The 48,484-nt window shown below is 49.8% G+C and carries 64 protein-coding genes and 4 pseudogenes; 42 read left to right on the top strand and 26 right to left on the bottom strand.

Annotated elements, in window-relative coordinates; translation table 11 throughout:
• Positions 1 to 179 precede the first annotated feature (179 nt).
• The 23 genes and pseudogenes from EKL15_RS24605 (at position 180) to EKL15_RS24490 (ending at position 22,547) form a co-directional block, all read left to right on the top strand.
• The gene (locus EKL15_RS24605) at positions 180 to 725 is read left to right on the top strand and encodes a DNA-packaging protein (protein WP_000453580.1); all 546 of its coding nucleotides are present in this window, start codon (positions 180 to 182) and stop codon (positions 723 to 725) included.
• Positions 700 to 2,625 (top strand): phage terminase large subunit family protein, encoded by a 1,926-nt coding sequence (locus EKL15_RS24600; RefSeq protein ID WP_001027292.1) that lies wholly within the window; start codon positions 700 to 702, stop codon positions 2,623 to 2,625. Before EKL15_RS24605 ends, EKL15_RS24600 begins: the two co-directional genes overlap by 26 nt.
• The gene (locus EKL15_RS24595) at positions 2,622 to 2,828 is read left to right on the top strand and encodes a phage head-tail joining protein (protein WP_000198149.1); all 207 of its coding nucleotides are present in this window, start codon (positions 2,622 to 2,624) and stop codon (positions 2,826 to 2,828) included. The genes EKL15_RS24600 and EKL15_RS24595 overlap by 4 nt, the downstream gene beginning before the upstream one ends.
• A complete protein-coding gene (locus EKL15_RS24590; RefSeq protein ID WP_001359455.1) occupies positions 2,825 to 4,426 on the top strand; it encodes a phage portal protein in 1,602 nt (533 codons plus the stop codon). Before EKL15_RS24595 ends, EKL15_RS24590 begins: the two co-directional genes overlap by 4 nt.
• Complete coding sequence (locus tag EKL15_RS24585) at positions 4,407 to 5,726, top strand: S49 family peptidase (protein ID WP_000123343.1); 1,320 nt, start codon at positions 4,407 to 4,409, stop codon at positions 5,724 to 5,726. Before EKL15_RS24590 ends, EKL15_RS24585 begins: the two co-directional genes overlap by 20 nt.
• A 9-nt stretch (positions 5,727 to 5,735) precedes the next feature.
• On the top strand, positions 5,736 to 6,068 hold the full coding sequence (locus EKL15_RS24580; RefSeq protein WP_001297109.1) for a head decoration protein: 333 nt from the start codon (positions 5,736 to 5,738) through the stop codon (positions 6,066 to 6,068).
• Positions 6,069 to 6,123: 55 nt separating this feature from the next.
• A complete protein-coding gene (locus EKL15_RS24575) occupies positions 6,124 to 7,149 on the top strand; it encodes a major capsid protein (RefSeq protein WP_000063280.1) in 1,026 nt (341 codons plus the stop codon).
• A gap of 41 nt (positions 7,150 to 7,190) precedes the next feature.
• Positions 7,191 to 7,589 carry a DNA-packaging protein FI gene (locus EKL15_RS24570; RefSeq protein ID WP_000158919.1) on the top strand — a complete coding sequence of 133 codons (399 nt, stop codon included), beginning with the start codon at positions 7,191 to 7,193 and terminating at the stop codon, positions 7,587 to 7,589.
• A gap of 11 nt (positions 7,590 to 7,600) precedes the next feature.
• A complete protein-coding gene (locus tag EKL15_RS24565; protein ID WP_000752979.1) occupies positions 7,601 to 7,954 on the top strand; it encodes a head-tail joining protein in 354 nt (117 codons plus the stop codon).
• 11 nt (positions 7,955 to 7,965) lie between these two features.
• A complete protein-coding gene (locus EKL15_RS24560) occupies positions 7,966 to 8,544 on the top strand; it encodes a phage tail protein (RefSeq protein WP_000975070.1) in 579 nt (192 codons plus the stop codon).
• Positions 8,541 to 8,936, top strand: coding sequence for a phage minor tail U family protein (locus tag EKL15_RS24555; RefSeq protein WP_000683105.1), 396 nt, complete (start codon positions 8,541 to 8,543; stop codon positions 8,934 to 8,936). The genes EKL15_RS24560 and EKL15_RS24555 overlap by 4 nt, the downstream gene beginning before the upstream one ends.
• A 7-nt stretch (positions 8,937 to 8,943) precedes the next feature.
• Positions 8,944 to 9,684, top strand: coding sequence for a phage tail protein (locus EKL15_RS24550; protein WP_001349920.1), 741 nt, complete (start codon positions 8,944 to 8,946; stop codon positions 9,682 to 9,684).
• Positions 9,685 to 9,699: 15 nt separating this feature from the next.
• Complete coding sequence (gene gpG, locus EKL15_RS24545) at positions 9,700 to 10,122, top strand: phage tail assembly chaperone G (protein WP_000479153.1); 423 nt, start codon at positions 9,700 to 9,702, stop codon at positions 10,120 to 10,122.
• The gene (locus EKL15_RS24540) at positions 10,104 to 10,538 is read left to right on the top strand and encodes a phage tail assembly protein T (RefSeq protein ID WP_000459457.1); all 435 of its coding nucleotides are present in this window, start codon (positions 10,104 to 10,106) and stop codon (positions 10,536 to 10,538) included. The genes gpG and EKL15_RS24540 overlap by 19 nt, the downstream gene beginning before the upstream one ends.
• A complete protein-coding gene (locus tag EKL15_RS24535; protein WP_000840207.1) occupies positions 10,531 to 13,092 on the top strand; it encodes a phage tail tape measure protein in 2,562 nt (853 codons plus the stop codon). The genes EKL15_RS24540 and EKL15_RS24535 overlap by 8 nt, the downstream gene beginning before the upstream one ends.
• A complete protein-coding gene (locus tag EKL15_RS24530) occupies positions 13,089 to 13,418 on the top strand; it encodes a phage tail protein (protein WP_000847379.1) in 330 nt (109 codons plus the stop codon). The genes EKL15_RS24535 and EKL15_RS24530 overlap by 4 nt, the downstream gene beginning before the upstream one ends.
• Positions 13,418 to 14,116 carry a phage minor tail protein L gene (locus EKL15_RS24525; RefSeq protein ID WP_001152639.1) on the top strand — a complete coding sequence of 233 codons (699 nt, stop codon included), beginning with the start codon at positions 13,418 to 13,420 and terminating at the stop codon, positions 14,114 to 14,116. The genes EKL15_RS24530 and EKL15_RS24525 overlap by 1 nt, the downstream gene beginning before the upstream one ends.
• Before the next feature lie 5 nt (positions 14,117 to 14,121).
• A complete protein-coding gene (locus EKL15_RS24520; protein WP_000194780.1) occupies positions 14,122 to 14,865 on the top strand; it encodes a C40 family peptidase in 744 nt (247 codons plus the stop codon).
• Complete coding sequence (locus EKL15_RS24515; protein WP_001407644.1) at positions 14,862 to 15,434, top strand: tail assembly protein; 573 nt, start codon at positions 14,862 to 14,864, stop codon at positions 15,432 to 15,434. The genes EKL15_RS24520 and EKL15_RS24515 overlap by 4 nt, the downstream gene beginning before the upstream one ends.
• A 60-nt stretch (positions 15,435 to 15,494) precedes the next feature.
• Positions 15,495 to 18,893 carry a host specificity protein J gene (locus EKL15_RS24510; RefSeq protein WP_000515495.1) on the top strand — a complete coding sequence of 1,133 codons (3,399 nt, stop codon included), beginning with the start codon at positions 15,495 to 15,497 and terminating at the stop codon, positions 18,891 to 18,893.
• A 61-nt stretch (positions 18,894 to 18,954) separates the two neighbouring features.
• The gene (lom, locus tag EKL15_RS24505) at positions 18,955 to 19,575 is read left to right on the top strand and encodes an outer membrane beta-barrel protein Lom (RefSeq protein ID WP_001246632.1); all 621 of its coding nucleotides are present in this window, start codon (positions 18,955 to 18,957) and stop codon (positions 19,573 to 19,575) included.
• Between the two features lie 64 nt (positions 19,576 to 19,639).
• Positions 19,640 to 21,963 (top strand): annotated as a pseudogene (locus tag EKL15_RS24725) (prophage tail fiber N-terminal domain-containing protein).
• Entirely contained in the window at positions 21,963 to 22,547 is a 585-nt protein-coding gene (locus EKL15_RS24490; protein WP_015979258.1) for a tail fiber assembly protein, read from the top strand. The pseudogene EKL15_RS24725 and the gene EKL15_RS24490 overlap by 1 nt, the downstream one beginning before the upstream one ends.
• Before the next feature lie 128 nt (positions 22,548 to 22,675).
• Here the strand turns inward: EKL15_RS24490 and EKL15_RS24485 are convergent, their stop codons facing one another.
• From EKL15_RS24485 to EKL15_RS24395, 19 genes and pseudogenes are all read right to left on the bottom strand, one after another.
• Entirely contained in the window at positions 22,676 to 23,908 is a 1,233-nt protein-coding gene (locus EKL15_RS24485; protein WP_000162952.1) for a hypothetical protein, read from the bottom strand.
• Between the two features lie 590 nt (positions 23,909 to 24,498).
• A complete protein-coding gene (locus EKL15_RS24480) occupies positions 24,499 to 25,389 on the bottom strand; it encodes an HNH endonuclease (RefSeq protein ID WP_000735931.1) in 891 nt (296 codons plus the stop codon).
• The gene (locus tag EKL15_RS24475) at positions 25,386 to 26,963 is read right to left on the bottom strand and encodes an AAA family ATPase (protein ID WP_015979259.1); all 1,578 of its coding nucleotides are present in this window, start codon (positions 26,961 to 26,963) and stop codon (positions 25,386 to 25,388) included. Before EKL15_RS24475 ends, EKL15_RS24480 begins: the two co-directional genes overlap by 4 nt.
• Positions 26,964 to 27,801: 838 nt before the next feature.
• Positions 27,802 to 28,872, bottom strand: coding sequence for a tyrosine-type recombinase/integrase (locus tag EKL15_RS24470; RefSeq protein WP_000533640.1), 1,071 nt, complete (start codon positions 28,870 to 28,872; stop codon positions 27,802 to 27,804).
• Positions 28,850 to 29,068 carry an excisionase gene (locus EKL15_RS24465; RefSeq protein ID WP_002414258.1) on the bottom strand — a complete coding sequence of 73 codons (219 nt, stop codon included), beginning with the start codon at positions 29,066 to 29,068 and terminating at the stop codon, positions 28,850 to 28,852. Before EKL15_RS24465 ends, EKL15_RS24470 begins: the two co-directional genes overlap by 23 nt.
• A gap of 39 nt (positions 29,069 to 29,107) precedes the next feature.
• On the bottom strand, positions 29,108 to 29,275 hold the full coding sequence (locus EKL15_RS24460; protein ID WP_000545733.1) for a hypothetical protein: 168 nt from the start codon (positions 29,273 to 29,275) through the stop codon (positions 29,108 to 29,110).
• Positions 29,276 to 29,363: 88 nt separating this feature from the next.
• Positions 29,364 to 29,645 carry a hypothetical protein gene (locus tag EKL15_RS24455; protein WP_000026224.1) on the bottom strand — a complete coding sequence of 94 codons (282 nt, stop codon included), beginning with the start codon at positions 29,643 to 29,645 and terminating at the stop codon, positions 29,364 to 29,366.
• Between the two features lie 191 nt (positions 29,646 to 29,836).
• Complete coding sequence (locus EKL15_RS24450; RefSeq protein ID WP_001289873.1) at positions 29,837 to 30,385, bottom strand: ead/Ea22-like family protein; 549 nt, start codon at positions 30,383 to 30,385, stop codon at positions 29,837 to 29,839.
• A complete protein-coding gene (locus EKL15_RS24445; RefSeq protein WP_000763367.1) occupies positions 30,382 to 30,603 on the bottom strand; it encodes a TraR/DksA family transcriptional regulator in 222 nt (73 codons plus the stop codon). The genes EKL15_RS24450 and EKL15_RS24445 overlap by 4 nt, the downstream gene beginning before the upstream one ends.
• Before the next feature lie 98 nt (positions 30,604 to 30,701).
• Positions 30,702 to 30,918: pseudogene (locus EKL15_RS24845) on the bottom strand (cell division protein ZapA).
• A gap of 76 nt (positions 30,919 to 30,994) precedes the next feature.
• Positions 30,995 to 31,186 (bottom strand): DUF1382 family protein, encoded by a 192-nt coding sequence (locus tag EKL15_RS24435; RefSeq protein ID WP_015979260.1) that lies wholly within the window; start codon positions 31,184 to 31,186, stop codon positions 30,995 to 30,997.
• On the bottom strand, positions 31,159 to 31,341 hold the full coding sequence (locus tag EKL15_RS24430) for a DUF1317 domain-containing protein (protein WP_000149542.1): 183 nt from the start codon (positions 31,339 to 31,341) through the stop codon (positions 31,159 to 31,161). Before EKL15_RS24430 ends, EKL15_RS24435 begins: the two co-directional genes overlap by 28 nt.
• Positions 31,338 to 32,018, bottom strand: coding sequence for a lambda exonuclease family protein (locus tag EKL15_RS24425; RefSeq protein WP_000186853.1), 681 nt, complete (start codon positions 32,016 to 32,018; stop codon positions 31,338 to 31,340). Before EKL15_RS24425 ends, EKL15_RS24430 begins: the two co-directional genes overlap by 4 nt.
• On the bottom strand, positions 32,015 to 32,800 hold the full coding sequence (gene bet, locus EKL15_RS24420) for a phage recombination protein Bet (protein ID WP_000100844.1): 786 nt from the start codon (positions 32,798 to 32,800) through the stop codon (positions 32,015 to 32,017). The genes EKL15_RS24425 and bet overlap by 4 nt, the downstream gene beginning before the upstream one ends.
• A gap of 5 nt (positions 32,801 to 32,805) precedes the next feature.
• Positions 32,806 to 33,102, bottom strand: a complete 297-nt coding sequence (locus EKL15_RS24415; protein ID WP_000995451.1) for a host-nuclease inhibitor Gam family protein — start codon at positions 33,100 to 33,102, stop codon at positions 32,806 to 32,808.
• A gap of 74 nt (positions 33,103 to 33,176) precedes the next feature.
• On the bottom strand, positions 33,177 to 33,320 hold the full coding sequence (kil, locus tag EKL15_RS24410; RefSeq protein WP_000372937.1) for a host cell division inhibitory peptide Kil: 144 nt from the start codon (positions 33,318 to 33,320) through the stop codon (positions 33,177 to 33,179).
• Positions 33,289 to 33,453 carry a protease FtsH-inhibitory lysogeny factor CIII gene (locus tag EKL15_RS24405; protein ID WP_001198861.1) on the bottom strand — a complete coding sequence of 55 codons (165 nt, stop codon included), beginning with the start codon at positions 33,451 to 33,453 and terminating at the stop codon, positions 33,289 to 33,291. The genes kil and EKL15_RS24405 overlap by 32 nt, the downstream gene beginning before the upstream one ends.
• A 72-nt stretch (positions 33,454 to 33,525) precedes the next feature.
• Positions 33,526 to 33,894, bottom strand: a complete 369-nt coding sequence (locus EKL15_RS24400; RefSeq protein ID WP_000065374.1) for a DUF2528 family protein — start codon at positions 33,892 to 33,894, stop codon at positions 33,526 to 33,528.
• A gap of 182 nt (positions 33,895 to 34,076) precedes the next feature.
• On the bottom strand, positions 34,077 to 34,277 hold the full coding sequence (locus EKL15_RS24395; RefSeq protein ID WP_000213975.1) for an antirestriction Ral family protein: 201 nt from the start codon (positions 34,275 to 34,277) through the stop codon (positions 34,077 to 34,079).
• A 266-nt stretch (positions 34,278 to 34,543) separates the two neighbouring features.
• Here EKL15_RS24395 and EKL15_RS24390 point away from each other — a divergent pair, with 266 nt between their 5' ends.
• The gene (locus EKL15_RS24390) at positions 34,544 to 35,026 is read left to right on the top strand and encodes a superinfection exclusion B family protein (protein WP_000281856.1); all 483 of its coding nucleotides are present in this window, start codon (positions 34,544 to 34,546) and stop codon (positions 35,024 to 35,026) included.
• A gap of 264 nt (positions 35,027 to 35,290) precedes the next feature.
• Here the strand turns inward: EKL15_RS24390 and EKL15_RS24720 are convergent.
• The 4 genes and pseudogenes from EKL15_RS24720 to EKL15_RS24370 all read right to left on the bottom strand — a co-directional run.
• A pseudogene (locus tag EKL15_RS24720) lies at positions 35,291 to 35,483 on the bottom strand (antitermination protein N); the annotation flags it as partial.
• Between the two features lie 331 nt (positions 35,484 to 35,814).
• Complete coding sequence (locus tag EKL15_RS24380; protein WP_001245922.1) at positions 35,815 to 36,249, bottom strand: protein rexB; 435 nt, start codon at positions 36,247 to 36,249, stop codon at positions 35,815 to 35,817.
• A gap of 15 nt (positions 36,250 to 36,264) precedes the next feature.
• Positions 36,265 to 37,104, bottom strand: a complete 840-nt coding sequence (locus EKL15_RS24375) for a protein rexA (protein WP_000788349.1) — start codon at positions 37,102 to 37,104, stop codon at positions 36,265 to 36,267.
• A gap of 112 nt (positions 37,105 to 37,216) precedes the next feature.
• Positions 37,217 to 37,930, bottom strand: a complete 714-nt coding sequence (locus tag EKL15_RS24370; protein ID WP_000104864.1) for a LexA family transcriptional regulator — start codon at positions 37,928 to 37,930, stop codon at positions 37,217 to 37,219.
• A gap of 100 nt (positions 37,931 to 38,030) precedes the next feature.
• Between EKL15_RS24370 and EKL15_RS24365 the strand changes: the two genes are divergently transcribed.
• From EKL15_RS24365 to rzpD, 17 genes and pseudogenes are all read left to right on the top strand, one after another.
• On the top strand, positions 38,031 to 38,231 hold the full coding sequence (locus EKL15_RS24365; RefSeq protein ID WP_000437875.1) for a Cro/CI family transcriptional regulator: 201 nt from the start codon (positions 38,031 to 38,033) through the stop codon (positions 38,229 to 38,231).
• 118 nt (positions 38,232 to 38,349) lie between these two features.
• Positions 38,350 to 38,643: a lambda phage CII family protein gene (locus EKL15_RS24360; RefSeq protein WP_000251069.1), complete on the top strand. Its 294-nt coding sequence runs from the start codon at positions 38,350 to 38,352 to the stop codon at positions 38,641 to 38,643.
• A gap of 32 nt (positions 38,644 to 38,675) precedes the next feature.
• Positions 38,676 to 39,575: a replication protein gene (locus EKL15_RS24355; protein WP_000185505.1), complete on the top strand. Its 900-nt coding sequence runs from the start codon at positions 38,676 to 38,678 to the stop codon at positions 39,573 to 39,575.
• On the top strand, positions 39,572 to 40,273 hold the full coding sequence (locus EKL15_RS24350; protein ID WP_000788910.1) for a replication protein P: 702 nt from the start codon (positions 39,572 to 39,574) through the stop codon (positions 40,271 to 40,273). The genes EKL15_RS24355 and EKL15_RS24350 overlap by 4 nt, the downstream gene beginning before the upstream one ends.
• A complete protein-coding gene (locus EKL15_RS24345) occupies positions 40,270 to 40,560 on the top strand; it encodes a protein ren (protein ID WP_000145933.1) in 291 nt (96 codons plus the stop codon). The genes EKL15_RS24350 and EKL15_RS24345 overlap by 4 nt, the downstream gene beginning before the upstream one ends.
• A 73-nt stretch (positions 40,561 to 40,633) precedes the next feature.
• Positions 40,634 to 41,074, top strand: coding sequence for a recombination protein NinB (locus EKL15_RS24340; protein WP_000736903.1), 441 nt, complete (start codon positions 40,634 to 40,636; stop codon positions 41,072 to 41,074).
• Complete coding sequence (locus EKL15_RS24335) at positions 41,071 to 41,943, top strand: phosphoadenosine phosphosulfate reductase family protein (RefSeq protein ID WP_000611491.1); 873 nt, start codon at positions 41,071 to 41,073, stop codon at positions 41,941 to 41,943. Before EKL15_RS24340 ends, EKL15_RS24335 begins: the two co-directional genes overlap by 4 nt.
• Positions 41,940 to 42,113: a protein NinD gene (ninD, locus tag EKL15_RS24330; RefSeq protein WP_000984218.1), complete on the top strand. Its 174-nt coding sequence runs from the start codon at positions 41,940 to 41,942 to the stop codon at positions 42,111 to 42,113. The genes EKL15_RS24335 and ninD overlap by 4 nt, the downstream gene beginning before the upstream one ends.
• Entirely contained in the window at positions 42,080 to 42,262 is a 183-nt protein-coding gene (locus tag EKL15_RS24325) for a NinE family protein (protein WP_000113775.1), read from the top strand. The genes ninD and EKL15_RS24325 overlap by 34 nt, the downstream gene beginning before the upstream one ends.
• A complete protein-coding gene (locus tag EKL15_RS24320; RefSeq protein WP_000566997.1) occupies positions 42,259 to 42,429 on the top strand; it encodes a protein NinF in 171 nt (56 codons plus the stop codon). The genes EKL15_RS24325 and EKL15_RS24320 overlap by 4 nt, the downstream gene beginning before the upstream one ends.
• Positions 42,419 to 43,033 carry a recombination protein NinG gene (locus EKL15_RS24315; protein WP_015979261.1) on the top strand — a complete coding sequence of 205 codons (615 nt, stop codon included), beginning with the start codon at positions 42,419 to 42,421 and terminating at the stop codon, positions 43,031 to 43,033. Before EKL15_RS24320 ends, EKL15_RS24315 begins: the two co-directional genes overlap by 11 nt.
• Complete coding sequence (locus tag EKL15_RS24310) at positions 43,030 to 43,236, top strand: phage NinH family protein (RefSeq protein ID WP_002901791.1); 207 nt, start codon at positions 43,030 to 43,032, stop codon at positions 43,234 to 43,236. The genes EKL15_RS24315 and EKL15_RS24310 overlap by 4 nt, the downstream gene beginning before the upstream one ends.
• The gene (locus EKL15_RS24305) at positions 43,214 to 43,879 is read left to right on the top strand and encodes a serine/threonine protein phosphatase (RefSeq protein ID WP_001271136.1); all 666 of its coding nucleotides are present in this window, start codon (positions 43,214 to 43,216) and stop codon (positions 43,877 to 43,879) included. The genes EKL15_RS24310 and EKL15_RS24305 overlap by 23 nt, the downstream gene beginning before the upstream one ends.
• Positions 43,876 to 44,499 carry an antitermination protein gene (locus EKL15_RS24300; RefSeq protein ID WP_001235459.1) on the top strand — a complete coding sequence of 208 codons (624 nt, stop codon included), beginning with the start codon at positions 43,876 to 43,878 and terminating at the stop codon, positions 44,497 to 44,499. The genes EKL15_RS24305 and EKL15_RS24300 overlap by 4 nt, the downstream gene beginning before the upstream one ends.
• A 676-nt stretch (positions 44,500 to 45,175) precedes the next feature.
• Positions 45,176 to 45,499, top strand: a pseudogene (locus EKL15_RS24295) (phage holin, lambda family).
• Positions 45,483 to 45,959 (top strand): glycoside hydrolase family protein, encoded by a 477-nt coding sequence (locus tag EKL15_RS24290; RefSeq protein WP_000229403.1) that lies wholly within the window; start codon positions 45,483 to 45,485, stop codon positions 45,957 to 45,959. Before EKL15_RS24295 ends, EKL15_RS24290 begins: the two are co-directional and overlap by 17 nt.
• Entirely contained in the window at positions 45,956 to 46,417 is a 462-nt protein-coding gene (rzpD, locus tag EKL15_RS24285; protein WP_000092275.1) for a prophage endopeptidase RzpD, read from the top strand. Before EKL15_RS24290 ends, rzpD begins: the two co-directional genes overlap by 4 nt.
• A gap of 31 nt (positions 46,418 to 46,448) precedes the next feature.
• Here rzpD and bor read toward each other — a convergent pair whose 3' ends face one another.
• Together bor and EKL15_RS24275 are read right to left on the bottom strand one after the other, a co-directional pair.
• Positions 46,449 to 46,742: a serum resistance lipoprotein Bor gene (gene bor, locus EKL15_RS24280; RefSeq protein ID WP_000738492.1), complete on the bottom strand. Its 294-nt coding sequence runs from the start codon at positions 46,740 to 46,742 to the stop codon at positions 46,449 to 46,451.
• Positions 46,743 to 47,031: 289 nt separating this feature from the next.
• On the bottom strand, positions 47,032 to 47,442 hold the full coding sequence (locus EKL15_RS24275) for a DUF1398 domain-containing protein (RefSeq protein WP_012775990.1): 411 nt from the start codon (positions 47,440 to 47,442) through the stop codon (positions 47,032 to 47,034).
• A 285-nt stretch (positions 47,443 to 47,727) separates the two neighbouring features.
• Between EKL15_RS24275 and ybcW the strand changes: the two genes are divergently transcribed.
• Positions 47,728 to 47,934 carry a protein YbcW gene (ybcW, locus tag EKL15_RS24270; RefSeq protein WP_001031427.1) on the top strand — a complete coding sequence of 69 codons (207 nt, stop codon included), beginning with the start codon at positions 47,728 to 47,730 and terminating at the stop codon, positions 47,932 to 47,934.
• A gap of 164 nt (positions 47,935 to 48,098) precedes the next feature.
• Here the strand turns inward: ybcW and EKL15_RS24265 are convergent, their stop codons facing one another.
• On the bottom strand, positions 48,099 to 48,293 hold the full coding sequence (locus EKL15_RS24265) for a YlcI/YnfO family protein (protein ID WP_001421937.1): 195 nt from the start codon (positions 48,291 to 48,293) through the stop codon (positions 48,099 to 48,101).
• Between the last annotated feature and the right edge of the window lie 191 nt (positions 48,294 to 48,484).

Genomic DNA, 48,484 nt, shown 5'->3' with positions numbered 1-48,484 from the left:
CTCGCGGGTTTTCGCTATTTATGAAAATTTTCCGGTTTAAGGCGTTTCCGTTCTTCTTCGTCATAACTTAATGTTTTTATTTAAAATACCCTCTGAAAAGAAAGGAAACGACAGGTGCTGAAAGCGAGCTTTTTGGCCTCTGTCGTTTCCTTTCTCTGTTTTTGTCCGTGGAATGAACAATGGAAGTCAACAAAAAGCAGCTGGCTGACATTTTCGGTGCGAGTATCCGTACCATTCAGAACTGGCAGGAACAGGGAATGCCCGTTCTGCGAGGCGGTGGCAAGGGTAATGAGGTGCTTTATGACTCTGCCGCCGTCATAAAATGGTATGCCGAAAGGGATGCTGAAATTGAGAACGAAAAGCTGCGCCGGGAGGTTGAAGAACTGCGGCAGGCCAGCGAGGCAGATCTCCAGCCAGGAACTATTGAGTACGAACGCCATCGACTTACGCGTGCGCAGGCCGACGCACAGGAACTGAAGAATGCCAGAGACTCCGCTGAAGTGGTGGAAACCGCATTCTGTACTTTCGTGCTGTCGCGGATCGCAGGTGAAATTGCCAGTATTCTCGACGGGCTCCCCCTGTCGGTGCAGCGGCGTTTTCCGGAACTGGAAAACCGACATGTTGATTTCCTGAAACGGGATATCATCAAAGCCATGAACAAAGCAGCCGCGCTGGATGAACTGATACCGGGGTTGCTGAGTGAATATATCGAACAGTCAGGTTAACAGGCTGCGGCATTTTGTCCGCGCCGGGCTTCGCTCACTGTTCAGGCCGGAGCCACAGACCGCCGTTGAATGGGCGGATGCTAATTACTATCTCCCGAAAGAATCCGCATACCAGGAAGGGCGCTGGGAAACACTGCCCTTTCAGCGGGCCATCATGAATGCGATGGGCAGCGACTACATCCGTGAGGTGAATGTGGTGAAGTCTGCCCGTGTCGGTTATTCCAAAATGCTGCTGGGTGTTTATGCCTACTTTATAGAGCATAAGCAGCGCAACACCCTTATCTGGTTGCCGACGGATGGTGATGCCGAGAACTTTATGAAAACCCACGTTGAGCCGACTATTCGTGATATTCCGTCGCTGCTGGCGCTGGCCCCGTGGTATGGCAAAAAGCACCGGGATAACACGCTCACCATGAAGCGTTTCACTAATGGGCGTGGCTTCTGGTGCCTGGGCGGTAAAGCGGCAAAAAACTACCGTGAAAAGTCGGTGGATGTGGCGGGTTATGATGAACTTGCTGCTTTTGATGATGATATTGAACAGGAAGGCTCTCCGACGTTCCTGGGTGACAAGCGTATTGAAGGCTCGGTCTGGCCAAAGTCCATCCGTGGCTCCACGCCAAAAGTGAGAGGCACCTGTCAGATTGAGCGTGCAGCCAGTGAATCCCCGCATTTTATGCGTTTTCATGTTGCCTGCCCGCATTGCGGGGAGGAGCAGTATCTTAAATTTGGCGACAAAGAGACGCCGTTTGGCCTCAAATGGACGCCGGATGACCCCTCCAGCGTGTTTTATCTCTGCGAGCATAATGCCTGCGTCATCCGCCAGCAGGAGCTGGACTTTACTGATGCCCGTTATATCTGCGAAAAGACCGGGATCTGGACCCGTGATGGCATTCTCTGGTTTTCGTCATCCGGTGAAGAGATTGAGCCACCTGACAGTGTGACCTTTCACATCTGGACAGCGTACAGCCCGTTCACCACCTGGGTGCAGATTGTCAAAGACTGGATGAAAACGAAAGGGGATACGGGAAAACGTAAAACCTTCGTAAACACCACGCTCGGTGAGACGTGGGAGGCGAAAATTGGCGAACGTCCGGATGCTGAAGTGATGGCAGAGCGGAAAGAGCATTATTCAGCGCCCGTTCCTGACCGTGTGGCTTACCTGACCGCCGGTATCGACTCCCAGCTGGACCGCTACGAAATGCGCGTATGGGGATGGGGGCCGGGTGAGGAAAGCTGGCTGATTGACCGGCAGATTATTATGGGCCGCCACGACGATGAACAGACGCTGCTGCGTGTGGATGAGGCCATCAATAAAACCTATACCCGCCGGAATGGTGCAGAAATGTCGATATCCCGTATCTGCTGGGATACTGGCGGGATTGACCCGACCATTGTGTATGAACGCTCGAAAAAACATGGGCTGTTCCGGGTGATCCCCATTAAAGGGGCATCCGTCTACGGAAAGCCGGTGGCCAGCATGCCACGTAAGCGAAACAAAAACGGGGTTTACCTTACCGAAATCGGTACGGATACCGCGAAAGAGCAGATTTATAACCGCTTCACACTGACGCCGGAAGGGGATGAACCGCTTCCCGGTGCCGTTCACTTCCCGAATAACCCGGATATTTTTGATCTGACCGAAGCGCAGCAGCTGACTGCTGAAGAGCAGGTCGAAAAATGGGTGGATGGCAGGAAAAAAATACTGTGGGACAGCAAAAAGCGACGCAATGAGGCACTCGACTGCTTCGTTTATGCGCTGGCGGCGCTGCGCATCAGTATTTCCCGCTGGCAGCTGGATCTCAGTGCGCTGCTGGCGAGCCTGCAGGAAGAGGATGGTGCAGCAACCAACAAGAAAACACTGGCAGATTACGCCCGTGCCTTATCCGGAGAGGATGAATGACGCGACAGGAAGAACTTGCCGCTGCCCGTGCGGCACTGCATGACCTGATGACAGGTAAACGGGTGGCAACAGTACAGAAAGACGGACGAAGGGTGGAGTTTACGGCCACTTCCGTGTCTGACCTGAAAAAATATATTGCAGAGCTGGAAGTGCAGACCGGCATGACACAGCGACGCAGGGGACCTGCAGGATTTTATGTATGAAAACGCCCACCATTCCCACCCTTCTGGGGCCGGACGGCATGACATCGCTGCGCGAATATGCCGGTTATCACGGCGGTGGCAGCGGATTTGGAGGGCAGTTGCGGTCGTGGAACCCACCGAGTGAAAGTGTGGATGCAGCCCTGTTGCCCAACTTTACCCGTGGCAATGCCCGCGCAGACGATCTGGTACGCAATAACGGCTATGCCGCCAACGCCATCCAGCTGCATCAGGATCATATCGTCGGGTCTTTTTTCCGGCTCAGTCATCGCCCAAGCTGGCGCTATCTGGGCATCGGGGAGGAAGAAGCCCGTGCCTTTTCCCGCGAGGTTGAAGCGGCATGGAAAGAGTTTGCCGAGGATGACTGCTGCTGCATTGACGTTGAGCGAAAACGCACGTTTACCATGATGATTCGGGAAGGTGTGGCCATGCACGCCTTTAACGGTGAACTGTTCGTTCAGGCCACCTGGGATACCAGTTCGTCGCGGCTTTTCCGGACACAGTTCCGGATGGTCAGCCCGAAGCGCATCAGCAACCCGAACAATACCGGCGACAGCCGGAACTGCCGTGCCGGTGTGCAGATTAATGACAGCGGTGCGGCGCTGGGATATTACGTCAGCGAGGACGGGTATCCTGGCTGGATGCCGCAGAAATGGACATGGATACCCCGTGAGTTACCCGGCGGGCGCGCCTCGTTCATTCACGTTTTTGAACCCGTGGAGGACGGGCAGACTCGCGGTGCAAATGTGTTTTACAGCGTGATGGAGCAGATGAAGATGCTCGACACGCTGCAGAACACGCAGCTGCAGAGCGCCATTGTGAAGGCGATGTATGCCGCCACCATTGAGAGTGAGCTGGATACGCAGTCAGCGATGGATTTTATTCTGGGCGCGAACAGTCAGGAGCAGCGGGAAAGGCTGACCGGCTGGATTGGTGAAATTGCCGCGTATTACGCCGCAGCGCCGGTCCGGCTGGGAGGCGCAAAAGTACCGCACCTGATGCCGGGTGACTCACTGAACCTGCAGACGGCTCAGGATACGGATAACGGCTACTCCGTGTTTGAGCAGTCACTGCTGCGGTATATCGCTGCCGGGCTGGGTGTCTCGTATGAGCAGCTTTCCCGGAATTACGCCCAGATGAGCTACTCCACGGCACGGGCCAGTGCGAACGAGTCGTGGGCGTACTTTATGGGGCGGCGAAAATTCGTCGCATCCCGTCAGGCGAGCCAGATGTTTCTGTGCTGGCTGGAAGAGGCCATCGTTCGCCGCGTGGTGACGTTACCTTCAAAAGCGCGCTTCAGTTTTCAGGAAGCCCGCAGTGCCTGGGGGAACTGCGACTGGATAGGCTCCGGTCGTATGGCCATCGATGGTCTGAAAGAAGTTCAGGAAGCGGTGATGCTGATAGAAGCCGGACTGAGTACCTACGAGAAAGAGTGCGCAAAACGCGGTGACGACTATCAGGAAATTTTTGCCCAGCAGGTCCGTGAAACGATGGAGCGCCGTGCAGCCGGTCTTAAACCGCCCGCCTGGGCGGCTGCAGCATTTGAATCCGGGCTGCGACAATCAACAGAGGAGGAGAAGAGTGACAGCAGAGCTGCGTAATCTCCCGCATATTGCCAGCATGGCCTTTAATGAGCCGCTGATGCTTGAACCCGCCTATGCGCGGGTTTTCTTTTGTGCGCTTGCAGGCCAGCTTGGGATCAGCAGCCTGACGGATGCGGTGTCCGGCGACAGCCTGACTGCCCAGGAGGCACTCGCGACGCTGGCATTATCCGGTGATGATGACGGACCACGACAGGCCCGCAGTTATCAGGTCATGAACGGCATCGCCGTGCTGCCGGTGTCCGGCACGCTGGTCAGCCGGACGCGGGCGCTGCAGCCGTACTCGGGGATGACCGGTTACAACGGCATTATCGCCCGTCTGCAACAGGCTGCCAGCGATCCGATGGTGGACGGCATTCTGCTCGATATGGACACGCCCGGCGGGATGGTGGCGGGGGCATTTGACTGCGCTGACATCATCGCCCGTGTGCGTGACATAAAACCGGTATGGGCGCTTGCCAACGACATGAACTGCAGTGCAGGTCAGTTGCTTGCCAGTGCCGCCTCCCGGCGTCTGGTCACGCAGACCGCCCGGACAGGCTCCATCGGCGTCATGATGGCTCACAGTAATTACGGTGCTGCGCTGGAGAAACAGGGTGTGGAAATCACGCTGATTTACAGCGGCAGCCATAAGGTGGATGGCAACCCCTACAGCCATCTTCCGGATGACGTCCGGGAGACACTGCAGTCCCGGATGGACGCAACCCGCCAGATGTTTGCGCAGAAGGTGTCGGCATATACCGGCCTGTCCGTGCAGGTTGTGCTGGATACCGAGGCTGCAGTGTACAGCGGTCAGGAGGCCATTGATGCCGGACTGGCTGATGAACTTGTTAACAGCACCGATGCGATCACCGTCATGCGTGATGCACTGGATGCACGTAAATCCCGTCTCTCAGGAGGGCGAATGACCAAAGAGACTCAATCAACAACTGTTTCAGCCACTGCTTCGCAGGCTGACGTTACTGACGTGGTGCCAGCGACGGAGGGCGAGAACGCCAGCGCGGCGCAGCCGGACGTGAACGCGCAGATCACCGCAGCGGTTGCGGCAGAAAACAGCCGCATTATGGGGATCCTCAACTGTGAGGAGGCTCACGGACGCGAAGAACAGGCACGCGTGCTGGCAGAAACCCCCGGTATGACCGTGAAAACGGCCCGCCGCATTCTGGCCGCAGCACCACAGAGTGCACAGGCGCGCAGTGACACTGCGCTGGATCGTCTGATGCAGGGGGCACCGGCACCGCTGGCTGCAGGTAACCCGGCATCTGATGCCGTTAACGATTTGCTGAACACACCAGTGTAAGGGATGTTTATGACGAGCAAAGAAACCTTTACCCATTACCAGCCGCAGGGCAACAGTGACCCGGCTCATACCGCAACCGCGCCCGGCGGATTGAGTGCGAAAGCGCCTGCAATGACCCCGCTGATGCTGGACACCTCCAGCCGTAAGCTGGTTGCGTGGGATGGCACCACCGACGGTGCTGCCGTTGGCATTCTTGCGGTTGCTGCTGACCAGACCAGCACCACGCTGACGTTCTACAAGTCCGGCACGTTCCGTTATGAGGATGTGCTCTGGCCGGAGGCTGCCAGCGACGAGACGAAAAAACGGACCGCGTTTGCCGGAACGGCAATCAGCATCGTTTAACTTTACCCTTCATCACTAAAGGCCGCCTGTGCGGCTTTTTTTACGGGATTTTTTTATGTCGATGTACACAACCGCCCAACTGCTGGCGGCAAATGAGCAGAAATTTAAGTTTGATCCGCTGTTTCTGCGTCTCTTTTTCCGTGAGAGCTATCCCTTCACCACGGAGAAAGTCTATCTCTCACAAATTCCGGGACTGGTAAACATGGCGCTGTACGTTTCGCCGATTGTTTCCGGTGAGGTTATCCGTTCCCGTGGCGGCTCCACCTCTGAATTTACGCCGGGATATGTCAAGCCGAAGCATGAAGTGAATCCGCAGATGACCCTGCGTCGCCTGCCGGATGAAGATCCGCAGAATCTGGCGGACCCGGCTTACCGCCGCCGTCGCATCATCATGCAGAACATGCGTGACGAAGAGCTGGCCATTGCTCAGGTCGAAGAGATGCAGGCAGTTTCTGCCGTGCTTAAGGGCAAATACACCATGACCGGTGAAGCCTTCGATCCGGTTGAGGTGGATATGGGCCGCAGTGAGGAGAATAACATCACGCAGTCCGGCGGCACGGAGTGGAGCAAGCGTGACAAGTCCACGTATGACCCGACCGACGATATCGAAGCCTACGCGCTGAACGCCAGCGGTGTGGTGAATATCATCGTGTTCGATCCGAAAGGCTGGGCGCTGTTCCGTTCCTTCAAAGCCGTCAAGGAGAAGCTGGATACCCGTCGTGGCTCTAATTCCGAGCTGGAGACAGCGGTGAAAGACCTGGGCAAAGCGGTGTCCTATAAGGGGATGTATGGCGATGTGGCCATCGTCGTGTATTCCGGACAGTACGTGGAAAACGGCGTCAAAAAGAACTTCCTGCCGGACAACACGATGGTGCTGGGGAACACTCAGGCACGCGGTCTGCGCACCTATGGCTGCATTCAGGATGCGGACGCACAGCGCGAAGGCATTAACGCCTCTGCCCGTTACCCGAAAAACTGGGTGACCACCGGCGATCCGGCGCGTGAGTTCACCATGATTCAGTCAGCACCGCTGATGCTGCTGGCTGACCCTGATGAGTTCGTGTCCGTACAACTGGCGTAATCATGGCCCTTCGGGGCCATTGTTTCTCTGTGGAGGAGTCCATGACGAAAGATGAACTGATTGCCCGTCTCCGCTCGCTGGGTGAACAACTGAACCGTGATGTCAGCCTGACGGGGACGAAAGAAGAACTGGCGCTCCGTGTGGCAGAGCTGAAAGAGGAGCTTGATGACACGGATGAAACTGCCGGTCAGGACACCCCTCTCAGCCGGGAAAATGTGCTGACCGGACATGAAAATGAGGTGGGATCAGCGCAGCCGGATACCGTGATTCTGGATACGTCTGAACTGGTCACGGTCGTGGCACTGGTGAAGCTGCATACTGATGCACTTCACGCCACGCGGGATGAACCTGTGGCATTTGTGCTGCCGGGAACGGCGTTTCGTGTCTCTGCCGGTGTGGCAGCCGAAATGACAGAGCGCGGCCTGGCCAGAATGCAATAACGGGAGGCGCTGTGGCTGATTTCGATAACCTGTTCGATGCTGCCATTGCCCGCGCCGATGAAACGATACGCGGGTACATGGGAACGTCAGCCACCATTACATCCGGTGAGCAGTCAGGTGCGGTGATACGTGGTGTTTTTGATGACCCTGAAAATATCAGCTATGCCGGACAGGGCGTGCGCGTTGAAGGCTCCAGCCCGTCCCTGTTTGTCCGGACTGATGAGGTGCGGCAGCTGCGGCGTGGAGACACGCTGACCATCGGTGAGGAAAATTTCTGGGTAGATCGGGTTTCGCCGGATGATGGCGGAAGTTGTCATCTCTGGCTTGGACGGGGCGTACCGCCTGCCGTTAACCGTCGCCGCTGAAAGGGGGATGTATGGCCATAAAAGGTCTTGAGCAGGCCGTTGAAAACCTCAGCCGTATCAGCAAAACGGCGGTGCCTGGTGCCGCCGCAATGGCCATTAACCGCGTTGCTTCATCCGCGATATCGCAGTCGGCGTCACAGGTTGCCCGTGAGACAAAGGTACGCCGGAAACTGGTAAAGGAAAGGGCCAGGCTGAAAAGGGCCACGGTCAAAAATCCGCAGGCCAGAATCAAAGTTAACCGGGGGGATTTGCCCGTAATCAAGCTGGGTAATGCGCGGGTTGTCCTTTCGCGCCGCAGGCGTCGTAAAAAGGGGCAGCGTTCATCCCTGAAAGGTGGCGGCAGCGTGCTTGTGGTGGGTAACCGTCGTATTCCCGGCGCGTTTATTCAGCAACTGAAAAATGGCCGGTGGCATGTCATGCAGCGTGTGGCTGGGAAAAACCGTTACCCCATTGATGTGGTGAAAATCCCGATGGCGGTGCCGCTGACCACGGCGTTTAAACAAAATATTGAGCGGATACGGCGTGAACGTCTTCCGAAAGAGCTGGGCTATGCGCTGCAGCATCAACTGAGGATGGTAATAAAGCGATGAAACATACTGAACTCCGTGCAGCCGTACTGGATGCACTGGAGAAGCATGACACCGGGGCGACGTTTTTTGATGGTCGCCCCGCTGTTTTTGATGAGGCGGATTTTCCGGCAGTTGCCGTTTATCTCACCGGCGCTGAATACACGGGCGAAGAGCTGGACAGCGATACCTGGCAGGCGGAGCTGCATATCGAAGTTTTCCTGCCTGCTCAGGTGCCGGATTCAGAGCTGGATGCGTGGATGGAGTCCCGGATTTATCCGGTGATGAGCGATATCCCGGCACTGTCAGATTTGATCACCAGTATGGTGGCCAGCGGCTATGACTACCGGCGCGACGATGATGCGGGCTTGTGGAGTTCAGCCGATCTGACTTATGTCATTACCTATGAAATGTGAGGACGCTATGCCTGTACCAAATCCTACAATGCCGGTGAAAGGTGCCGGGACCACCCTGTGGGTTTATAAGGGGAGCGGTGACCCTTACGCGAATCCGCTTTCAGACGTTGACTGGTCGCGTCTGGCAAAAGTTAAAGACCTGACGCCCGGCGAACTGACCGCTGAGTCCTATGACGACAGCTATCTCGATGATGAAGATGCAGACTGGACTGCGACCGGGCAGGGGCAGAAATCTGCCGGAGATACCAGCTTCACGCTGGCGTGGATGCCCGGAGAGCAGGGGCAGCAGGCGCTGCTGGCGTGGTTTAATGAAGGCGATACCCGTGCCTATAAAATCCGCTTCCCGAACGGCACGGTCGATGTGTTCCGTGGCTGGGTCAGCAGTATCGGTAAGGCGGTGACGGCGAAGGAAGTGATCACCCGCACGGTGAAAGTCACCAATGTGGGACGTCCGTCGATGGCAGAAGATCGCAGCACGGTAACAGCGGCAACCGGCATGACCGTGACGCCTGCCAGCACCTCGGTGGTGAAAGGGCAGAGCACCACGCTGACCGTGGCCTTCCAGCCGGAGGGCGTAACCGACAAGAGCTTTCGTGCGGTGTCTGCGGATAAAACAAAAGCCACCGTGTCGGTCAGTGGTATGACCATCACCGTGAACGGCGTTGCTGCAGGCAAGGTCAACATTCCGGTTGTATCCGGTAATGGTGAGTTTGCTGCGGTTGCAGAAATTACCGTCACCGCCAGTTAATCCGGAGAGTCAGCGATGTTCCTGAAAACCGAATCATTTGAACATAACGGTGTGACCGTCACGCTTTCTGAACTGTCAGCCCTGCAGCGCATTGAGCATCTCGCCCTGATGAAACGGCAGGCAGAACAGGCGGAGTCAGACAGCAACCGGAAGTTTACTGTGGAAGACGCCATCAGAACCGGCGCGTTTCTGGTGGCGATGTCCCTGTGGCATAACCATCCGCAGAAGACGCAGATGCCGTCCATGAATGAAGCCGTTAAACAGATTGAGCAGGAAGTGCTTACCACCTGGCCCACGGAGGCAATTTCTCATGCTGAAAACGTGGTGTACCGGCTGTCTGGTATGTATGAGTTTGTGGTGAATAATGCCCCTGAACAGACAGAGGACGCCGGGCCCGCAGAGCCTGTTTCTGCGGGAAAGTGTTCGACGGTGAGCTGAGTTTTGCCCTGAAACTGGCGCGTGAGATGGGGCGACCCGACTGGCGTGCCATGCTTGCCGGGATGTCATCCACGGAGTATGCCGACTGGCACCGCTTTTACAGTACCCATTATTTTCATGATGTTCTGCTGGATATGCACTTTTCCGGGCTGACGTACACCGTGCTCAGCCTGTTTTTCAGCGATCCGGATATGCATCCGCTGGATTTCAGTCTGCTGAACCGGCGCGAGGCTGACGAAGAGCCTGAAGATGATGTGCTGATGCAGAAAGCGGCAGGGCTTGCCGGAGGTGTCCGCTTTGGCCCGGACGGGAATGAAGTTATCCCCGCTTCCCCGGATGTGGCGGACATGACGGAGGATGACGTAATGCTGATGACAGTATCAGAAGGGATCGCAGGAGGAGTCCGGTATGGCTGAACCGGTAGGCGATCTGGTCGTTGATTTGAGTCTGGATGCGGCCAGATTTGACGAGCAGATGGCCAGAGTCAGGCGTCATTTTTCTGGTACGGAAAGTGATGCGAAAAAAACAGCGGCAGTCGTTGAACAGTCGCTGAGCCGACAGGCGCTGGCTGCACAGAAAGCGGGGATTTCCGTCGGGCAGTATAAAGCCGCCATGCGTATGCTGCCTGCACAGTTCACCGACGTGGCCACGCAGCTTGCAGGCGGGCAAAGTCCGTGGCTGATCCTGCTGCAACAGGGGGGGCAGGTGAAGGACTCCTTCGGCGGGATGATCCCCATGTTCAGGGGGCTTGCCGGTGCGATCACCCTGCCGATGGTGGGGGCCACCTCGCTGGCGGTGGCGACCGGTGCGCTGGCGTATGCCTGGTATCAGGGCAACTCAACCCTGTCCGATTTCAACAAAACGCTGGTCCTTTCCGGCAATCAGGCGGGACTGACGGCAGATCGTATGCTGGTCCTGTCCAGAGCCGGGCAGGCGGCAGGGCTGACGTTTAACCAGACCAGCGAGTCACTCAGCGCACTGGTTAAGGCGGGGGTAAGCGGTGAGGCTCAGATTGCGTCCATCAGCCAGAGTGTGGCGCGTTTCTCCTCTGCATCCGGCGTGGAGGTGGACAAGGTCGCTGAAGCCTTCGGGAAGCTGACCACAGACCCGACGTCGGGGCTGACGGCGATGGCTCGCCAGTTCCATAACGTGTCGGCGGAGCAGATTGCGTATGTTGCTCAGTTGCAGCGTTCCGGCGATGAAGCCGGGGCATTGCAGGCGGCGAACGAGGCCGCAACGAAAGGGTTTGATGACCAGACCCGCCGCCTGAAAGAGAACATGGGCACGCTGGAGACCTGGGCAGACAGGACTGCGCGGGCATTCAAATCCATGTGGGATGCGGTGCTGGATATTGGTCGTCCTGATACCGCGCAGGAGATGCTGATTAAGGCAGAGGCTGCGTATAAGAAAGCAGACGACATCTGGAATCTGCGCAAGGATGATTATTTTGTTAACGATGAAGCGCGGGCGCGTTACTGGGATGATCGTGAAAAGGCCCGTCTTGCGCTTGAAGCCGCCCGAAAGAAGGCTGAGCAGCAGACTCAACAGGACAAAAATGCGCAGCAGCAGAGCGATACCGAAGCGTCACGGCTGAAATATACCGAAGAGGCGCAGAAGGCTTACGAACGGCTGCAGACGCCGCTGGAGAAATATACCGCCCGTCAGGAAGAACTGAACAAGGCACTGAAAGACGGGAAAATCCTGCAGGCGGATTACAACACGCTGATGGCGGCGGCGAAAAAGGATTATGAAGCGACGCTGAAAAAGCCGAAACAGTCCAGCGTGAAGGTGTCTGCGGGCGATCGTCAGGAAGACAGTGCTCATGCTGCCCTGCTGACGCTTCAGGCAGAACTCCGGACGCTGGAGAAGCATGCCGGAGCAAATGAGAAAATCAGCCAGCAGCGCCGGGATTTGTGGAAGGCGGAGAGTCAGTTCGCGGTACTGGAGGAGGCGGCGCAACGTCGCCAGCTGTCTGCACAGGAGAAATCCCTGCTGGCGCATAAAGATGAGACGCTGGAGTACAAACGCCAGCTGGCTGCACTTGGCGACAAGGTTACGTATCAGGAGCGCCTGAACGCGCTGGCGCAGCAGGCGGATAAATTCGCACAGCAGCAACGGGCAAAACGGGCCGCCATTGATGCGAAAAGCCGGGGGCTGACTGACCGGCAGGCAGAACGGGAAGCCACGGAACAGCGCCTGAAGGAACAGTATGGCGATAATCCGCTGGCGCTGAATAACGTCATGTCAGAGCAGAAAAAGACCTGGGCGGCTGAAGACCAGCTTCGCGGGAACTGGATGGCAGGCCTGAAGTCCGGCTGGAGTGAGTGGGAAGAGAGCGCCACGGACAGTATGTCGCAGGTAAAAAGTGCAGCCACGCAGACCTTTGATGGTATTGCACAGAATATGGCGGCGATGCTGACCGGCAGTGAGCAGAACTGGCGCAGCTTCACCCGTTCCGTGCTGTCCATGATGACAGAAATTCTGCTTAAGCAGGCAATGGTGGGGATTGTCGGGAGTATCGGCAGCGCCATTGGCGGGGCTGTTGGTGGCGGCGCATCCGCGTCAGGCGGTACAGCCATTCAGGCCGCTGCGGCGAAATTCCATTTTGCAACCGGAGGATTTACGGGAACCGGCGGCAAATATGAGCCAGCGGGGATTGTTCACCGTGGTGAGTTTGTCTTCACGAAGGAGGCAACCAGCCGGATTGGCGTGGGGAATCTTTACCGGCTGATGCGCGGCTATGCCACCGGCGGTTATGTCGGTACACCGGGCAGCATGGCAGACAGCCGGTCGCAGGCGTCCGGGACGTTTGAGCAGAATAACCATGTGGTGATTAACAACGACGGCACGAACGGGCAGATAGGTCCGGCTGCTCTGAAGGCGGTGTATGACATGGCCCGCAAGGGTGCCCGTGATGAAATTCAGACACAGATGCGTGATGGTGGCCTGTTCTCCGGAGGTGGACGATGAAGACCTTCCGCTGGAAAGTGAAACCCGGTATGGATGTGGCTTCGGTCCCTTCTGTAAGAAAGGTGCGCTTTGGTGATGGCTATTCTCAGCGAGCGCCTGCCGGGCTGAATGCCAACCTGAAAACGTACAGCGTGACGCTTTCTGTCCCCCGTGAGGAGGCCACGGTACTGGAGTCGTTTCTGGAAGAGCACGGGGGCTGGAAATCCTTTCTGTGGACGCCGCCTTATGAGTGGCGGCAGATAAAGGTGACCTGCGCAAAATGGTCGTCGCGGGTCAGTATGCTGCGTGTTGAGTTCAGCGCAGAGTTTGAACAGGTGGTGAACTGATGCAGGATATCCGGCAGGAAACACTGAATGAATGCACCCGTGCGGAGCAGTCGGCCAGCGTGGTGCTCTGGGAAATCGACCTGACAGAGGTCGGTGGAGAACGTTATTTTTTCTGTAATGAGCAGAACGAAAAAGGTGAGCCGGTCACCTGGCAGGGGCGACAGTATCAGCCGTATCCCATTCAGGGGAGCGGTTTTGAACTGAATGGCAAAGGCACCAGTACGCGCCCCACGCTGACGGTTTCTAACCTGTACGGTATGGTCACCGGGATGGCGGAAGATATGCAGAGTCTGGTCGGCGGAACGGTGGTCCGGCGTAAGGTTTACGCCCGTTTTCTGGATGCGGTGAACTTCGTCAACGGAAACAGTTACGCCGATCCGGAGCAGGAGGTGATCAGCCGCTGGCGCATTGAGCAGTGCAGCGAACTGAGCGCGGTGAGTGCCTCCTTTGTACTGTCCACGCCGACGGAAACGGATGGCGCTGTTTTTCCGGGACGTATCATGCTGGCCAACACCTGCACCTGGACCTATCGCGGTGACGAGTGCGGTTATAGCGGTCCGGCTGTCGCGGATGAATATGACCAGCCAACGTCCGATATCACGAAGGATAAATGCAGCAAATGCCTGAGCGGTTGTAAGTTCCGCAATAACGTCGGCAACTTTGGCGGCTTCCTTTCCATTAACAAACTTTCGCAGTAAATCCCATGACACAGACAGAATCAGCGATTCTGGCGCACGCCCGGCGATGTGCGCCAGCGGAGTCGTGCGGCTTCGTGGTAAGCACGCCGGAGGGGGAAAGATATTTCCCCTGCGTGAATATCTCCGGTGAGCCGGAGGCGTATTTCCGTATGTCGCCGGAAGACTGGCTGCAGGCAGAAATGCAGGGTGAGATTGTGGCGCTGGTCCACAGCCACCCCGGTGGTCTGCCCTGGCTGAGTGAGGCCGACCGGCGGCTGCAGGTGCAGAGTGATTTGCCGTGGTGGCTGGTCTGCCGGGGGACGATTCATAAGTTCCGCTGTGTGCCGCATCTCACCGGGCGGCGCTTTGAGCACGGTGTGACGGACTGTTACACACTGTTCCGGGATGCTTATCATCTGGCGGGGATTGAGATGCCGGACTTTCATCGTGAGGATGACTGGTGGCGTAACGGCCAGAATCTCTATCTGGATAATCTGGAGGCGACGGGGCTGTATCAGGTGCCGTTGTCAGCGGCACAGCCGGGCGATGTGCTGCTGTGCTGTTTTGGTTCATCAGTGCCGAATCACGCCGCAATTTACTGCGGCGACGGCGAGCTGCTGCACCATATTCCTGAACAACTGAGCAAACGAGAGAGGTACACCGACAAATGGCAGCGACGCACACACTCCCTCTGGCGTCACCGGGCATGGCGCGCATCTGCCTTTACGGGGATTTACAACGATTTGGTCGCCGCATCGACCTTCGTGTGAAAACGGGGGCTGAAGCCATCCGGGCACTGGCCACACAGCTCCCGGCGTTTCGTCAGAAACTGAGCGACGGCTGGTATCAGGTACGGATTGCCGGGCGGGACGTCAGCACGTCCGGGTTAACGGCGCAGTTACATGAGACTCTGCCTGATGGCGCTGTAATTCATATTGTTCCCAGAGTCGCCGGGGCCAAGTCAGGTGGCGTATTCCAGATTGTCCTGGGGGCTGCCGCCATTGCCGGATCATTCTTTACCGCCGGAGCCACCCTTGCAGCATGGGGGGCAGCCATTGGGGCCGGTGGTATGACCGGCATCCTGTTTTCTCTCGGTGCCAGTATGGTGCTCGGTGGTGTGGCGCAGATGCTGGCACCGAAAGCCAGAACTCCCCGTATACAGACAACGGATAACGGTAAGCAGAACACCTATTTCTCCTCACTGGATAACATGGTTGCCCAGGGCAATGTTCTGCCTGTTCTGTACGGGGAAATGCGCGTGGGGTCACGCGTGGTTTCTCAGGAGATCAGCACGGCAGACGAAGGGGACGGTGGTCAGGTTGTGGTGATTGGTCGCTGATGCAAAATGTTTTATGTGAAACCGCCTGCGGGCGGTTTTGTCATTTATGGAGCGTGAGGAATGGGTAAAGGAAGCAGTAAGGGGCATACCCCGCGCGAAGCGAAGGACAACCTGAAGTCCACGCAGTTGCTGAGTGTGATCGATGCCATCAGCGAAGGGCCGATTGAAGGTCCGGTGGATGGCTTAAAAAGCGTGCTGCTGAACAGTACGCCGGTGCTGGACACTGAGGGGAATACCAACATATCCGGTGTCACGGTGGTGTTCCGGGCTGGTGAGCAGGAGCAGACTCCGCCGGAGGGATTTGAATCCTCCGGCTCCGAGACGGTGCTGGGTACGGAAGTGAAATATGACACGCCGATCACCCGCACCATTACGTCTGCAAACATCGACCGTCTGCGCTTTACCTTCGGTGTACAGGCACTGGTGGAAACCACCTCAAAGGGTGACAGGAATCCGTCGGAAGTCCGCCTGCTGGTTCAGATACAACGTAACGGTGGCTGGGTGACGGAAAAAGACATCACCATTAAGGGCAAAACCACCTCGCAGTATCTGGCCTCGGTGGTGATGGGTAACCTGCCGCCGCGCCCGTTTAATATCCGGATGCGCAGGATGACGCCGGACAGCACCACAGACCAGCTGCAGAACAAAACGCTCTGGTCGTCATACACTGAAATCATCGATGTGAAACAGTGCTACCCGAACACGGCACTGGTCGGCGTGCAGGTGGACTCGGAGCAGTTCGGCAGCCAGCAGGTGAGCCGTAATTATCATCTGCGCGGGCGTATTCTGCAGGTGCCGTCGAACTATAACCCGCAGACGCGGCAATACAGCGGTATCTGGGACGGAACGTTTAAACCGGCATACAGCAACAACATGGCCTGGTGTCTGTGGGATATGCTGACCCATCCGCGCTACGGCATGGGGAAACGTCTTGGTGCGGCGGATGTGGATAAATGGGCGCTGTATGTCATCGGCCAGTACTGCGACCAGTCAGTGCCGGACGGCTTTGGCGGCACGGAGCCGCGCATCACCTGTAATGCGTACCTGACCACACAGCGTAAGGCGTGGGATGTGCTCAGCGATTTCTGCTCGGCGATGCGCTGTATGCCGGTATGGAACGGGCAGACGCTGACGTTCGTGCAGGACCGACCGTCGGATAAGACGTGGACCTATAACCGCAGTAATGTGGTGATGCCGGATGATGGCGCGCCGTTCCGCTACAGCTTCAGCGCCCTGAAGGACCGCCATAATGCCGTTGAGGTGAACTGGATTGACCCGAACAACGGCTGGGAGACGGCGACAGAGCTTGTTGAAGATACGCAGGCCATTGCCCGTTACGGTCGTAATGTTACGAAGATGGATGCCTTTGGCTGTACCAGCCGGGGGCAGGCACACCGCGCCGGGCTGTGGCTGATTAAAACAGAACTGCTGGAAACGCAGACCGTGGATTTCAGCGTCGGCGCAGAAGGGCTTCGCCATGTACCGGGCGATGTTATTGAAATCTGCGATGATGACTATGCCGGTATCAGCACCGGTGGTCGTGTGCTGGCGGTGAACAGCCAGACCCGGACGCTGACGCTCGACCGTGAAATCACGCTGCCATCCTCCGGTACCGCGCTGATAAGCCTGGTTGACGGAAGTGGCAATCCGGTCAGCGTGGAGGTTCAGTCCGTCACCGACGGCGTGAAGGTAAAAGTGAGCCGTGTTCCTGACGGTGTTGCTGAATACAGCGTATGGGAGCTGAAGCTGCCGACGCTGCGCCAGCGACTGTTCCGCTGCGTGAGTATCCGTGAGAACGACGACGGCACGTATGCCATCACCGCCGTGCAGCATGTGCCGGAAAAAGAGGCCATCGTGGATAACGGGGCGCACTTTGACGGCGAACAGAGTGGCACGGTGAATGGTGTCACGCCGCCAGCGGTGCAGCACCTGACCGCAGAAGTCACTGCAGACAGCGGGGAATATCAGGTGCTGGCGCGATGGGACACACCGAAGGTGGTGAAGGGCGTGAGTTTCCTGCTCCGTCTGACCGTAACAGCGGACGACGGCAGTGAGCGGCTGGTCAGCACGGCCCGGACGACGGAAACCACATACCGCTTCACGCAACTGGCGCTGGGGAACTACAGGCTGACAGTCCGGGCGGTAAATGCGTGGGGGCAGCAGGGCGATCCGGCGTCGGTATCGTTCCGGATTGCCGCACCGGCAGCACCGTCGAGGATTGAGCTGACGCCGGGCTATTTTCAGATAACCGCCACGCCGCATCTTGCCGTTTATGACCCGACGGTACAGTTTGAGTTCTGGTTCTCGGAAAAGCAGATTGCGGATATCAGACAGGTTGAAACCAGCACGCGTTATCTTGGTACGGCGCTGTACTGGATAGCCGCCAGTATCAATATCAAACCGGGCCATGATTATTACTTTTATATCCGCAGTGTGAACACCGTTGGCAAATCGGCATTCGTGGAGGCCGTCGGTCGGGCGAGCGATGATGCGGAAGGTTACCTGGATTTTTTCAAAGGCAAGATAACCGAATCCCATCTCGGCAAGGAGCTGCTGGAAAAAGTCGAGCTGACGGAGGATAACGCCAGCAGACTGGAGGAGTTTTCGAAAGAGTGGAAGGATGCCAGTGATAAGTGGAATGCCATGTGGGCTGTCAAAATTGAGCAGACCAAAGACGGCAAACATTATGTCGCGGGTATTGGCCTCAGCATGGAGGACACGGAGGAAGGCAAACTGAGCCAGTTTCTGGTTGCCGCCAATCGTATCGCATTTATTGACCCGGCAAACGGGAATGAAACGCCGATGTTTGTGGCGCAGGGCAACCAGATATTCATGAACGACGTGTTCCTGAAGCGCCTGACGGCCCCCACCATTACCAGCGGCGGCAATCCTCCGGCCTTTTCCCTGACACCGGACGGAAAGCTGACCGCTAAAAATGCGGATATCAGTGGCAGTGTGAATGCGAACTCCGGGACGCTCAGTAATGTGACGATAGCTGAAAACTGTACGATAAACGGTACGCTGAGGGCGGAAAAAATCGTCGGGGACATTGTAAAGGCGGCGAGCGCGGCTTTTCCGCGCCAGCGTGAAAGCAGTGTGGACTGGCCGTCAGGTACCCGTACTGTCACCGTGACCGATGACCATCCTTTTGATCGCCAGATAGTGGTGCTTCCGCTGACGTTTCGCGGAAGTAAGCGTACTGTCAGCGGCAGGACAACGTATTCGATGTGTTATCTGAAAGTACTGATGAACGGTGCGGTGATTTATGATGGCGCGGCGAACGAGGCGGTACAGGTGTTCTCCCGTATTGTTGACATGCCAGCGGGTCGGGGAAACGTGATCCTGACGTTCACGCTTACGTCCACACGGCATTCGGCAGATATTCCGCCGTATACGTTTGCCAGCGATGTGCAGGTTATGGTGATTAAGAAACAGGCGCTGGGCATCAGCGTGGTCTGAGTGTGTTACAGAGGTTCGTCCGGGAACGGGCGTTTTATTATAAAACAGTGAGAGGTGAACGATGCGTAATGTGTGTATTGCCGTTGCTGTCTTTGCCGCACTTGCGGTGACAGTCACTCCGGCCCGTGCGGAAGGTGGACATGGTACGTTTACGGTGGGCTATTTTCAAGTGAAACCGGGTACATTGCCGTCGTTGTCGGGCGGGGATACCGGTGTGAGTCATCTGAAAGGGATTAACGTGAAGTACCGTTATGAGCTGACGGACAGTGTGGGGGTGATGGCTTCCCTGGGGTTCGCCGCGTCGAAAAAGAGCAGCACAGTGATGACCGGGGAGGATACGTTTCACTATGAGAGCCTGCGTGGACGTTATGTGAGCGTGATGGCCGGACCGGTTTTACAAATCAGTAAGCAGGTCAGTGCGTACGCCATGGCCGGAGTGGCTCACAGTCGGTGGTCCGGCAGTACAATGGATTACCGTAAGACGGAAATCACTCCCGGGTATATGAAAGAGACGACCACTGCCAGGGACGAAAGTGCAATGCGGCATACCTCAGTGGCGTGGAGTGCAGGTATACAGATTAATCCGGCAGCGTCCGTCGTTGTTGATATTGCTTATGAAGGCTCCGGCAGTGGCGACTGGCGTACTGACGGATTCATCGTTGGGGTCGGTTATAAATTCTGATTAGCCAGGTAACACAGTGTTATGACAGCCCGCCGGAACCGGTGGGCTTTTTTGTGGGGTGAATATGGCAGTAAAGATTTCAGGAGTCCTGAAAGACGGCACAGGAAAACCGGTACAGAACTGCACCATTCAGCTGAAAGCCAGACGTAACAGCACCACGGTGGTGGTGAACACGGTGGGCTCAGAGAATCCGGATGAAGCCGGGCGTTACAGCATGGATGTGGAGTACGGTCAGTACAGTGTCATCCTGCAGGTTGACGGTTTTCCACCATCGCACGCCGGGACCATCACCGTGTATGAAGATTCACAACCGGGGACGCTGAATGATTTTCTCTGTGCCATGACGGAGGATGATGCCCGGCCGGAGGTGCTGCGTCGTCTTGAACTGATGGTGGAAGAGGTGGCGCGTAACGCGTCCGTGGTGGCACAGAGTACGGCAGACGCGAAGAAATCAGCCGGCGATGCCAGTGCATCAGCTGCTCAGGTCGCGGCCCTTGTGACTGATGCAACTGACTCAGCACGCGCCGCCAGCACGTCCGCCGGACAGGCTGCATCGTCAGCTCAGGAAGCGTCCTCCGGCGCAGAAGCGGCATCAGCAAAGGCCACTGAAGCGGAAAAAAGTGCCGCAGCCGCAGAGTCCTCAAAAAACGCGGCGGCCACCAGTGCCGGTGCGGCGAAAACGTCAGAAACGAATGCTGCAGCGTCACAACAATCAGCCGCCACGTCTGCCTCCACCGCGGCCACGAAAGCGTCAGAGGCCGCCACTTCAGCACGAGATGCGGTGGCCTCAAAAGAGGCAGCAAAATCATCAGAAACGAACGCATCATCAAGTGCCGGTCGTGCAGCTTCCTCGGCAACGGCGGCAGAAAATTCTGCCAGGGCGGCAAAAACGTCCGAGACGAATGCCAGGTCATCTGAAACAGCAGCGGAACGGAGCGCCTCTGCCGCGGCAGACGCAAAAACAGCGGCGGCGGGGAGTGCGTCAACGGCATCCACGAAGGCGACAGAGGCTGCGGGAAGTGCGGTATCAGCATCGCAGAGCAAAAGTGCGGCAGAAGCGGCGGCAATACGTGCAAAAAATTCGGCAAAACGTGCAGAAGATATAGCTTCAGCTGTCGCGCTTGAGGATGCGGACACAACGAGAAAGGGGATAGTGCAGCTCAGCAGTGCAACCAACAGCACGTCTGAAACGCTTGCTGCAACGCCAAAGGCGGTTAAGGTGGTAATGGATGAAACGAACAGAAAAGCCCACTGGACAGTCCGGCACTGACCGGAACGCCAACAGCACCAACCGCGCTCAGGGGAACAAACAATACCCAGATTGCGAACACCGCTTTTGTACTGGCCGCGATTGCAGATGTTATCGACGCGTCACCTGACGCACTGAATACGCTGAATGAACTGGCCGCAGCGCTCGGGAATGATCCAGATTTTGCTACCACCATGACTAACGCGCTTGCGGGTAAACAACCGAAGAATGCGACACTGACGGCGCTGGCAGGGCTTTCCACGGCGAAAAATAAATTACCGTATTTTGCGGAAAATGATGCCGCCAGCCTGACTGAACTGACTCAGGTTGGCAGGGATATTCTGGCAAAAAATTCCGTTGCAGATGTTCTTGAATACCTTGGGGCCGGTGAGAATTCGGCCTTTCCGGCAGGTGCGCCGATCCCGTGGCCATCAGATATCGTTCCGTCTGGCTACGTCCTGATGCAGGGGCAGGCGTTTGACAAATCAGCCTACCCAAAACTTGCTGTCGCGTATCCATCGGGTGTGCTTCCTGATATGCGAGGCTGGACAATCAAGGGGAAACCCGCCAGCGGTCGTGCTGTATTGTCTCAGGAACAGGATGGAATTAAGTCGCACACCCACAGTGCCAGTGCATCCGGTACGGATTTGGGGACGAAAACCACATCGTCGTTTGATTACGGGACGAAAACAACAGGCAGTTTCGATTACGGCACCAAATCGACGAATAACACGGGGGCTCATGCTCACAGTCTGAGCGGTTCAACAGGGGCCGCGGGTGCTCATGCCCACACAAGTGGTTTAAGGATGAACAGTTCTGGCTGGAGTCAGTATGGAACAGCAACCATTACAGGAAGTTTATCCACAGTTAAAGGAACCAGCACACAGGGTATTGCTTATTTATCGAAAACGGACAGTCAGGGCAGCCACAGTCACTCATTGTCCGGTACAGCCGTGAGTGCCGGTGCACATGCGCATACAGTTGGTATTGGTGCGCACCAGCATCCGGTTGTTATCGGTGCTCATGCCCATTCTTTCAGTATTGGTTCACACGGACACACCATCACCGTTAACGCTGCGGGTAACGCGGAAAACACCGTCAAAAACATTGCATTTAACTATATTGTGAGGCTTGCATAATGGCATTCAGAATGAGTGAACAACCACGGACCATAAAAATTTATAATCTGCTGGCCGGAACTAATGAATTTATTGGTGAAGGTGACGCATATATTCCGCCTCATACCGGTCTGCCTGCAAACAGTACCGATATTGCACCGCCAGATATTCCGGCTGGCTTTGTGGCTGTTTTCAACAGTGATGAGGCATCGTGGCATCTCGTTGAAGACCATCGGGGTAAAACCGTCTATGACGTGGCTTCCGGCGACGCGTTATTTATTTCTGAACTCGGTCCGTTACCGGAAAATTTTACCTGGTTATCGCCGGGAGGGGAATATCAGAAGTGGAACGGCACAGCCTGGGTGAAGGATACGGAAGCAGAAAAACTGTTCCGGATCCGGGAGGCGGAAGAAACAAAAAAAAGCCTGATGCAGGTAGCCAGTGAGCATATTGCGCCGCTTCAGGATGCTGCAGATCTGGAAATTGCAACGAAGGAAGAAACCTCGTTGCTGGAAGCCTGGAAGAAGTATCGGGTGTTGCTGAACCGTGTTGATACATCAACTGCACCTGATATTGAGTGGCCTGCTGTCCCTGTTATGGAGTAATCGTTTTGTGATATGCCGCAGAAACGTTGTATGAAATAACGTTCTGCGGTTAGTTAGTATATTGTAAAGCTGAGTATTGGTTTATTTGGCGATTATTATCTTCAGGAGAATAATGGAAGTTCTATGACTCAATTGTTCATAGTGTTTACATCACCGCCAATTGCTTTTAAGACTGAACGCATGAAATATGGTTTTTCGTCATGTTTTGAGTCTGCTGTTGATATTTCTAAAGTCGGTTTTTTTTCTTCGTTTTCTCTAACTATTTTCCATGAAATACATTTTTGATTATTATTTGAATCAATTCCAATTACCTGAAGTCTTTCATCTATAATTGGCATTGTATGTATTGGTTTATTGGAGTAGATGCTTGCTTTTCTGAGCCATAGCTCTGATATCCAAATGAAGCCATAGGCATTTGTTATTTTGGCTCTGTCAGCTGCATAACGCCAAAAAATATATTTATCTGCTTGATCTTCAAATGTTGTATTGATTAAATCAATTGGATGGAATTGTTTATCATAAAAAATTAATGTTTGAATGTGATAACCGTCCTTTAAAAAAGTCGTTTCTGCAAGCTTGGCTGTATAGTCAACTAACTCTTCTGTCGAAGTGATATTTTTAGGCTTATCTACCAGTTTTAGACGCTCTTTAATATCTTCAGGAATTATTTTATTGTCATATTGTATCATGCTAAATGACAATTTGCTTATGGAGTAATCTTTTAATTTTAAATAAGTTATTCTCCTGGCTTCATCAAATAAAGAGTCGAATGATGTTGGCGAAATCACATCGTCACCCATTGGATTGTTTATTTGTATGCCAAGAGAGTTACAGCAGTTATACATTCTGCCATAGATTATAGCTAAGGCATGTAATAATTCGTAATCTTTTAGCGTATTAGCGACCCATCGTCTTTCTGATTTAATAATAGATGATTCAGTTAAATATGAAGGTAATTTCTTTTGTGCAAGTCTGACTAACTTTTTTATACCAATGTTTAACATACTTTCATTTGTAATAAACTCAATGTCATTTTCTTCAATGTAAGATGAAATAAGAGTAGCCTTTGCCTCGCTATACATTTCTAAATCGCCTTGTTTTTCTATCGTATTGCGAGAATTTTTAGCCCAAGCCATTAATGGATCATTTTTCCATTTTTCAATAACATTATTGTTATACCAAATGTCATATCCTATAATCTGGTTTTTGTTTTTTTGAATAATAAATGTTACTGTTCTTGCGGTTTGGAGGAATTGATTCAAATTCAAGCGAAATAATTCAGGGTCAAAATATGTATCAATGCAGCATTTGAGCAAGTGCGATAAATCTTTAAGTCTTCTTTCCCATGGTTTTTTAGTCATAAAACTCTCCATTTTGATAGGTTGCATGCTAGATGCTGATATATTTTAGAGGTGATAAAATTAACTGCTTAACTGTCAATGTAATACAAGTTGTTTGATCTTTGCAATGATTCTTATCAGAAACCATATAGTAAATTAGTTACACAGGAAATTTTTAATATTATTATTATCATTCATTATGTATTAAAATTAGAGTTGTGGCTTGGCTCTGCTAACACGTTGCTCATAGGAGATATGGTAGAGCCGCAGACACGTCGTATGCAGGAACGTGCTGCGGCTGGCTGGTGAACTTCCGATAGTGCGGGTGTTGAATGATTTCCAGTTGCTACCGATTTTACATATTTTTTGCATGAGAGAATTTGTACCACCTCCCACCGACCATCTATGACTGTACGCCACTGTCCCTAGGACTGCTATGTGCCGGAGCGGACATTACAAACGTCCTTCTCGGTGCATGCCACTGTTGCCAATGACCTGCCTAGGAATTGGTTAGCAAGTTACTACCGGATTTTGTAAAAACAGCCCTCCTCATATAAAAAGTATTCGTTCACTTCCGATAAGCGTCGTAATTTTCTATCTTTCATCATATTCTAGATCCCTCTGAAAAAATCTTCCGAGTTTGCTAGGCACTGATACATAACTCTTTTCCAATAATTGGGGAAGTCATTCAAATCTATAATAGGTTTCAGATTTGCTTCAATAAATTCTGACTGTAGCTGCTGAAACGTTGCGGTTGAACTATATTTCCTTATAACTTTTACGAAAGAGTTTCTTTGAGTAATCACTTCACTCAAGTGCTTCCCTGCCTCCAAACGATACCTGTTAGCAATATTTAATAGCTTGAAATGATGAAGAGCTCTGTGTTTGTCTTCCTGCCTCCAGTTCGCCGGGCATTCAACATAAAAACTGATAGCACCCGGAGTTCCGGAAACGAAATTTGCATATACCCATTGCTCACGAAAAAAAATGTCCTTGTCGATATAGGGATGAATCGCTTGGTGTACCTCATCTACTGCGAAAACTTGACCTTTCTCTCCCATATTGCAGTCGCGGCACGATGGAACTAAATTAATAGGCATCACCGAAAATTCAGGATAATGTGCAATAGGAAGAAAATGATCTATATTTTTTGTCTGTCCTATATCACCACAAAATGGACATTTTTCACCTGATGAAACAAGCATGTCATCGTAATATGTTCTAGCGGGTTTGTTTTTATCTCGGAGATTATTTTCATAAAGCTTTTCTAATTTAACCTTTGTCAGGTTACCAACTACTAAGGTTGTAGGCTCAAGAGGGTGTGTCCTGTCGTAGGTAAATAACTGACCTGTCGAGCTTAATATTCTATATTGTTGTTCTTTCTGCAAAAAAGTGGGGAAGTGAGTAATGAAATTATTTCTAACATTTATCTGCATCATACCTTCCGAGCATTTATTAAGCATTTCGCTATAAGTTCTCGCTGGAAGAGGTAGTTTTTTCATTGTACTTTACCTTCATCTCTGTTCATTATCATCGCTTTTAAAACGGTTCGACCTTCTAATCCTATCTGACCATTATAATTTTTTAGAATGGTTTCATAAGAAAGCTCTGAATCAACGGACTGCGATAATAAGTGGTGGTATCCAGAATTTGTCACTTCAAGTAAAAACACCTCACGAGTTAAAACACCTAAGTTCTCACCGAATGTCTCAATATCCGGACGGATAATATTTATTGCTTCTCTTGACCGTAGGACTTTCCACATGCAGGATTTTGGAACCTCTTGCAGTACTACTGGGGAATGAGTTGCAATTATTGCTACACCATTGCGTGCATCGAGTAAGTCGCTTAATGTTCGTAAAAAAGCAGAGAGCAAAGGTGGATGCAGATGAACCTCTGGTTCATCGAATAAAACTAATGACTTTTCGCCAACGACATCTACTAATCTTGTGATAGTAAATAAAACAATTGCATGTCCAGAGCTCATTCGAAGCAGATATTTCTGGATATTGTCATAAAACAATTTAGTGAATTTATCATCGTCCACTTGAATCTGTGGTTCATTACGTCTTAACTCTTCATATTTAGAAATGAGGCTGATGAGTTCCATATTTGAAAAGTTTTCATCACTACTTAGTTTTTTGATAGCTTCAAGCCAGAGTTGTCTTTTTCTATCTACTCTCATACAACCAATAAATGCTGAAATGAATTCTAAGCGGAGATCGCCTAGTGATTTTAAACTATTGCTGGCAGCATTCTTGAGTCCAATATAAAAGTATTGTGTACCTTTTGCTGGGTCAGGTTGTTCTTTAGGAGGAGTAAAAGGATCAAATGCACTAAACGAAACTGAAACAAGCGATCGAAAATATCCCTTTGGGATTCTTGACTCGATAAGTCTATTATTTTCAGAGAAAAAATATTCATTGTTTTCTGGGTTGGTGATTGCACCAATCATTCCATTCAAAATTGTTGTTTTACCACACCCATTCCGCCCGATAAAAGCATGAATGTTCGTGCTGGGCATAGAATTAACCGTCACCTCAAAAGGTATAGTTAAATCACTGAATCCGGGAGCACTTTTTCTATTAAATGAAAAGTGGAAATCTGACAATTCTGGCAAACCATTTAACACACGTGCGAACTGTCCATGAATTTCTGAAAGAGTTACCCCTCTAAGTAATGAGGTGTTAAGGACGCTTTCATTTTCAATGTCGGCTAATCGATTTGGCCATACTACTAAATCCTGAATAGCTTTAAGAAGGTTATGTTTAAAACCATCGCTTAATTTGCTGAGATTAACATAGTAGTCAATGCTTTCACCTAAGGAAAAAAACATTTCAGGGAGTTGACTGAATTTTTTATCTATTAATGAATAAGTGCTTACTTCTTCTTTTTGACCTACAAAACCAATTTTAACATTTCCGATATCGCATTTTTCACCATGCTCATCAAAGACAGTAAGATAAAACATTGTAACAAAGGAATAGTCATTCCAACCATCTGCTCGTAGGAATGCCTTATTTTTTTCTACTGCAGGAATATACCCGCCTCTTTCAATAACACTAAACTCCAACATATAGTAACCCTTAATTTTATTAAAATAACCGCAATTTATTTGGCGGCAACACAGGATCTCTCTTTTAAGTTACTCTCTATTACATACGTTTTCCATCTAAAAATTAGTAGTATTGAACTTAACGGGGCATCGTATTGTAGTTTTCCATATTTAGCTTTCTGCTTCCTTTTGGATAACCCACTGTTATTCATGTTGCATGGTGCACTGTTTATACCAACGATATAGTCTATTAATGCATATATAGTATCGCCGAACGATTAGCTCTTCAGGCTTCTGAAGAAGCGTTTCAAGTACTAATAAGCCGATAGATAGCCACGGACTTCGTAGCCATTTTTCATAAGTGTTAACTTCCGCTCCTCGCTCATAACAGACATTCACTACAGTTATGGCGGAAAGGTATGCATGCTGGGTGTGGGGAAGTCGTGAAAGAAAAGAAGTCAGCTGCGTCGTTTGACATCACTGCTATCTTCTTACTGGTTATGCAGGTCGTAGTGGGTGGCACACAAAGCTTTGCACTGGATTGCGAGGCTTTGTGCTTCTCTGGAGTGCGACAGGTTTGATGACAAAAAATTAGCGCAAGAAGACAAAAATCACCTTGCGCTAATGCTCTGTTACAGGTCACTAATACCATCTAAGTAGTTGATTCATAGTGACTGCATATGTTGTGTTTTACAGTATTATGTAGTCTGTTTTTTATGCAAAATCTAATTTAATATATTGATATTTATATCATTTTACGTTTCTCGTTCAGCTTTTTTATACTAAGTTGGCATTATAAAAAAGCATTGCTTATCAATTTGTTGCAACGAACAGGTCACTATCAGTCAAAATAAAATCATTATTTGATTTCAATTTTGTCCCACTCCCTGCCTCTGTCATCACGATACTGTGATGCCATGGTGTCCGACTTATGCCCGAGAAGATGTTGAGCAAACTTATCGCTTATCTGCTTCTCATAGAGTCTTGCAGACAAACTGCGCAACTCGTGAAAGGTAGGCGGATCCCCTTCGAAGGAAAGACCTGATGCTTTTCGTGCGCGCATAAAATACCTTGATACTGTGCCGGATGAAAGCGGTTCGCGACGAGTAGATGCAATTATGGTTTCTCCGCCAAGAATCTCTTTGCATTTATCAAGTGTTTCCTTCATTGATATTCCGAGAGCATCAATATGCAATGCTGTTGGGATGGCAATTTTTACGCCTGTTTTGCTTTGCTCGACATAAAGATATCCATCTACGATATCAGACCACTTCATTTCGCATAAATCACCAACTCGTTGCCCGGTAACAACAGCCAGTTCCATTGCAAGTCTGAGCCAACATGGTGATGATTCTGCTGCTTGATAAATTTTCAGGTATTCGTCAGCCGTAAGTCTTGATCTCCTTACCTCTGATTTTGCTGCGCGAGTGGCAGCGACATGGTTTGTTGTTATATGGCCTTCAGCTATTGCCTCTCGGAATGCATCGCTCAGTGTTGATCTGATTAACTTGGCTGACGCCGCCTTGCCCTCGTCTATGTATCCATTGAGCATTGCCGCAATTTCTTTTGTGGTGATGTCTTCAAGTGGAGCATCAGGCAGACCCCTCCTTATTGCTTTAATTTTGCTCATGTAATTTATGAGTGTCTTCTGCTTGATTCCTCTGCTGGCCAGGATTTTTTCGTAGCGATCAAGCCATGAATGTAACGTAACGGAATTATCACTGTTGATTCTCGCTGTCAGAGGCTTGTGTTTGTGTCCTGAAAATAACTCAATGTTGGCCTGTATAGCTTCAGTGATTGCGATTCGCCTGTCTCTGCCTAATCCAAACTCTTTACCCGTCCTTGGGTCCCTGTAGCAGTAATATCCATTGTTTCTTATATAAAGGTTAGGGGGTAAATCCCGGCGCTCATGACTTCGCCTTCTTCCCATTTCTGATCCTCTTCAAAAGGCCACCTGTTACTGGTCGATTTAAGTCAACCTTTACCGCTGATTCGTGGAACAGATACTCTCTTCCATCCTTAACCGGAGGTGGGAATATCCTGCATTCCCGAACCCATCGACGAACTGTTTCAAGGCTTCTTGGACGTCGCTGGCGTGCGTTCCACTCCTGAAGTGTCAAGTACATCGCAAAGTCTCCGCAATTACACGCAAGAAAAAACCGCCATCAGGCGGCTTGGTGTTCTTTCAGTTCTTCAATTCGAATATTGGTTACGTCTGCATGTGCTATCTGCGCCCATATCATCCAGTGGTCGTAGCAGTCGTTGATGTTCTCCGCTTCGATAACTCTGTTGAATGGCTCTCCATTCCATTCTCCTGTGACTCGGAAGTGCATTTATCATCTCCATAAAACAAAACCCGCCGTAGCGAGTTCAGATAAAATAAATCCCCGCGAGTGCGAGGATTGTTATGTAATATTGGGTTTAATCATCTATATGTTTTGTACAGAGAGGGCAAGTATCGTTTCCACCGTACTCGTGATAATAATTTTGCACGGTATCAGTCATTTCTCGCACATTGCAGAATGGGGATTTGTCTTCATTAGACTTATAAACCTTCATGGAATATTTGTATGCCGACTCTATATCTATACCTTCATCTACATAAACACCTTCGTGATGTCTGCATGGAGACAAGACACCGGATCTGCACAACATTGATAACGCCCAATCTTTTTGCTCAGACTCTAACTCATTGATACTCATTTATAAACTCCTTGCAATGTATGTCGTTTCAGCTAAACGGTATCAGCAATGTTTATGTAAAGAAACAGTAAGATAATACTCAACCCGATGTTTGAGTACGGTCATCATCTGACACTACAGACTCTGGCATCGCTGTGAAGACGACGCGAAATTCAGCATTTTCACAAGCGTTATCTTTTACAAAACCGATCTCACTCTCCTTTGATGCGAATGCCAGCGTCAGACATCATATGCAGATACTCACCTGCATCCTGAACCCATTGACCTCCAACCCCGTAATAGCGATGCGTAATGATGTCGATAGTTACTAACGGGTCTTGTTCGATTAACTGCCGCAGAAACTCTTCCAGGTCACCAGTGCAGTGCTTGATAACAGGAGTCTTCCCAGGATGGCGAACAACAAGAAACTGGTTTCCGTCTTCACGGACTTCGTTGCTTTCCAGTTTAGCAATACGCTTACTCCCATCCGAGATAACACCTTCGTAATACTCACGCTGCTCGTTGAGTTTTGATTTTGCTGTTTCAAGCTCAACACGCAGTTTCCCTACTGTTAGCGCAATATCCTCGTTCTCCTGGTCGCGGCGTTTGATGTATTGCTGGTTTCTTTCCCGTTCATCCAGCAGTTCCAGCACAATCGATGGTGTTACCAATTCATGGAAAAGGTCTGCGTCAAATCCCCAGTCGTCATGCATTGCCTGCTCTGCCGCTTCACGCAGTGCCTGAGAGTTAATTTCGCTCACTTCGAACCTCTCTGTTTACTGATAAGTTCCAGATCCTCCTGGCAACTTGCACAAGTCCGACAACCCTGAACGACCAGGCGTCTTCGTTCATCTATCGGATCGCCACACTCACAACAATGAGTGGCAGATATAGCCTGGTGGTTCAGGCGGCGCATTTTTATTGCTGTGTTGCGCTGTAATTCTTCTATTTCTGATGCTGAATCAATGATGTCTGCCATCTTTCATTAATCCCTGAACTGTTGGTTAATACGCTTGAGGGTGAATGCGAATAATAAAAAAGGAGCCTGTAGCTCCCTGATGATTTTGCTTTTCATGTTCATCGTTCCTTAAAGACGCCGTTTAACATGCCGATTGCCAGGCTTAAATGAGTCGGTGTGAATCCCATCAGCGTTACCGTTTCGCGGTGCTTCTTCAGTACGCTACGGCAAATGTCATCGACGTTTTTATCCGGAAACTGCTGTCTGGCTTTTTTTGATTTCAGAATTAGCCTGACGGGCAATGCTGCGAAGGGCGTTTTCCTGCTGAGGTGTCATTGAACAAGTCCCATGTCGGCAAGCATAAGCACACAGAATATGAAGCCCGCTGCCAGAAAAATGCATTCCGTGGTTGTCATACCTGGTTTCTCTCATCTGCTTCTGCTTTCGCCACCATCATTTCCAGCTTTTGTGAAAGGGATGCGGCTAACGTATGAAATTCTTCGTCTGTTTCTACTGGTATTGGCACAAACCTGATTCCAATTTGAGCAAGGCTATGTGCCATCTCGATACTCGTTCTTAACTCAACAGAAGATGCTTTGTGCATACAGCCCCTCGTTTATTATTTATCTCCTCAGCCAGCCGCTGTGCTTTCAGTGGATTTCGGATAACAGAAAGGCCGGGAAATACCCAGCCTCGCTTTGTAACGGAGTAGACGAAAGTGATTGCGCCTACCCGGATATTATCGTGAGGATGCGTCATCGCCATTGCTCCCCAAATACAAAACCAATTTCAGCCAGTGCCTCGTCCATTTTTTCGATGAACTCCGGCACGATCTCGTCAAAACTCGCCATGTACTTTTCATCCCGCTCAATCACGACATAATGCAGGCCTTCACGCTTCATACGCGGGTCATAGTTGGCAAAGTACCAGGCATTTTTTCGCGTCACCCACATGCTGTACTGCACCTGGGCCATGTAAGCTGACTTTATGGCCTCGAAACCACCGAGCCGGAACTTCATGAAATCCCGGGAGGTAAACGGGCATTTCAGTTCAAGGCCGTTGCCGTCACTGCATAAACCATCGGGAGAGCAGGCGGTACGCATACTTTCGTCGCGATAGATGATCGGGGATTCAGTAACATTCACGCCGGAAGTGAATTCAAACAGGGTTCTGGCGTCGTTCTCGTACTGTTTTCCCCAGGCCAGTGCTTTAGCGTTAACTTCCGGAGCCACACCGGTGCAAACCTCAGCAAGCAGGGTGTGGAAGTAGGACATTTTCATGTCAGGCCACTTCTTTCCGGAGCGGGGTTTTGCTATCACGTTGTGAACTTCTGAAGCGGTGATGACGCCGAGCCGTAATTTGTGCCACGCATCATCCCCCTGTTCGACAGCTCTCACATCGATCCCGGTACGCTGCAGGATAATGTCCGGTGTCATGCTGCCACCTTCTGCTCTGCGGCTTTCTGTTTCAGGAATCCAAGAGCTTTTACTGCTTCGGCCTGTGTCAGTTCTGACGATGCACGAATGTCGCGGCGAAATATCTGGGAACAGAGCGGCAATAAGTCGTCATCCCATGTTTTATCCAGGGCGATCAGCAGAGTGTTAATCTCCTGCATGGTTTCATCGTTAACCGGAGTGATGTCGCGTTCCGGCTGACGTTCTGCAGTGTATGCAGTATTTTCGACAATGCGCTCGGCTTCATCCTTGTCATAGATACCAGCAAATCCGAAGGCCAGACGGGCACACTGAATCATGGCTTTATGACGTAACATCCGTTTGGGATGCGACTGCCACGGCCCCGTGATTTCTCTGCCTTCGCGAGTTTTGAATGGTTCGCGGCGGCATTCATCCATCCATTCGGTAACGCAGATCGGATGATTACGGTCCTTGCGGTAAATCCGGCATGTACAGGATTCATTGTCCTGCTCAAAGTCCATGCCATCAAACTGCTGGTTTTCATTGATGATGCGGGACCAGCCATCAACGCCCACCACCGGAACGATGCCATTCTGCTTATCAGGAAAGGCGTAAATTTCTTTCGTCCACGGATTAAGGCCGTACTGGTTGGCAACGATCAGTAATGCGATGAACTGCGCATCGCTGGCATCACCTTTAAATGCCGTCTGGCGAAGAGTGGTGATCAGTTCCTGTGGGTCGACAGAATCCATGCCGACACGTTCAGCCAGCTTCCCAGCCAGCGTTGCGAGTGCAGTACTCATTCGTTTTATACCTCTGAATCAATATCAACCTGGTGGTGAGCAATGGTTTCAACCATGTACCGGATGTGTTCTGCCATGCGCTCCTGAAACTCAACATCGTCATCAAACGCACGGGTAATGGATTTTTTGCTGGCCCCGTGGCGTTGCAAATGATCGATGCATAGCGATTCAAACAGGTGCTGGGGCAGGCCTTTTTCCATGTCGTCTGCCAGTTCTGCCTCTTTCTCTTCACGGGCGAGCTGCTGGTAGTGACGCGCCCAGCTCTGAGCCTCAAGACGATCCTGAATGTAATAAGCGTTCATGGCTGAACTCCTGAAATAGCTGTGAAAATATCGCCCGCGAAATGCCGGGCTGATTAGGAAAACAGGAAAGGGGGTTAGTGAATGCTTTTGCTTGATCTCAGTTTCAGTATTAATATCCATTTTTTATAAGCGTCGACGGCTTCACGAAACATCTTTTCATCGCCAATAAAAGTGGCGATAGTGAATTTAGTCTGGATAGCCATAAGTGTTTGATCCATTCTTTGGGACTCCTGGCTGATTAAGTATGTCGATAAGGCGTTTCCATCCGTCACGTAATTTACGGGTGATTCGTTCAAGTAAAGATTCGGAAGGGCAGCCAGCAACAGGCCACCCTGCAATGGCATATTGCATGGTGTGCTCCTTATTTATACATAACGAAAAACGCCTCGAGTGAAGCGTTATTGGTATGCGGTAAAACCGCACTCAGGCGGCCTTGATAGTCATATCATCTGAATCAAATATTCCTGATGTATCGATATCGGTAATTCTTATTCCTTCGCTACCATCCATTGGAGGCCATCCTTCCTGACCATTTCCATCATTCCAGTCGAACTCACACACAACACCATATGCATTTAAGTCGCTTGAAATTGCTATAAGCAGAGCATGTTGCGCCAGCATGATTAATACAGCATTTAATACAGAGCCGTGTTTATTGAGTCGGTATTCAGAGTCTGACCAGAAATTATTAATCTGGTGAAGTTTTTCCTCTGTCATTACGTCATGGTCGATTTCAATTTCTATTGATGCTTTCCAGTCGTAATCAATGATGTATTTTTTGATGTTTGACATCTGTTCATATCCTCACAGATAAAAAATCGCCCTCACACTGGAGGGCAAAGAAGATTTCCAATAATCAGAACAAGTCGGCTCCTGTTTAGTTACGAGCGACATTGCTCCGTGTATTCACTCGTTGGAATGAATACACAGTGCAGTGTTTATTCTGTTATTTATGCCAAAAATAAAGGCCACTATCAGGCAGCTTTGTTGTTCTGTTTACCAAGTTCTCTGGCAATCATTGCCGTCGTTCGTATTGCCCATTTATCGACATATTTCCCATCTTCCATTACAGGAAACATTTCTTCAGGCTTAACCATGCATTCCGATTGCAGCTTGCATCCATTGCATCGCTTGAATTGTCCACACCATTGATTTTTATCAATAGTCGTAGTCATACGGATAGTCCTGGTATTGTTCCATCACATCCTGAGGATGCTCTTCGAACTCTTCAAATTCTTCTTCCATATATCACCTTAAATAGTGGATTGCGGTAGTAAAGATTGTGCCTGTCTTTTAACCACATCAGGCTCGGTGGTTCTCGTGTACCCCTACAGCGAGAAATCGGATAAACTATTACAACCCCTACAGTTTGATGAGTATAGAAATGGATCCACTCGTTATTCTCGGACGAGTGTTCAGTAATGAACCTCTGGAGAGAACCATGTATATGATCGTTATCTGGGTTGGACTTCTGCTTTTAAGCCCAGATAACTGGCCTGAATATGTTAATGAGAGAATCGGTATTCCTCATGTGTGGCATGTTTTCGTCTTTGCTCTTGCATTTTCGCTAGCAATTAATGTGCATCGATTATCAGCTATTGCCAGCGCCAGATATAAGCGATTTAAGCTAAGAAAACGCATTAAGATGCAAAACGATAAAGTGCGATCAGTAATTCAAAACCTTACAGAAGAGCAATCTATGGTTTTGTGCGCAGCCCTTAATGAAGGCAGGAAGTATGTGGTTACATCAAAACAATTCCCATACATTAGTGAGTTGATTGAGCTTGGTGTGTTGAACAAAACTTTTTCCCGATGGAATGGAAAGCATATATTATTCCCTATTGAGGATATTTACTGGACTGAATTAGTTGCCAGCTATGATCCATATAATATTGAGATAAAGCCAAGGCCAATATCTAAGTAACTAGATAAGAGGAATCGATTTTCCCTTAATTTTCTGGCGTCCACTGCATGTTATGCCGCGTTCGCCAGGCTTGCTGTACCATGTGCGCTGATTCTTGCGCTCAATACGTTGCAGGTTGCTTTCAATCTGTTTGTGGTATTCAGCCAGCACTGTAAGGTCTATCGGATTTAGTGCGCTTTCTACTCGTGATTTCGGTTTGCGATTCAGCGAGAGAATAGGGCGGTTAACTGGTTTTGCGCTTACCCCAACCAACAGGGGATTTGCTGCTTTCCATTGAGCCTGTTTCTCTGCGCGACGTTCGCGGCGGCGTGTTTGTGCATCCATCTGGATTCTCCTGTCAGTTAGCTTTGGTGGTGTGTGGCAGTTGTAGTCCTGAACGAAAACCCCCCGCGATTGGCACATTGGCAGCTAATCCGGAATCGCACTTACGGCCAATGCTTCGTTTCGTATCACACACCCCAAAGCCTTCTGCTTTGAATGCTGCCCTTCTTCAGGGCTTAATTTTTAAGAGCGTCACCTTCATGGTGGTCAGTGCGTCCTGCTGATGTGCTCAGTATCACCGCCAGTGGTATTTATGTCAACACCGCCAGAGATAATTTATCACCGCAGATGGTTATCTGTATGTTTTTTATATGAATTTATTTTTTGCAGGGGGGCATTGTTTGGTAGGTGAGAGATCTGAATTGCTATGTTTAGTGAGTTGTATCTATTTATTTTTCAATAAATACAATTGGTTATGTGTTTTGGGGGCGATCGTGAGGCAAAGAAAACCCGGCGCTGAGGCCGGGTTATTCTTGTTCTCTGGTCAAATTATATAGTTGGAAAACAAGGATGCATATATGAATGAACGATGCAGAGGCAATGCCGATGGCGATAGTGGGTATCATGTAGCCGCTTATGCTGGAAAGAAGCAATAACCCGCAGAAAAACAAAGCTCCAAGCTCAACAAAACTAAGGGCATAGACAATAACTACCGATGTCATATACCCATACTCTCTAATCTTGGCCAGTCGGCGCGTTCTGCTTCCGATTAGAAACGTCAAGGCAGCAATCAGGATTGCAATCATGGTTCCTGCATATGATGACAATGTCGCCCCAAGACCATCTCTATGAGCTGAAAAAGAAACACCAGGAATGTAGTGGCGGAAAAGGAGATAGCAAATGCTTACGATAACGTAAGGAATTATTACTATGTAAACACCAGGCATGATTCTGTTCCGCATAATTACTCCTGATAATTAATCCTTAACTTTGCCCACCTGCCTTTTAAAACATTCCAGTATATCACTTTTCATTCTTGCGTAGCAATATGCCATCTCTTCAGCTATCTCAGCATTGGTGACCTTGTTCAGAGGCGCTGAGAGATGGCCTTTTTCTGATAGATAATGTTCTGTTAAAATATCTCCGGCCTCATCTTTTGCCCGCAGGCTAATGTCTGAAAATTGAGGTGACGGGTTAAAAATAATATCCTTGGCAACCTTTTTTATATCCCTTTTAAATTTTGGCTTAATGACTATATCCAATGAGTCAAAAAGCTCCCCTTCAATATCTGTTGCCCCTAAGACCTTTAATATATCGCCAAATACAGGTAGCTTGGCTTCTACCTTCACCGTTGTTCGGCCGATGAAATGCATATGCATAACATCGTCTTTGGTGGTTCCCCTCATCAGTGGCTCTATCTGAACGCGCTCTCCACTGCTTAATGACATTCCTTTCCCGATTAAAAAATCTGTCAGATCGGATGTGGTCGGCCCGAAAACAGTTCTGGCAAAACCAATGGTGTCGCCTTCAACAAACAAAAAAGATGGGAATCCCAATGATTCGTCATCTGCGAGGCTGTTCTTAATATCTTCAACTGAAGCTTTAGAGCGATTTATCTTCTGAACCAGACTCTTGTCATTTGTTTTGGTAAAGAGAAAAGTTTTTCCATCGATTTTATGAATATACAAATAATTGGAGCCAACCTGCAGGTGATGATTATCAGCCAGCAGAGAATTAAGGAAAACAGACAGGTTTATTGAGCGCTTATCTTTCCCTTTATTTTTGCTGCGGTAAGTCGCATAAAAACCATTCTTCATAATTCAATCCATTTACTATGTTATGTTCTGAGGGGAGTGAAAATTCCCCTAATTCGATGAAGATTCTTGCTCAATTGTTATCAGCTATGCGCCGACCAGAACACCTTGCCGATCAGCCAAACGTCTCTTCAGGCCACTGACTAGCGATAACTTTCCCCACAACGGAACAACTCTCATTGCATGGGATCATTGGGTACTGTGGGTTTAGTGGTTGTAAAAACACCTGACCGCTATCCCTGATCAGTTTCTTGAAGGTAAACTCATCACCCCCAAGTCTGGCTATGCAGAAATCACCTGGCTCAACAGCCTGCTCAGGGTCAACGAGAATTAACATTCCGTCAGGAAAGCTTGGCTTGGAGCCTGTTGGTGCGGTCATGGAATTACCTTCAACCTCAAGCCAGAATGCAGAATCACTGGCTTTTTTGGTTGTGCTTACCCATCTCTCCGCATCACCTTTGGTAAAGGTTCTAAGCTTAGGTGAGAACATCCCTGCCTGAACATGAGAAAAAACAGGGTACTCATACTCACTTCTAAGTGACGGCTGCATACTAACCGCTTCATACATCTCGTAGATTTCTCTGGCGATTGAAGGGCTAAATTCTTCAACGCTAACTTTGAGAATTTTTGTAAGCAATGCGGCGTTATAAGCATTTAATGCATTGATGCCATTAAATAAAGCACCAACGCCTGACTGCCCCATCCCCATCTTGTCTGCGACAGATTCCTGGGATAAGCCAAGTTCATTTTTCTTTTTTTCATAAATTGCTTTAAGGCGACGTGCGTCCTCAAGCTGCTCTTGTGTTAATGGTTTCTTTTTTGTGCTCATACGTTAAATCTATCACCGCAAGGGATAAATATCTAACACCGTGCGTGTTGACTATTTTACCTCTGGCGGTGATAATGGTTGCATGTACTAAGGAGGTTGTATGGAACAACGCATAACCCTGAAAGATTATGCAATGCGCTTTGGGCAAACCAAGACAGCTAAAGATCTCGGCGTATATCAAAGCGCGATCAACAAGGCCATTCATGCAGGCCGAAAGATTTTTTTAACTATAAACGCTGATGGAAGCGTTTATGCGGAAGAGGTAAAGCCCTTCCCGAGTAACAAAAAAACAACAGCATAAATAACCCCGCTCTTACACATTCCAGCCCTGAAAAAGGGCATCAAATTAAACCACACCTATGGTGTATGCATTTATTTGCATACATTCAATCAATTGTTATCTAAGGAAATACTTACATATGGTTCGTGCAAACAAACGCAACGAGGCTCTACGAATCGAGAGTGCGTTGCTTAACAAAATCGCAATGCTTGGAACTGAGAAGACAGCGGAAGCTGTGGGCGTTGATAAGTCGCAGATCAGCAGGTGGAAGAGGGACTGGATTCCAAAGTTCTCAATGCTGCTTGCTGTTCTTGAATGGGGGGTCGTTGACGACGACATGGCTCGATTGGCGCGACAAGTTGCTGCGATTCTCACCAATAAAAAACGCCCGGCGGCAACCGAGCGTTCTGAACAAATCCAGATGGAGTTCTGAGGTCATTACTGGATCTATCAACAGGAGTCATTATGACAAATACAGCAAAAATACTCAACTTCGGCAGAGGTAACTTTGCCGGACAGGAGCGTAATGTGGCAGATCTCGATGATGGTTACGCCAGACTATCAAATATGCTGCTTGAGGCTTATTCGGGCGCAGATCTGACCAAGCGACAGTTTAAAGTGCTGCTTGCCATTCTGCGTAAAACCTATGGGTGGAATAAACCAATGGACAGAATCACCGATTCTCAACTTAGCGAGATTACAAAGTTACCTGTCAAACGGTGCAATGAAGCCAAGTTAGAACTCGTCAGAATGAATATTATCAAGCAGCAAGGCGGCATGTTTGGACCAAATAAAAACATCTCAGAATGGTGCATCCCTCAAAACGAGGGAAAATCCCCTAAAACGAGGGATAAAACATCCCTCAAATTGGGGGATTGCTATCCCTCAAAACAGGGGGACACAAAAGACACTATTACAAAAGAAAAAAGAAAAGATTATTCGTCAGAGAATTCTGGCGAATCCTCTGACCAGCCAGAAAACGACCTTTCTGTGGTGAAACCGGATGCTGCAATTCAGAGCGGCAGCAAGTGGGGGACAGCAGAAGACCTGACCGCCGCAGAGTGGATGTTTGACATGGTGAAGACTATCGCACCATCAGCCAGAAAACCGAATTTTGCTGGGTGGGCTAACGATATCCGCCTGATGCGTGAACGTGACGGACGTAACCACCGCGACATGTGTGTGCTGTTCCGCTGGGCATGCCAGGACAACTTCTGGTCCGGTAACGTGCTGAGCCCGGCCAAACTCCGCGATAAGTGGACCCAACTCGAAATCAACCGTAACAAGCAACAGGCAGGCGTGACAGCCAGCAAACCAAAACTCGACCTGACAAACACAGACTGGATTTACGGGGTGGATCTATGAAAAACATCGCCGCACAGATGGTTAACTTTGACCGTGAGCAGATGCGTCGGATCGCCAACAACATGCCGGAACAGTACGACGAAAAGCCGCAGGTACAGCAGGTAGCGCAGATCATCAACGGTGTGTTCAGCCAGTTACTGGCAACTTTCCCGGCGAGCCTGGCTAACCGTGACCAGAACGAAGTGAACGAAATCCGTCGCCAGTGGGTTCTGGCTTTTCGGGAAAACGGGATCACCACGATGGAACAGGTTAACGCAGGAATGCGCGTAGCCCGTCGGCAGAATCGACCATTTCTGCCATCACCCGGGCAGTTTGTTGCATGGTGCCGGGAAGAAGCATCCGTTACCGCCGGACTGCCAAACGTCAGCGAGCTGGTTGATATGGTTTACGAGTATTGCCGGAAGCGAGGCCTGTATCCGGATGCGGAGTCTTATCCGTGGAAATCAAACGCGCACTACTGGCTGGTTACCAACCTGTATCAGAACATGCGGGCCAATGCGCTTACTGATGCGGAATTACGCCGTAAGGCCGCAGATGAGCTTGTCCATATGACTGCGAGAATTAACCGTGGTGAGGCGATCCCTGAACCAGTAAAACAACTTCCTGTCATGGGCGGTAGACCTCTAAATCGTGCACAGGCTCTGGCGAAGATCGCAGAAATCAAAGCTAAGTTCGGACTGAAAGGAGCAAGTGTATGACGGGCAAAGAGGCAATTATTCATTACCTGGGGACGCATAATAGCTTCTGTGCGCCGGACGTTGCCGCGCTAACAGGCGCAACAGTAACCAGCATAAATCAGGCCGCGGCTAAAATGGCACGGGCAGGTCTTCTGGTTATCGAAGGTAAGGTCTGGCGAACGGTGTATTACCGGTTTGCTACCAGGGAAGAACGGGAAGGAAAGATGAGCACGAACCTGGTTTTTAAGGAGTGTCGCCAGAGTGCCGCGATGAAACGGGTATTGGCGGTATATGGAGTTAAAAGATGACCATCTACATTACTGAGCTAATAACAGGCCTGCTGGTAATCGCAGGCCTTTTTATTTGGGGGAGAGGGAAGTCATGAAAAAACTAACCTTTGAAATTCGATCTCCAGCACATCAGCAAAACGCTATTCACGCAGTACAGCAAATCCTTCCAGACCCAACCAAACCAATCGTAGTAACCATTCAGGAACGCAACCGCAGCTTAGACCAAAACAGGAAGCTATGGGCCTGCTTAGGTGACGTCTCTCGTCAGGTTGAATGGCATGGTCGCTGGCTGGATGCAGAAAGCTGGAAGTGTGTGTTTACCGCAGCATTAAAGCAGCAGGATGTTGTTCCTAACCTTGCCGGGAATGGCTTTGTGGTAATAGGCCAGTCAACCAGCAGGATGCGTGTAGGCGAATTTGCGGAGCTATTAGAGCTTATACAGGCATTCGGTACAGAGCGTGGCGTTAAGTGGTCAGACGAAGCGAGACTGGCTCTGGAGTGGAAAGCGAGATGGGGAGACAGGGCTGCATGATAAATGTCGTTAGTTTCTCCGGTGGCAGGACGTCAGCATATTTGCTCTGGCTAATGGAGCAAAAGCGACGGGCAGGTAAAGACGTGCATTACGTTTTCATGGATACAGGTTGTGAACATCCAATGACATATCGGTTTGTCAGGGAAGTTGTGAAGTTCTGGGATATACCGCTCACCGTATTGCAGGTTGATATCAACCCGGAGCTTGGACAGCCAAATGGTTATACGGTATGGGAACCAAAGGATATTCAGACGCGAATGCCTGTTCTGAAGCCATTTATCGATATGGTAAAGAAATATGGCACTCCATACGTCGGCGGCGCGTTCTGCACTGACAGATTAAAACTCGTTCCCTTCACCAAATACTGTGATGACCATTTCGGGCGAGGGAATTACACCACGTGGATTGGCATCAGAGCTGATGAACCGAAGCGGCTAAAGCCAAAGCCTGGAATCAGATATCTTGCTGAACTGTCAGACTTTGAGAAGGAAGATATCCTCGCATGGTGGAAGCAACAACCATTCGATTTGCAAATACCGGAACATCTCGGTAACTGCATATTCTGCATTAAAAAATCAACGCAAAAAATCGGACTTGCCTGCAAAGATGAGGAGGGATTGCAGCGTGTTTTTAATGAGGTCATCACGGGATCCCATGTGCGTGACGGACATCGGGAAACGCCAAAGGAGATTATGTACCGAGGAAGAATGTCGCTGGACGGTATCGCGAAAATGTATTCAGAAAATGATTATCAAGCCCTGTATCAGGACATGGTACGAGCTAAAAGATTCGATACCGGCTCTTGTTCTGAGTCATGCGAAATATTTGGAGGGCAGCTTGATTTCGACTTCGGGAGGGAAGCTGCATGATGCGATGTTATCGGTGCGGTGAATGCAAAGAAGATAACCGCTTCCGACCAAATCAACCTTACTGGAATCGATGGTGTCTCCGGTGTGAAAGAACACCAACAGGGGTGTTACCACTACCGCAGGAAAAGGAGGACGTGTGGCGAGACAGCGACGAAGTATCACCGACATAATCTGCGAAAACTGCAAATACCTTCCAACGAAACGCACCAGAAATAAACCCAAGCCAATCCCAAAAGAATCTGACGTAAAAACCTTCAACTACACGGCTCACCTGTGGGATATCCGGTGGCTAAGACGTCGTGCGAGGAAAACAAGGTGATTGACCAAAATCGAAGTTACGAACAAGAAAGCGTCGAGCGAGCTTTAACGTGCGCTAACTGCGGTCAGAAGCTGCATGTGCTGGAAGTTCACGTGTGTGAGCACTGCTGCGCAGAACTGATGAGCGATCCGAATAGCTCGATGCACGAGGAAGAAGATGATGGCTAAACCAGCGCGAAGACGATGTAAAAACGATGAATGCCGGGAATGGTTTCACCCTGCATTCGCTAATCAGTGGTGGTGCTCTCCAGAGTGTGGAACCAAGATAGCACTCGAACGACGAAGTAAAGAACGCGAAAAAGCGGAAAAAGCAGCAGAGAAGAAACGACGACGAGAGGAGCAGAAACAGAAAGATAAACTTAAGATTCGAAAACTCGCCTTAAAGCCCCGCAGTTACTGGATTAAACAAGCCCAACAAGCCGTAAACGCCTTCATCAGAGAAAGAGACCGCGACTTACCATGTATCTCGTGCGGAACGCTCACGTCTGCTCAGTGGGATGCCGGACATTACCGGACAACTGCTGCGGCACCTCAACTCCGATTTAATGAACGCAATATTCACAAGCAATGCGTGGTGTGCAACCAGCACAAAAGCGGAAATCTCGTTCCGTATCGCGTCGAACTGATTAGCCGCATCGGGCAGGAAGCAGTAGACGAAATCGAATCAAACCATAACCGCCATCGCTGGACTATCGAAGAGTGCAAGGCGATCAAGGCAGAGTACCAACAGAAACTCAAAGACCTGCGAAATAGCAGAAGTGAGGCCGCATGACGTTCTCAGTAAAAACCATTCCAGACATGCTCGTTGAAACATACGGAAATCAGACAGAAGTAGCACGCAGACTGAAATGTAGTCGCGGTACGGTCAGAAAATACGTTGATGATAAAGACGGGAAAATGCACGCCATCGTCAACGACGTTCTCATGGTTCATCGCGGATGGAGTGAAAGAGATGCGCTATTACGAAAAAATTGATGGCAGCAAATACCGAAATATTTGGGTAGTTGGCGATCTGCACGGATGCTACACGAACCTGATGAACAAACTGGATACGATTGGATTCGACAACAAAAAAGACCTGCTTATCTCGGTGGGCGATTTGGTTGATCGTGGTGCAGAGAACGTTGAATGCCTGGAATTAATCACATTCCCCTGGTTCAGAGCTGTACGTGGAAACCATGAGCAAATGATGATTGATGGCTTATCAGAGCGTGGAAACGTTAATCACTGGCTGCTTAATGGCGGTGGCTGGTTCTTTAATCTCGATTACGACAAAGAAATTCTGGCTAAAGCTCTTGCCCATAAAGCAGATGAACTTCCGTTAATCATCGAACTGGTGAGCAAAGATAAAAAATATGTTATCTGCCACGCCGATTATCCCTTTGACGAATACGAGTTTGGAAAGCCAGTTGATCATCAGCAGGTAATCTGGAACCGCGAACGAATCAGCAACTCACAAAACGGGATCGTGAAAGAAATCAAAGGCGCGGACACGTTCATCTTTGGTCATACGCCAGCAGTGAAACCACTCAAGTTTGCCAACCAAATGTATATCGATACCGGCGCAGTGTTCTGCGGAAACCTAACATTGATTCAGGTACAGGGAGAAGGCGCATGAGACTCGAAAGCGTAGCTAAATTTCATTCGCCAAAAAGCCCGATGATGAGCGACTCACCACGGGCCACGGCTTCTGACTCTCTTTCCGGTACTGATGTGATGGCTGCTATGGGGATGGCGCAATCACAAGCCGGATTCGGTATGGCTGCATTCTGCGGTAAGCACGAACTCAGCCAGAACGACAAACAAAAGGCTATCAACTATCTGATGCAATTTGCACACAAGGTATCGGGGAAATACCGTGGTGTGGCAAAGCTTGAAGGAAATACTAAGGCAAAGGTACTGCAAGTGCTCGCAACATTCGCTTATGCGGATTATTGCCGTAGTGCCGCGACGCCGGGGGCAAGATGCAGAGATTGCCATGGTACAGGCCGTGCGGTTGATATTGCCAAAACAGAGCTGTGGGGGAGAGTTGTCGAGAAAGAGTGCGGAAGATGCAAAGGCGTCGGCTATTCAAGGATGCCAGCAAGCGCAGCATATCGCGCTGTGACGATGCTAATCCCAAACCTTACCCAACCCACCTGGTCACGCACTGTTAAGCCGCTGTATGACGCTCTGGTGGTGCAATGCCACAAAGAAGAGTCAATCGCAGACAACATTTTGAATGCGGTCACACGTTAGCAGCATGATTGCCACGGATGGCAACATATTAACGGCATGATATTGACTTATTGAATAAAATTGGGTAAATTTGACTCAACGATGGGTTAATTCGCTCGTTGTGGTAGTGAGATGAAAAGAGGCGGCGCTTACTACCGATTCCGCCTAGTTGGTCACTTCGACGTATCGTCTGGAACTCCAACCATCGCAGGCAGAGAGGTCTGCAAAATGCAATCCCGAAACAGTTCGCAGGTAATAGTTAGAGCCTGCATAACGGTTTCGGGATTTTTTATATCTGCACAACAGGTAAGAGCATTGAGTCGATAATCGTGAAGAGTCGGCGAGCCTGGTTAGCCAGTGCTCTTTCCGTTGTGCTGAATTAAGCGAATACCGGAAGCAGAACCGGATCACCAAATGCGTACAGGCGTCATCGCCGCCCAGCAACAGCACAACCCAAACTGAGCCGTAGCCACTGTCTGTCCTGAATTCATTAGTAATAGTTACGCTGCGGCCTTTTACACATGACCTTCGTGAAAGCGGGTGGCAGGAGGTCGCGCTAACAACCTCCTGCCGTTTTGCCCGTGCATATCGGTCACGAACAAATCTGATTACTAAACACAGTAGCCTGGATTTGTTCTATCAGTAATCGACCTTATTCCTAATTAAATAGAGCAAATCCCCTTATTGGGGGTAAGACATGAAGATGCCAGAAAAACATGACCTGTTGGCCGCCATTCTCGCGGCAAAGGAACAAGGCATCGGGGCAATCCTTGCGTTTGCAATGGCGTACCTTCGCGGCAGATATAATGGCGGTGCGTTTACAAAAACAGTAATCGACGCAACGATGTGCGCCATTATCGCCTAGTTCATTCGTGACCTTCTCGACTTCGCCGGACTAAGTAGCAATCTCGCTTATATAACGAGCGTGTTTATCGGCTACATCGGTACTGACTCGATTGGTTCGCTTATCAAACGCTTCGCTGCTAAAAAAGCCGGAGTAGAAGATGGTAGAAATCAATAATCAACGTAAGGCGTTCCTCGATATGCTGGCGTGGTCGGAGGGAACTGATAACGGACGTCAGAAAACCAGAAATCATGGTTATGACGTCATTGTAGGCGGAGAGCTATTTACTGATTACTCCGATCACCCTCGCAAACTTGTCACGCTAAACCCAAAACTCAAATCAACAGGCGCCGGACGCTACCAGCTTCTTTCCCGTTGGTGGGATGCCTACCGCAAGCAGCTTGGCCTGAAAGACTTCTCTCCGAAAAGTCAGGACGCTGTGGCATTGCAGCAGATTAAGGAGCGTGGCGCTTTACCTATGATTGATCGTGGTGATATCCGTCAGGCAATCGACCGTTGCAGCAATATCTGGGCTTCACTGCCGGGCGCTGGTTATGGTCAGTTCGAGCATAAGGCTGACAGCCTGATTGCAAAATTCAAAGAAGCGGGCGGAACGGTCAGAGAGATTGATGTATGAGCAGAGTCACCGCGATTATCTCCGCTCTGGTTATCTGCATCATCGTCTGCCTGTCATGGGCTGTTAATCATTACCGTGATAACGCCATTACCTACAAAGCCCAGCGCGACAAAAATGCCAGAGAACTGAAGCTGGCGAACGCGGCAATTACTGACATGCAGATGCGTCAGCGTGATGTTGCTGCGCTCGATGCAAAATACACGAAGGAGTTAGCTGATGCTAAAGCTGAAAATGATGCTCTGCGTGATGATGTTGCCGCTGGTCGTCGTCGGTTGCACATCAAAGCAGTCTGTCAGTCAGTGCGTGAAGCCACCACCGCCTCCGGCGTGGATAATGCAGCCTCCCCCCGACTGGCAGACACCGCTGAACGGGATTATTTCACCCTCAGAGAGAGGCTGATCACTATGCAAAAACAACTGGAAGGAACCCAGAAGTATATTAATGAGCAGTGCAGATAGAGTTGCCCATATCGATGGGCAACTCATGCAATTATTGTGAGCAATACACACGCGCTTCCAGCGGAGTATAAATGCCTAAAGTAATAAAACCGAGCAATCCATTTACGAATGTTTGCTGGGTTTCTGTTTTAACAACATTTTCTGCGCCGCCACAAATTTTGGCTGCATCGACAGTTTTCTTCTGCCCAATTCCAGAAACGAAGAAATGATGGGTGATGGTTTCCTTTGGTGCTACTGCTGCCGGTTTGTTTTGAACAGTAAACGTCTGTTGAGCACATCCTGTAATAAGCAGGGCCAGCGCAGTAGCGAGTAGCATTTTTTTCATGGTGTTATTCCCGATGCTTTTTGAAGTTCGCAGAATCGTATGTGTAGAAAATTAAACAAACCCTAAACAATGAGTTGAAATTTCATATTGTTAATATTTATTAATGTATGTCAGGTGCGATGAATCGTCATTGTATTCCCGGATTAACTATGTCCACAGCCCTGACGGGGAACTTCTCTGCGGGAGTGTCCGGGAATAATTAAAACGATGCACACAGGGTTTAGCGCGTACACGTATTGCATTATGCCAACGCCCCGGTGCTGACACGGAAGAAACCGGACGTTATGATTTAGCGTGGAAAGATTTGTGTAGTGTTCTGAATGCTCTCAGTAAATAGTAATGAATTATCAAAGGTATAGTAATATCTTTTATGTTCATGGATATTTGTAACCCATCGGAAAACTCCTGCTTTAGCAAGATTTTCCCTGTATTGCTGAAATGTGATTTCTCTTGATTTCAACCTATCATAGGACGTTTCTATAAGATGCGTGTTTCTTGAGAATTTAACATTTACAACCTTTTTAAGTCCTTTTATTAACACGGTGTTATCGTTTTCTAACACGATGTGAATATTATCTGTGGCTAGATAGTAAATATAATGTGAGACGTTGTGACGTTTTAGTTCAGAATAAAACAATTCACAGTCTAAATCTTTTCGCACTTGATCGAATATTTCTTTAAAAATGGCAACCTGAGCCATTGGTAAAACCTTCCATGTGATACGAGGGCGCGTAGTTTGCATTATCGTTTTTATCGTTTCAATCTGGTCTGACCTCCTTGTGTTTTGTTGATGATTTATGTCAAATATTAGGAATGTTTTCACTTAATAGTATTGGTTGCGTAACAAAGTGCGGTCCTGCTGGCATTCTGGAGGGAAATACAACCGACAGATGTATGTAAGGCCAACGTGCTCAAATCTTCATACAGAAAGATTTGAAGTAATATTTTAACCGCTAGATGAAGAGCAAGCGCATGGAGCGACAAAATGAATAAAGAACAATCTGCTGATGATCCCTCCGTGGATCTGATTCGTGTAAAAAATATGCTTAATAGCACCATTTCTATGAGTTACCCTGATGTTGTAATTGCATGTATAGAACATAAGGTGTCTCTGGAAGCATTCAGAGCAATTGAGGCAGCGTTGGTGAAGCACGATAATAATATGAAGGATTATTCCCTGGTGGTTGACTGATCACCATAACTGCTAATCATTCAAACTATTTAGTCTGTGACAGAGCCAACACGCAGTCTGTCACTGTCAGGAAAGTGGTAAAACTGCAACTCAATTACTGCAATGCCCTCGTAATTAAGTGAATTTACAATATCGTCCTGTTCGGAGGGAAGAACGCGGGATGTTCATTCTTCATCACTTTTAATTGATGTATATGCTCTCTTTTCTGACGTTAGTCTCCGACGGCAGGCTTCAATGACCCAGGCTGAGAAATTCCCGGACCCTTTTTGCTCAAGAGCGATGTTAATTTGTTCAATCATTTGGTTAGGAAAGCGGATGTTGCGGGTTGTTGTTCTGCGGGTTCTGTTCTTCGTTGACATGAGGTTGCCCCGTATTCAGTGTCGCTGATTTGTATTGTCTGAAGTTGTTTTTACGTTAAGTTGATGCAGATCAATTAATACGATACCTGCGTCATAATTGATTATTTGACGTGGTTTGATGGCCTCCACGCACGTTGTGATATGTAGATGATAATCATTATCACTTTACGGGTCCTTTCCGGTGATCCGAC

The organism is Serratia sp. 4542, assembly GCF_016805595.1.
Classification (GTDB): domain Bacteria; phylum Pseudomonadota; class Gammaproteobacteria; order Enterobacterales; family Enterobacteriaceae; genus Serratia; species Serratia nevei.
Note: the sequence above shows the minus strand (reverse complement) of the source record. Positions and strands in the feature narration are given on the sequence as shown.

What these genes read in the sequence shown, in the direction of transcription:
- EKL15_RS24605 (WP_000453580.1), top strand. Translation starts at nt 180, where the DNA reads ATGGAAGTCAACAAAAAGCAGCTGGCTGACATTTTCGGTGCGAGTATC.
- EKL15_RS24595 (WP_000198149.1), top strand. Translation starts at nt 2,622, where the DNA reads ATGACGCGACAGGAAGAACTTGCCGCTGCCCGTGCGGCACTGCATGAC.
- EKL15_RS24590 (WP_001359455.1), top strand. Translation starts at nt 2,825, where the DNA reads ATGAAAACGCCCACCATTCCCACCCTTCTGGGGCCGGACGGCATGACA.
- EKL15_RS24580 (WP_001297109.1), top strand. Translation starts at nt 5,736, where the DNA reads ATGACGAGCAAAGAAACCTTTACCCATTACCAGCCGCAGGGCAACAGT.
- EKL15_RS24575 (WP_000063280.1), top strand. Translation starts at nt 6,124, where the DNA reads ATGTCGATGTACACAACCGCCCAACTGCTGGCGGCAAATGAGCAGAAA.
- EKL15_RS24570 (WP_000158919.1), top strand. Translation starts at nt 7,191, where the DNA reads ATGACGAAAGATGAACTGATTGCCCGTCTCCGCTCGCTGGGTGAACAA.
- EKL15_RS24560 (WP_000975070.1), top strand. Translation starts at nt 7,966, where the DNA reads ATGGCCATAAAAGGTCTTGAGCAGGCCGTTGAAAACCTCAGCCGTATC.
- EKL15_RS24555 (WP_000683105.1), top strand. Translation starts at nt 8,541, where the DNA reads ATGAAACATACTGAACTCCGTGCAGCCGTACTGGATGCACTGGAGAAG.
- EKL15_RS24550 (WP_001349920.1), top strand. Translation starts at nt 8,944, where the DNA reads ATGCCTGTACCAAATCCTACAATGCCGGTGAAAGGTGCCGGGACCACC.
- gpG (WP_000479153.1), top strand. Translation starts at nt 9,700, where the DNA reads ATGTTCCTGAAAACCGAATCATTTGAACATAACGGTGTGACCGTCACG.
- EKL15_RS24535 (WP_000840207.1), top strand. Translation starts at nt 10,531, where the DNA reads ATGGCTGAACCGGTAGGCGATCTGGTCGTTGATTTGAGTCTGGATGCG.
- EKL15_RS24530 (WP_000847379.1), top strand. Translation starts at nt 13,089, where the DNA reads ATGAAGACCTTCCGCTGGAAAGTGAAACCCGGTATGGATGTGGCTTCG.
- EKL15_RS24525 (WP_001152639.1), top strand. Translation starts at nt 13,418, where the DNA reads ATGCAGGATATCCGGCAGGAAACACTGAATGAATGCACCCGTGCGGAG.
- EKL15_RS24520 (WP_000194780.1), top strand. Translation starts at nt 14,122, where the DNA reads ATGACACAGACAGAATCAGCGATTCTGGCGCACGCCCGGCGATGTGCG.
- EKL15_RS24510 (WP_000515495.1), top strand. Translation starts at nt 15,495, where the DNA reads ATGGGTAAAGGAAGCAGTAAGGGGCATACCCCGCGCGAAGCGAAGGAC.
- lom (WP_001246632.1), top strand. Translation starts at nt 18,955, where the DNA reads ATGCGTAATGTGTGTATTGCCGTTGCTGTCTTTGCCGCACTTGCGGTG.
- EKL15_RS24490 (WP_015979258.1), top strand. Translation starts at nt 21,963, where the DNA reads ATGGCATTCAGAATGAGTGAACAACCACGGACCATAAAAATTTATAAT.
- EKL15_RS24485 (WP_000162952.1), bottom strand. Translation starts at nt 23,908, where the DNA reads ATGACTAAAAAACCATGGGAAAGAAGACTTAAAGATTTATCGCACTTG.
- EKL15_RS24480 (WP_000735931.1), bottom strand. Translation starts at nt 25,389, where the DNA reads ATGAAAAAACTACCTCTTCCAGCGAGAACTTATAGCGAAATGCTTAAT.
- EKL15_RS24475 (WP_015979259.1), bottom strand. Translation starts at nt 26,963, where the DNA reads ATGTTGGAGTTTAGTGTTATTGAAAGAGGCGGGTATATTCCTGCAGTA.
- EKL15_RS24470 (WP_000533640.1), bottom strand. Translation starts at nt 28,872, where the DNA reads ATGGGAAGAAGGCGAAGTCATGAGCGCCGGGATTTACCCCCTAACCTT.
- EKL15_RS24465 (WP_002414258.1), bottom strand. Translation starts at nt 29,068, where the DNA reads ATGTACTTGACACTTCAGGAGTGGAACGCACGCCAGCGACGTCCAAGA.
- EKL15_RS24460 (WP_000545733.1), bottom strand. Translation starts at nt 29,275, where the DNA reads ATGCACTTCCGAGTCACAGGAGAATGGAATGGAGAGCCATTCAACAGA.
- EKL15_RS24455 (WP_000026224.1), bottom strand. Translation starts at nt 29,645, where the DNA reads ATGAGTATCAATGAGTTAGAGTCTGAGCAAAAAGATTGGGCGTTATCA.
- EKL15_RS24445 (WP_000763367.1), bottom strand. Translation starts at nt 30,603, where the DNA reads ATGGCAGACATCATTGATTCAGCATCAGAAATAGAAGAATTACAGCGC.
- EKL15_RS24435 (WP_015979260.1), bottom strand. Translation starts at nt 31,186, where the DNA reads ATGCACAAAGCATCTTCTGTTGAGTTAAGAACGAGTATCGAGATGGCA.
- EKL15_RS24430 (WP_000149542.1), bottom strand. Translation starts at nt 31,341, where the DNA reads ATGACGCATCCTCACGATAATATCCGGGTAGGCGCAATCACTTTCGTC.
- EKL15_RS24425 (WP_000186853.1), bottom strand. Translation starts at nt 32,018, where the DNA reads ATGACACCGGACATTATCCTGCAGCGTACCGGGATCGATGTGAGAGCT.
- bet (WP_000100844.1), bottom strand. Translation starts at nt 32,800, where the DNA reads ATGAGTACTGCACTCGCAACGCTGGCTGGGAAGCTGGCTGAACGTGTC.
- EKL15_RS24415 (WP_000995451.1), bottom strand. Translation starts at nt 33,102, where the DNA reads ATGAACGCTTATTACATTCAGGATCGTCTTGAGGCTCAGAGCTGGGCG.
- kil (WP_000372937.1), bottom strand. Translation starts at nt 33,320, where the DNA reads ATGGATCAAACACTTATGGCTATCCAGACTAAATTCACTATCGCCACT.
- EKL15_RS24405 (WP_001198861.1), bottom strand. Translation starts at nt 33,453, where the DNA reads ATGCAATATGCCATTGCAGGGTGGCCTGTTGCTGGCTGCCCTTCCGAA.
- EKL15_RS24400 (WP_000065374.1), bottom strand. Translation starts at nt 33,894, where the DNA reads ATGTCAAACATCAAAAAATACATCATTGATTACGACTGGAAAGCATCA.
- EKL15_RS24395 (WP_000213975.1), bottom strand. Translation starts at nt 34,277, where the DNA reads ATGACTACGACTATTGATAAAAATCAATGGTGTGGACAATTCAAGCGA.
- EKL15_RS24390 (WP_000281856.1), top strand. Translation starts at nt 34,544, where the DNA reads ATGTATATGATCGTTATCTGGGTTGGACTTCTGCTTTTAAGCCCAGAT.
- EKL15_RS24380 (WP_001245922.1), bottom strand. Translation starts at nt 36,249, where the DNA reads ATGCGGAACAGAATCATGCCTGGTGTTTACATAGTAATAATTCCTTAC.
- EKL15_RS24375 (WP_000788349.1), bottom strand. Translation starts at nt 37,104, where the DNA reads ATGAAGAATGGTTTTTATGCGACTTACCGCAGCAAAAATAAAGGGAAA.
- EKL15_RS24370 (WP_000104864.1), bottom strand. Translation starts at nt 37,930, where the DNA reads ATGAGCACAAAAAAGAAACCATTAACACAAGAGCAGCTTGAGGACGCA.
- EKL15_RS24365 (WP_000437875.1), top strand. Translation starts at nt 38,031, where the DNA reads ATGGAACAACGCATAACCCTGAAAGATTATGCAATGCGCTTTGGGCAA.
- EKL15_RS24360 (WP_000251069.1), top strand. Translation starts at nt 38,350, where the DNA reads ATGGTTCGTGCAAACAAACGCAACGAGGCTCTACGAATCGAGAGTGCG.
- EKL15_RS24355 (WP_000185505.1), top strand. Translation starts at nt 38,676, where the DNA reads ATGACAAATACAGCAAAAATACTCAACTTCGGCAGAGGTAACTTTGCC.
- EKL15_RS24350 (WP_000788910.1), top strand. Translation starts at nt 39,572, where the DNA reads ATGAAAAACATCGCCGCACAGATGGTTAACTTTGACCGTGAGCAGATG.
- EKL15_RS24345 (WP_000145933.1), top strand. Translation starts at nt 40,270, where the DNA reads ATGACGGGCAAAGAGGCAATTATTCATTACCTGGGGACGCATAATAGC.
- EKL15_RS24340 (WP_000736903.1), top strand. Translation starts at nt 40,634, where the DNA reads ATGAAAAAACTAACCTTTGAAATTCGATCTCCAGCACATCAGCAAAAC.
- EKL15_RS24335 (WP_000611491.1), top strand. Translation starts at nt 41,071, where the DNA reads ATGATAAATGTCGTTAGTTTCTCCGGTGGCAGGACGTCAGCATATTTG.
- ninD (WP_000984218.1), top strand. Translation starts at nt 41,940, where the DNA reads ATGATGCGATGTTATCGGTGCGGTGAATGCAAAGAAGATAACCGCTTC.
- EKL15_RS24315 (WP_015979261.1), top strand. Translation starts at nt 42,419, where the DNA reads ATGATGGCTAAACCAGCGCGAAGACGATGTAAAAACGATGAATGCCGG.
- EKL15_RS24310 (WP_002901791.1), top strand. Translation starts at nt 43,030, where the DNA reads ATGACGTTCTCAGTAAAAACCATTCCAGACATGCTCGTTGAAACATAC.
- EKL15_RS24305 (WP_001271136.1), top strand. Translation starts at nt 43,214, where the DNA reads ATGCGCTATTACGAAAAAATTGATGGCAGCAAATACCGAAATATTTGG.
- EKL15_RS24300 (WP_001235459.1), top strand. Translation starts at nt 43,876, where the DNA reads ATGAGACTCGAAAGCGTAGCTAAATTTCATTCGCCAAAAAGCCCGATG.
- EKL15_RS24290 (WP_000229403.1), top strand. Translation starts at nt 45,483, where the DNA reads ATGGTAGAAATCAATAATCAACGTAAGGCGTTCCTCGATATGCTGGCG.
- rzpD (WP_000092275.1), top strand. Translation starts at nt 45,956, where the DNA reads ATGAGCAGAGTCACCGCGATTATCTCCGCTCTGGTTATCTGCATCATC.
- bor (WP_000738492.1), bottom strand. Translation starts at nt 46,742, where the DNA reads ATGAAAAAAATGCTACTCGCTACTGCGCTGGCCCTGCTTATTACAGGA.
- EKL15_RS24275 (WP_012775990.1), bottom strand. Translation starts at nt 47,442, where the DNA reads ATGGCTCAGGTTGCCATTTTTAAAGAAATATTCGATCAAGTGCGAAAA.
- ybcW (WP_001031427.1), top strand. Translation starts at nt 47,728, where the DNA reads ATGAATAAAGAACAATCTGCTGATGATCCCTCCGTGGATCTGATTCGT.
- EKL15_RS24265 (WP_001421937.1), bottom strand. Translation starts at nt 48,293, where the DNA reads ATGTCAACGAAGAACAGAACCCGCAGAACAACAACCCGCAACATCCGC.